Annotated in this window: 48 protein-coding genes (2 of these 48 cut by a window edge); 33 read left to right on the plus strand and 15 right to left on the minus strand. The window is 56.0% G+C overall.

What is annotated here, in order from left to right; translation table 11 throughout:
- On the minus strand, positions 1-91 hold the 5' portion of the coding sequence (locus ACYVGU_RS08470; RefSeq protein ID WP_460621683.1) for a TonB-dependent receptor. It extends 2513 nt beyond the left edge of the window; 91 of the gene's 2604 nt are visible here — the first part of the coding sequence; the start codon lies at positions 89-91; its stop codon lies off the left edge, out of view.
- An 85-nt stretch (positions 92-176) separates the two neighbouring features.
- Entirely contained in the window at positions 177-533 is a 357-nt protein-coding gene (locus ACYVGU_RS08475) for a winged helix-turn-helix domain-containing protein (protein ID WP_460621684.1), read from the minus strand.
- Positions 534-793: 260 nt separating this feature from the next.
- Here ACYVGU_RS08475 and gltB point away from each other — a divergent pair, with 260 nt between their 5' ends.
- From gltB to ACYVGU_RS08490, 3 genes are all read left to right on the plus strand, one after another.
- Entirely contained in the window at positions 794-5314 is a 4521-nt protein-coding gene (gltB, locus tag ACYVGU_RS08480; RefSeq protein ID WP_460621685.1) for a glutamate synthase family protein, read from the plus strand.
- Positions 5315-5502: 188 nt separating this feature from the next.
- Entirely contained in the window at positions 5503-6978 is a 1476-nt protein-coding gene (locus ACYVGU_RS08485; RefSeq protein ID WP_460614388.1) for a glutamate synthase subunit beta, read from the plus strand.
- A gap of 185 nt (positions 6979-7163) precedes the next feature.
- Positions 7164-7931, plus strand: a complete 768-nt coding sequence (locus ACYVGU_RS08490) for a hypothetical protein (RefSeq protein ID WP_460614389.1) — start codon at positions 7164-7166, stop codon at positions 7929-7931.
- 109 nt (positions 7932-8040) lie between these two features.
- Here ACYVGU_RS08490 and dnaB read toward each other — a convergent pair whose 3' ends face one another.
- Entirely contained in the window at positions 8041-9573 is a 1533-nt protein-coding gene (gene dnaB, locus ACYVGU_RS08495) for a replicative DNA helicase (RefSeq protein WP_460614773.1), read from the minus strand.
- A gap of 377 nt (positions 9574-9950) precedes the next feature.
- Between dnaB and ACYVGU_RS08500 the strand changes: the two genes are divergently transcribed.
- Positions 9951-11336: a UDP-N-acetylmuramate--L-alanine ligase gene (locus ACYVGU_RS08500; protein ID WP_460621686.1), complete on the plus strand. Its 1386-nt coding sequence runs from the start codon at positions 9951-9953 to the stop codon at positions 11334-11336.
- A gap of 101 nt (positions 11337-11437) precedes the next feature.
- On the plus strand, positions 11438-12148 hold the full coding sequence (locus tag ACYVGU_RS08505) for an alpha/beta fold hydrolase (RefSeq protein WP_460621687.1): 711 nt from the start codon (positions 11438-11440) through the stop codon (positions 12146-12148).
- Positions 12149-12319: 171 nt separating this feature from the next.
- Here the strand turns inward: ACYVGU_RS08505 and ACYVGU_RS08510 are convergent, their stop codons facing one another.
- Complete coding sequence (locus tag ACYVGU_RS08510) at positions 12320-12889, minus strand: hypothetical protein (RefSeq protein WP_460614393.1); 570 nt, start codon at positions 12887-12889, stop codon at positions 12320-12322.
- Positions 12890-12914: 25 nt separating this feature from the next.
- On the minus strand, positions 12915-13712 hold the full coding sequence (locus ACYVGU_RS08515; protein ID WP_460614394.1) for a M48 family metallopeptidase: 798 nt from the start codon (positions 13710-13712) through the stop codon (positions 12915-12917).
- 295 nt (positions 13713-14007) lie between these two features.
- Here ACYVGU_RS08515 and ACYVGU_RS08520 point away from each other — a divergent pair, with 295 nt between their 5' ends.
- Both ACYVGU_RS08520 and ACYVGU_RS08525 read left to right on the plus strand, forming a co-directional pair.
- The gene (locus tag ACYVGU_RS08520) at positions 14008-14622 is read left to right on the plus strand and encodes a fumarylacetoacetate hydrolase family protein (protein ID WP_460621688.1); all 615 of its coding nucleotides are present in this window, start codon (positions 14008-14010) and stop codon (positions 14620-14622) included.
- Between the two features lie 125 nt (positions 14623-14747).
- Entirely contained in the window at positions 14748-16754 is a 2007-nt protein-coding gene (locus ACYVGU_RS08525; protein WP_460621689.1) for a M23 family metallopeptidase, read from the plus strand.
- Positions 16755-16847: 93 nt separating this feature from the next.
- Here ACYVGU_RS08525 and ACYVGU_RS08530 read toward each other — a convergent pair whose 3' ends face one another.
- A complete protein-coding gene (locus ACYVGU_RS08530; protein WP_460621690.1) occupies positions 16848-18188 on the minus strand; it encodes an NAD(P)/FAD-dependent oxidoreductase in 1341 nt (446 codons plus the stop codon).
- A 220-nt stretch (positions 18189-18408) separates the two neighbouring features.
- On the opposite strand from ACYVGU_RS08530, the gene ACYVGU_RS08535 reads away from it, so the two are divergent.
- The 6 genes from ACYVGU_RS08535 to ACYVGU_RS08560 all read left to right on the plus strand — a co-directional run bounded on the left by ACYVGU_RS08535 (position 18409) and on the right by ACYVGU_RS08560 (position 23785).
- On the plus strand, positions 18409-18984 hold the full coding sequence (locus tag ACYVGU_RS08535; protein ID WP_460621691.1) for a lipocalin family protein: 576 nt from the start codon (positions 18409-18411) through the stop codon (positions 18982-18984).
- Between the two features lie 67 nt (positions 18985-19051).
- Positions 19052-19501, plus strand: a complete 450-nt coding sequence (gene bcp / locus ACYVGU_RS08540) for a peroxiredoxin (protein ID WP_460621692.1) — start codon at positions 19052-19054, stop codon at positions 19499-19501.
- A 163-nt stretch (positions 19502-19664) separates the two neighbouring features.
- The gene (locus ACYVGU_RS08545) at positions 19665-20567 is read left to right on the plus strand and encodes a transketolase (RefSeq protein WP_460622004.1); all 903 of its coding nucleotides are present in this window, start codon (positions 19665-19667) and stop codon (positions 20565-20567) included.
- Between the two features lie 20 nt (positions 20568-20587).
- Positions 20588-21997: a vWA domain-containing protein gene (locus ACYVGU_RS08550; RefSeq protein WP_460621693.1), complete on the plus strand. Its 1410-nt coding sequence runs from the start codon at positions 20588-20590 to the stop codon at positions 21995-21997.
- Positions 21994-22767: a phytanoyl-CoA dioxygenase family protein gene (locus ACYVGU_RS08555; protein ID WP_460621694.1), complete on the plus strand. Its 774-nt coding sequence runs from the start codon at positions 21994-21996 to the stop codon at positions 22765-22767. Before ACYVGU_RS08550 ends, ACYVGU_RS08555 begins: the two co-directional genes overlap by 4 nt.
- Before the next feature lie 61 nt (positions 22768-22828).
- On the plus strand, positions 22829-23785 hold the full coding sequence (locus ACYVGU_RS08560) for a transketolase family protein (protein WP_460621695.1): 957 nt from the start codon (positions 22829-22831) through the stop codon (positions 23783-23785).
- 86 nt (positions 23786-23871) lie between these two features.
- On the opposite strand, the gene ACYVGU_RS08565 is transcribed toward ACYVGU_RS08560, so the two are convergent.
- Together ACYVGU_RS08565 and ACYVGU_RS08570 are read right to left on the minus strand one after the other, a co-directional pair.
- Positions 23872-24411 (minus strand): hypothetical protein, encoded by a 540-nt coding sequence (locus ACYVGU_RS08565; RefSeq protein WP_460614404.1) that lies wholly within the window; start codon positions 24409-24411, stop codon positions 23872-23874.
- A 146-nt stretch (positions 24412-24557) separates the two neighbouring features.
- Entirely contained in the window at positions 24558-25211 is a 654-nt protein-coding gene (locus ACYVGU_RS08570; RefSeq protein WP_460621696.1) for a zinc ribbon domain-containing protein, read from the minus strand.
- Between the two features lie 129 nt (positions 25212-25340).
- Here ACYVGU_RS08570 and ACYVGU_RS08575 point away from each other — a divergent pair, with 129 nt between their 5' ends.
- Positions 25341-26081 carry a DUF481 domain-containing protein gene (locus tag ACYVGU_RS08575; protein WP_460621697.1) on the plus strand — a complete coding sequence of 247 codons (741 nt, stop codon included), beginning with the start codon at positions 25341-25343 and terminating at the stop codon, positions 26079-26081.
- Between the two features lie 28 nt (positions 26082-26109).
- Here ACYVGU_RS08575 and ACYVGU_RS08580 read toward each other — a convergent pair whose 3' ends face one another.
- Positions 26110-27084 carry a hypothetical protein gene (locus ACYVGU_RS08580; RefSeq protein ID WP_460621698.1) on the minus strand — a complete coding sequence of 325 codons (975 nt, stop codon included), beginning with the start codon at positions 27082-27084 and terminating at the stop codon, positions 26110-26112.
- Between the two features lie 143 nt (positions 27085-27227).
- On the opposite strand from ACYVGU_RS08580, the gene ACYVGU_RS08585 reads away from it, so the two are divergent.
- The 4 genes from ACYVGU_RS08585 to ACYVGU_RS08600 all read left to right on the plus strand — a co-directional run bounded on the left by ACYVGU_RS08585 (position 27228) and on the right by ACYVGU_RS08600 (position 30162).
- Positions 27228-27779 carry an RNA polymerase sigma factor gene (locus tag ACYVGU_RS08585; protein ID WP_460621699.1) on the plus strand — a complete coding sequence of 184 codons (552 nt, stop codon included), beginning with the start codon at positions 27228-27230 and terminating at the stop codon, positions 27777-27779.
- A gap of 30 nt (positions 27780-27809) precedes the next feature.
- Positions 27810-28265: a hypothetical protein gene (locus ACYVGU_RS08590; RefSeq protein WP_460621700.1), complete on the plus strand. Its 456-nt coding sequence runs from the start codon at positions 27810-27812 to the stop codon at positions 28263-28265.
- A 25-nt stretch (positions 28266-28290) separates the two neighbouring features.
- Positions 28291-28773, plus strand: coding sequence for a hypothetical protein (locus tag ACYVGU_RS08595; RefSeq protein ID WP_460614410.1), 483 nt, complete (start codon positions 28291-28293; stop codon positions 28771-28773).
- Positions 28774-28956: 183 nt separating this feature from the next.
- Entirely contained in the window at positions 28957-30162 is a 1206-nt protein-coding gene (locus ACYVGU_RS08600; protein ID WP_460621701.1) for an aspartate aminotransferase family protein, read from the plus strand.
- A gap of 30 nt (positions 30163-30192) precedes the next feature.
- Here ACYVGU_RS08600 and ACYVGU_RS08605 read toward each other — a convergent pair whose 3' ends face one another.
- The gene (locus ACYVGU_RS08605) at positions 30193-30621 is read right to left on the minus strand and encodes a tellurite resistance TerB family protein (RefSeq protein ID WP_460614412.1); all 429 of its coding nucleotides are present in this window, start codon (positions 30619-30621) and stop codon (positions 30193-30195) included.
- A 260-nt stretch (positions 30622-30881) separates the two neighbouring features.
- Between ACYVGU_RS08605 and pfkA the strand changes: the two genes are divergently transcribed.
- A complete protein-coding gene (gene pfkA, locus ACYVGU_RS08610; protein WP_460614774.1) occupies positions 30882-31853 on the plus strand; it encodes a 6-phosphofructokinase in 972 nt (323 codons plus the stop codon).
- A gap of 112 nt (positions 31854-31965) precedes the next feature.
- Positions 31966-32589 (plus strand): hypothetical protein, encoded by a 624-nt coding sequence (locus tag ACYVGU_RS08615; RefSeq protein WP_460621702.1) that lies wholly within the window; start codon positions 31966-31968, stop codon positions 32587-32589.
- Positions 32590-32599: 10 nt separating this feature from the next.
- On the opposite strand, the gene miaA is transcribed toward ACYVGU_RS08615, so the two are convergent.
- Together miaA and ACYVGU_RS08625 are read right to left on the minus strand one after the other, a co-directional pair.
- Entirely contained in the window at positions 32600-33499 is a 900-nt protein-coding gene (gene miaA, locus ACYVGU_RS08620) for a tRNA (adenosine(37)-N6)-dimethylallyltransferase (protein WP_460621703.1), read from the minus strand.
- 65 nt (positions 33500-33564) lie between these two features.
- Entirely contained in the window at positions 33565-34716 is a 1152-nt protein-coding gene (locus ACYVGU_RS08625) for a glycosyltransferase (protein ID WP_460621704.1), read from the minus strand.
- 120 nt (positions 34717-34836) lie between these two features.
- On the opposite strand from ACYVGU_RS08625, the gene ACYVGU_RS08630 reads away from it, so the two are divergent.
- The 5 genes from ACYVGU_RS08630 (at position 34837) to ACYVGU_RS08650 (ending at position 42381) form a co-directional block, all read left to right on the plus strand.
- Positions 34837-38910, plus strand: a complete 4074-nt coding sequence (locus ACYVGU_RS08630) for a PAS domain S-box protein (RefSeq protein WP_460621705.1) — start codon at positions 34837-34839, stop codon at positions 38908-38910.
- 84 nt (positions 38911-38994) lie between these two features.
- Entirely contained in the window at positions 38995-39372 is a 378-nt protein-coding gene (locus ACYVGU_RS08635; protein ID WP_110978142.1) for a response regulator, read from the plus strand.
- A 121-nt stretch (positions 39373-39493) separates the two neighbouring features.
- Positions 39494-40261, plus strand: a complete 768-nt coding sequence (locus ACYVGU_RS08640) for an MBL fold metallo-hydrolase (RefSeq protein ID WP_460621706.1) — start codon at positions 39494-39496, stop codon at positions 40259-40261.
- On the plus strand, positions 40261-40791 hold the full coding sequence (locus tag ACYVGU_RS08645; RefSeq protein ID WP_460621707.1) for a hypothetical protein: 531 nt from the start codon (positions 40261-40263) through the stop codon (positions 40789-40791). Before ACYVGU_RS08640 ends, ACYVGU_RS08645 begins: the two co-directional genes overlap by 1 nt.
- On the plus strand, positions 40792-42381 hold the full coding sequence (locus tag ACYVGU_RS08650) for an NFACT RNA binding domain-containing protein (protein ID WP_460621708.1): 1590 nt from the start codon (positions 40792-40794) through the stop codon (positions 42379-42381).
- Between the two features lie 419 nt (positions 42382-42800).
- Here the strand turns inward: ACYVGU_RS08650 and ffh are convergent, their stop codons facing one another.
- Positions 42801-44150 carry a signal recognition particle protein gene (ffh, locus tag ACYVGU_RS08655; RefSeq protein ID WP_460614421.1) on the minus strand — a complete coding sequence of 450 codons (1350 nt, stop codon included), beginning with the start codon at positions 44148-44150 and terminating at the stop codon, positions 42801-42803.
- 173 nt (positions 44151-44323) lie between these two features.
- On the opposite strand from ffh, the gene ACYVGU_RS08660 reads away from it, so the two are divergent.
- Entirely contained in the window at positions 44324-45634 is a 1311-nt protein-coding gene (locus tag ACYVGU_RS08660; protein WP_460621709.1) for a glycosyltransferase family 4 protein, read from the plus strand.
- A 1-nt stretch (position 45635) separates the two neighbouring features.
- On the opposite strand, the gene ACYVGU_RS08665 is transcribed toward ACYVGU_RS08660, so the two are convergent.
- Positions 45636-47477, minus strand: a complete 1842-nt coding sequence (locus ACYVGU_RS08665) for a hypothetical protein (RefSeq protein ID WP_460621710.1) — start codon at positions 47475-47477, stop codon at positions 45636-45638.
- A 185-nt stretch (positions 47478-47662) separates the two neighbouring features.
- Here ACYVGU_RS08665 and pseB point away from each other — a divergent pair, with 185 nt between their 5' ends.
- The gene (gene pseB, locus ACYVGU_RS08670; RefSeq protein WP_460621711.1) at positions 47663-48682 is read left to right on the plus strand and encodes a UDP-N-acetylglucosamine 4,6-dehydratase (inverting); all 1020 of its coding nucleotides are present in this window, start codon (positions 47663-47665) and stop codon (positions 48680-48682) included.
- 97 nt (positions 48683-48779) lie between these two features.
- Positions 48780-49952: a PLP-dependent aminotransferase family protein gene (gene pseC / locus ACYVGU_RS08675; RefSeq protein ID WP_460621712.1), complete on the plus strand. Its 1173-nt coding sequence runs from the start codon at positions 48780-48782 to the stop codon at positions 49950-49952.
- Positions 49953-50163: 211 nt separating this feature from the next.
- Here pseC and ACYVGU_RS08680 read toward each other — a convergent pair whose 3' ends face one another.
- A complete protein-coding gene (locus tag ACYVGU_RS08680) occupies positions 50164-52461 on the minus strand; it encodes a PKD domain-containing protein (RefSeq protein WP_460621713.1) in 2298 nt (765 codons plus the stop codon).
- Between the two features lie 385 nt (positions 52462-52846).
- Between ACYVGU_RS08680 and ACYVGU_RS08685 the strand changes: the two genes are divergently transcribed.
- From ACYVGU_RS08685 to ACYVGU_RS08705, 5 genes are all read left to right on the plus strand, one after another.
- Positions 52847-53581: a cytidylyltransferase domain-containing protein gene (locus tag ACYVGU_RS08685; protein ID WP_460621714.1), complete on the plus strand. Its 735-nt coding sequence runs from the start codon at positions 52847-52849 to the stop codon at positions 53579-53581.
- Between the two features lie 33 nt (positions 53582-53614).
- Positions 53615-54631 (plus strand): PseG/SpsG family protein, encoded by a 1017-nt coding sequence (pseG, locus tag ACYVGU_RS08690; protein WP_460621715.1) that lies wholly within the window; start codon positions 53615-53617, stop codon positions 54629-54631.
- 54 nt (positions 54632-54685) lie between these two features.
- Positions 54686-55267, plus strand: a complete 582-nt coding sequence (locus tag ACYVGU_RS08695) for a GNAT family N-acetyltransferase (RefSeq protein ID WP_460621716.1) — start codon at positions 54686-54688, stop codon at positions 55265-55267.
- A 92-nt stretch (positions 55268-55359) separates the two neighbouring features.
- Positions 55360-56400, plus strand: coding sequence for a pseudaminic acid synthase (pseI, locus tag ACYVGU_RS08700; RefSeq protein ID WP_460621717.1), 1041 nt, complete (start codon positions 55360-55362; stop codon positions 56398-56400).
- Positions 56401-56429: 29 nt separating this feature from the next.
- Positions 56430-57671, plus strand: the 5' portion of a protein-coding gene (locus ACYVGU_RS08705) for a glycosyltransferase family protein (protein WP_460621718.1). 48 nt of this gene lie beyond the right edge of the window; only the first 1242 of its 1290 coding nucleotides appear in the window; it begins with the start codon at positions 56430-56432; the stop codon falls past the right edge of the window.

A 57671-nucleotide genomic window follows, 5' to 3' on the forward strand; every position in this document is an offset into this window, starting at 1 on the left:
CAGGCAGCGCTGGCCGCTGATGGGCCAGGGTTAGCGCCGGCGATAGACCTAGTGCGAGTAAGATAGGAATGCGGAGAGCAGCGCGCTTCATTCGTTATATTTTGCCAAACATAACGATCAAAGCTCAGAATGGTTTATCCGCCTTAGTTGGGGAGAAGAACTAGCCAAAGCACCTACTACAACAGGCGCGTGGTTTCTAGCCTCATAAATTCCTGAAACCGCTCCTGCAGCGCCCGAAATTCCTGCACCAGCTGCTGCCCTTCGGGTGTTACCTCGGCTCCGCCGCCGCGCTTGCCGCCGGCCTGCGTGAGTACCAGCGGCTTGGCGGCCTGGGCGTTCAGGGAGCTTACTAAGTCCCAGGCTCGCTTATACGACATGCCCATGTGCTGAGCCGCCTTCGAGATGGAGCCCTGAGCCTGAATCTGGCTTAACAGCTCTAGCCTACCGATACCCATAAATCGGTCGGTGTCGGTTTCTACCCACAGGCGGCCGTTCAGGCGGAAGCTCAGGTTGTCGCGCAGCAGGTCTTTCATGAGCGTAAATATTAGGGTTCTGAGGTGCTTAGAAATTGTAGGCTTGCCAGGTGAGGGTTTGCCTGTAAGAAGCAGTTTTTTGTGGGCAGAATGCGCATTTCGACCGCAAAGCAGTCACCGGAGCGGGTTAAAGCGGCAAGTTAGAAATCGGAAAGAAGTGCTGCAAAGAGTGGATTGCCCGCGTCGGCCGCATTAGGTTATGGGTTCGGACCTGCTGCCGGGGGTCACTTAGAACGCTCGAACCACGACACCTCTCTCCGATGGAGCTACATACCGCACAGGGCCTCTACCGCCCTGAGTTTGAACATGACGCCTGCGGCACCGGCTTTATTGCCAACGTCGACGGCCGTAAATCGCACCAGATTGTAGCCGATGCGCTGACGATTCTGGAAAATATGGAGCACCGCGGCGCCTGTGGCTGCGACTCCGACTCTGGTGATGGCGCCGGCTTGCTGCTCCAGTTGCCGCATTGGTTTCTCTTGGAAGAATGCACCGCGCTTGGCATTCGGCTGCCCGAACCTGGCGAGTACGGCGTGGGCATGCTGTTTCTGCCTAAAAATGTAGGGTTGCAGCACGTTTGCCGCCAGGTTATTGCGGCGGCGGCCGCGCAGCTCGGCATTCCGGTGCTCGGTTACCGCCCAGTACCCGTGAATCCGGCGGGCATAGGCCCCACGGCCCTAGCCGCCGAGCCCGCTATTGAACAGCTTTTCCTAGGTAGGCCCAGCGGCGCAACCACCCCCGATGATTTTGAGCGCAAACTGTACGTATTGCGCCGCCTCATTGCGCGTGAGGCAGCCGCCAGCCTGCCGCAAGAAGAAGTGTACTTCACCTCGCTTTCCTGCCGGGTTATCGTGTACAAAGGCCAGCTTACTACCTATCAGGTGCGCAGCTACTTTCCCGAGCTGTCGGATGCGCGCGTGACCTCGGCCATGGGCCTAGTGCACTCGCGCTTTTCCACCAACACGTTTCCCTCGTGGCGGCTGGCTCAGCCGTTCCGGATGCTGGCGCACAACGGCGAAATCAATACCCTGCGTGGCAACCTCAACTGGTTTTATGCCGGCCTTCCCTCCTACCTCTCGCCCTACTTCTCGGCCGAGGAAATGGAAATTCTGCTGCCCGTCATCATCCCTAATCAATCAGACTCGGCCTGCCTGGATAACATTGTGGAGCTGCTATTGCACTGCGGCCGCAGCCTGCCTCACGTGATGATGATGCTGGTGCCCGAGGCCTGGGACGGCAACGAGCAGATGGACCCGCTTAAAAAGGCTTTCTACGAGTTCCACGCCACGTTTATGGCCCCCTGGGACGGCCCCGCAGCTCTCATCTTCACCGATGGCAGCATGATTGGCGCTATGCTAGACCGCAACGGCCTGCGCCCTCTGCGCTACGCCATTACCAATGATGGCCGCGTATTGGTAGCTTCCGAAGCCGGCGTACTAGGGGCCGGTTTGCCCGAAACCGTCATTGTGCGCAAAGGCCGCTTGCAGCCCGGCAAAATGCTGCTCATTGACACCGTAGCCGGCAACATCATTGCCGACGAGGAACTCAAGACCCAGGCCGCCACCCGGCAGCCCTATGGGCAGTGGCTCAGCGAGTACCAAATTCGGCTAGAAGAGTTGCCCGAGCCCCGCCTGGTGTTCACGGACCTGGCCGCCGAATCGGTGTTCAAATATCACCAAGTGTTCGGCTACACCCGCGAAGACATCGACACCATCCTCACACCCATGGCCTTAGATGGCAAGGAGCCCATTGGCTCCATGGGCGTAGATACGCCGCTGGCCGTGCTTTCAGACCAGCCTCAGCACCTGAGCAGCTACTTCAAACAGTTCTTCGCCCAGGTTACTAACCCACCCATCGACCCCATTCGGGAGCGGCTGGTGATGAGTCTGGCTACGTTTATCGGCAACAACGGCAACATTCTGGATGAGGACAAAATGCACTGCCATTGCGTGGCTCTGCACCATCCCATCCTGACCAACCACGAGTTGGAAAAGCTCCGCAGTATTGATACGGGACTGTTCAATGCCAAAACCATTAATACCTACTTCCGGGCCGATGGCAAACCGGGCGCCCTTAAAGCGGGCCTGGAGCGCCTGTGCCGCTACGCCGAAGACGCCGTGGATGATGGCTTTGAAGTATTGATTCTTTCGGACCGCTACCTCGACTCCGAGCACGCGGCCATTCCCTCGTTGCTGGCTGTTTCGGCGGTGCATCACCACCTAATTCGAAAGGGGTACCGAGGCTCGGTGGGGCTAGTGGTAGAGGCCGGCGACGTGTGGGAAGTGCACCATTTTGCCTGCCTGCTCGCCTTTGGCGCCACAGCCATCAACCCCTACCTGGCCCTATCTACCATCCGGACCATGCACGCTAGCGGTAAGCTGGCACATGCCCAGCCGATAGAGAAGCTGGAGGCCAACTACATCAAGGCCATATGTGATGGGCTGCTCAAGATTTTCTCCAAAATGGGCATCAGCACGCTGCAGTCCTACCACGGGGCGCAGGTGTTCGAGATATTGGGCATTAACCGGGAAGTAGTAGACGCCTATTTCACCGGCGCCGTAACGCGCATTGGGGGGCTAGGCCTGGATGAAATAGCCCGCGAAACCCTGTTCAAGCACTTCCAGGGATTTCGGAGCAGCACACTTGAGGAGCAGAACATCCTGCCCGAAGGGGGCGTGTACCAATGGCGCCGCCGCGGCGAGGCCCACCAGTTCAACCCCGAAACGGTGCACTTGCTCCAGCATGCGACCCGCACCGGCAACTACGAAACTTATCAGCGCTACGCCAAGCTGGTGAATACGCCCGGCAAAAGCGCCTTCACGCTACGCGGCCTGCTGGACTTTGCGTACCATCGCCCGGCTGTGCCGCTGGAAGAAGTAGAGCCCGCCGAGAACATCATGCGGCGCTTTGCTACTGGGGCTATGTCGTTTGGGTCTATTTCGCATGAGGCGCACAGCACCCTAGCCATTGCCATGAACCGCATTGGAGGCAAGAGCAACACCGGCGAGGGCGGCGAGGACCCGCTGCGCTACGAGCAAATGGCCAACGGCGACTCCATGCGCTCAGCCATTAAGCAGGTGGCCTCGGCCCGCTTTGGCGTTACGGCCCACTACCTCACCAACGCCGACGAACTGCAAATCAAGATGGCCCAGGGCGCCAAGCCTGGCGAAGGTGGCCAGCTGCCTGGCCATAAGGTTGACGAGTGGATTGCCAAGGTGCGCCACGCTACCCCCGGCGTGGGCCTCATCTCGCCCCCACCCCACCACGACATTTACTCCATTGAGGACCTAGCCCAGCTCATCTTCGACCTGAAAAACGCCAACCGCGCTGCCCGCATCAACGTGAAGTTGGTGAGCAAGGCGGGCGTGGGCACCATTGCCGCCGGGGTAGCCAAAGCCCACGCCGACGTGATTTTGATTGCCGGCTATGACGGTGGCACCGGGGCTTCACCCATGAGCTCCATTCGCCACGCCGGCCTTCCTTGGGAGCTAGGGCTAGCCGAGGCCCACCAAACCTTAGTGCGCAACCAGCTTCGCAGCCGCGTGGTGCTGCAAGCCGACGGCCAGCTCAAAACCGGCCGCGACTTGGCCATTGCTACCCTGCTAGGGGCTGAAGAGTGGGGCGTAGCCACGGCGGCGTTAGTAGCGGGCGGCTGCGTGATGATGCGCAAGTGCCACCTCAACACCTGCCCCGTCGGCGTGGCCACCCAGGACCCGGAGCTGCGCCGCCTGTTCAGCGGCCGGCCCGAGCACATCGTGAACCTATTCCGCTTCCTGGCCGAGGAGCTGCGCGAAATAATGGCCTCCTTGGGCTTCCGGACCATTAATGAAATGGTAGGCCGGGCTCAGTTCCTGAAAGCGCGCCCCGATATTCAGCACTGGAAAGCGCGCCATCTCGACCTGCGCGACCTGCTGTACCTCACATCCCCCGCCGCTGGCAGCACGCTGCACCACAGCGAAGCCCAGGACCATGGCCTCGACAACATTCTAGATTGGCAGCTGCTTGCGCATGCCCAAGCTGCCCTGGAATATCAGCAGCCTGTTACGGCGGAGTTTACGGTGCACAATACCAACCGCACCATTGGCACGTTGCTCTCGAATGAGATAACCAAGCGCTACCACGCTGCCGGCCTGCCGGAACATACCATTAATTATACCTTCCGGGGGGCGGCGGGCCAGAGCTTTGGGGCATTCAGCGTGCGGGGGCTATCCTTCCGGCTGGAAGGGGAAGCCAACGACTACGTGGGCAAGGGGTTGAGTGGGGCCCGGCTCATCATCTACCCTGCCCCCGATGGTAACTTCGTGCCCGAGCAAAATATTATTATTGGCAACGTGGCTTTGTACGGCGCTACCTCCGGCGAGCTGTTTGTGCGCGGGCAAGCCGGCGAGCGGTTTGCGGTGCGCAACTCCGGTGCCACAGCCGTGGTGGAAGGCGTAGGCGACCATGGCTGCGAGTACATGACGGGTGGCCGCGCCCTCATCCTGGGCCGCACCGGCCGCAACTTCGCGGCTGGCATGAGCGGGGGCATTGCCTGGGTGTACGATGCCGACGGCACCTTCCCCGCCAACTGCAACCCCGAAATGGTAGAACTGGACCCACTCGATACCGACGACGAGCTGCAAATCCAGGAATTGCTAGGCCAGCACGCCGAGCTAACCGGCAGCCAGCTCGCCGCCTATCTTCTCAGCAACTGGCCCGAAGAGGCTGGCCGCTTCGTGAAAGTATTCCCTTCGGAATACAAAAAGGTGCTGCAAAAGGCCCGTTACGAAACGGTTCAATAGCTTTTTTGAGCTAGGAGCTGGGCTCCCCTCCTCAGATGAGGAGGGGCTGGGGGTGGTTAACCAACCGTTGAACATCAACTAGTTCTAGCCTTCTAATCCTAGTTTTTCAACCTCACCCAGCCCTCCTCATCTGAGGAGAGGAGCCTAGCACTAGCTCGTAAAGTCAACCACAGAAAACTCTATCCATCATGGGTAATAGCATAGGTTTCAAGGAATTTCAGCGGGAGCTACCGGCGAAGGCACAGCCGCAGGAGCGGGTGGGGCACAACAATGAGTTTGTGGGGGTATACTCCCAGGAGCAGCTGCGCCAGCAGTCGGGGCGGTGTATGGAGTGCGGCATTCCGTTTTGCCACTCGGGATGTCCGCTGGGCAATATCATTCCGGAATTTAATGATGCCGTGTACCGCGAGGATTGGGAGCAGGCTTACCAAATTCTGAGTTCCACCAACAACTTCCCGGAGTTTACGGGCCGTATCTGTCCGGCTCCCTGCGAATCAGCGTGCGTGCTTGGTATTCACAGCGCGCCCGTAGCCATTGAGGAAATCGAGAAGCACATCATCGAAATAGCCTTTACGAAGGGCTACGTGCAGCCCACAGCACCCGTGCTAAAATCGGGCAAAACCGTAGCCGTAGTAGGCTCCGGGCCAGCGGGATTGGCCGCTGCCGCCCAGCTAGTGCGGGCCGGCCACAGCGTCACGGTATTTGAGCGCGACGACCGGCCCGGCGGGCTGCTGCGCTACGGTATTCCGGATTTTAAGCTGGATAAATGGGTGATTGACCGGCGCTTGCAGTTGCTGGCAGACGATGGGGTAGTGTTTCGTTGCAACTGTGAAATTGGCAAGGACATTCCGGCCGAGGAGCTCACACGCGACTTTGATGCCGTGGTACTGGCCGGCGGCGCCCTCGTGCCCCGCGACTTGGCCATTCCGGGCCGGGAGCTAGCGGGTATTCACTTTGCCATGGACTACCTCACCCAGCACAACCGCCGCGTAAGTCAACTTCCTATTGAGCAGCCCCAGATTATAGCCACAGGCCAGGAGGTGATAGTCATCGGTGGCGGCGATACGGGCTCCGACTGCGTAGGCACGGCCAACCGCCAGCAGGCGCGCACGGTCACGCAGTTTGCCCTTATGCAGCAGCCTTCTGCTGAGCGCCCGGCGCACACCCCGTGGCCCCACTACCCCGCTACCATTTTCCGCACCAGCACCTCGCACGAAGAAGGCTGTCAGCGTTACTGGGGCATTAACACCAAAGCCTTCCTAGGAGATGAGCACGGCCACTTGCGCGCCCTACTGGTTACGGATGTAACGTGGGAAACGGACGTACTGGGCCGCCGCCTGGGTTTCACGGAGGTACCGGGCTCGGAGCGCGAAATACCTTGCCACATGGCCCTGCTAGCCTTGGGCTTCATCTCACCTCGCTACGAGGGGTTGCTGGAGCAACTAGGGGTAGCGCTGGACGAGCGCGGCAATGTGCGCACCGCCACCGATGACAACTTCCTCACTAACAAGCCCAACGTGTTTGTGGCCGGCGACATGCGGCGGGGGCAGTCGTTGGTGGTTTGGGCCATTTCGGAGGGTAGGGAAGCGGCCCGGCAGGTGGATGTTTTTCTGATGGGCAAAACGGCGCTACCCAGTAAAGATGCTGTTGGGATGTTTGGCTAGGCCTTGGGCAGAAACCACCCCTAGTGAGCCTCAACAATAGGCCTTGAGTGCTGAGTATCAGCCTACAAAATAGAGGCATTCAATGAAAAAAGTAGCTTTTTCCGCAACCTGATAGGGGTGTTTTGCGCATAGATAGGCAACAGCCAGGTTGGCTGCTTCTAGTATGTACCTTTAACACAACTATCATGGAACCCAACCAATCTGCCAATCCCACCTCAAGCAATGCTACCGGTAGCTCGTCATCAGCCGCCGGCCAAAACCAGAATCCTCAGGCATCTTCTGCCGGAAATCAGAATAAATCCAACACCGATTCCTCTTCTTCTGCTAGCCATACTTCCTCCAACAACCCTTCTTCGAGCCGCGAATCATCGGGCGGAAGCAAGAACTGGATGGAGCAAGCAGGCCTGCAAAAGGTAATGGATCAGTTGCCACAGGGCGTTCGTGATTTCCTGCCTAACTCCTGGGAGCAAATCAATAAGTGGAGCACCACGCAAAAAGTAGCAGGGGCCGTAGCCTTGGCGGGCATCGGATACTTGGCCTTGCGCTCAGGTAAATCCTCTAAATCAGACAAATACTCTGACAGATACGCTGGCGGCTCCGGTACCCCGAGGGGCAGCAGTTCTGATTATGGCCATTCTGAACAGAAATACAGTGCCGGCAACAAGCCCTACGGCTCTTACAACTCTCAGTCTGACTCCAGCCGCCGCTCCGATATGGGTTCCGGCAGCTCATCAACTAGCGGCTTCGATCGTGAAAACCAGTCGCGAGCAGGGGGCAGCTACCAGTCGGGCAATTCCGGCAAGTCGTCGGGCACTAGCTCGTCTTCCGGCTACGGCTCCGGGTCTGGCTCAACCAACCAATCATCTATGGCGAACCGCAGCACTGGCTACCGGGGCAGCAGTTCCTCTGATGGTGGCCGCAGCTACGACAACGACTTTGGCAGCGAAGTATAGAGTAACCGCTAAGCCGGCTTATTGCAAGCCAACGGCCTAGTGAAAAACGAAAAGCGCCTCCGGAGTAATCCGGAGGCGCTTTTTGCTTGTATGGTTGAGCCTGAGCCGGTTAAAAGGGCGGCGGGCCATCATCGAAGTTGCTGCGGGGGAAGGGCTGCGCGGGCGGCGGGCCGTCGTTGTTAATGCGGGAGCCCAAGCGAATGGTATTCGGTGCAAAACCTGAAGCGTCGTCATCGAAGGTGCTGCTTGGGAAGGCGCCGGGGTTGAAGCCAGCATCACCGAAACCGCCCGCTCCGTCTAGGTCAGCAAACTTGGTAAAGCGGCCGATAAACTTAAGCTGCACCGTCTCCAAAGAGCCGTTTCGGTGCTTGGCAATGATAACTTCGCCGGTACCCTGGGTTGGGTTACCCATTTCATCTTCGGTAATCTTGTAGTATTCAGGTCGATACAAGAAAATTACCATGTCAGCGTCCTGCTCAATCGAGCCCGATTCCCGAAGGTCACTGAGCTGCGGCTTTTTGTCGCCGCCGCGAGTTTCTACGGAGCGTGAGAGCTGCGACAGGGCTAGCACCGGCACGTTCAGTTCCTTGGCAATACCCTTCAGAGCCCGCGAAATAGAGGCAATTTCCTGTTCGCGGTTGCCCCCACCCTTGCCATCCGTGTTACCCGTCATCAGCTGCAGGTAGTCGATGATGATCATCTGGATGTCGTGGTGGGCCTTAAGGCGGCGACATTTGGTGCGCAACTCCCGGATGCTAAGGCCGGGCGTATCGTCGATATAAATGGGCGCCGACGACAGGGCTGAAATCTTGTGGTTGAGCTGAGCCCACTCGTAGTCGGCCAGGTTGCCCTTCTTAATCTTTTCAGAGTCGAGCTCCGCTTCCGCCGAAATCAGACGATTTACCAACTGCAGCGACGACATTTCCAGCGAGAAAATGGCCACCGGCTTTTTAAACTCCACGGCCGCGTTACGCATGGCCGAGACTACAAAAGCGGTTTTACCCATACCGGGGCGGGCCGCAATAATCACCAAGTCAGAGGGTTGCCAGCCGCTGGTTACGCGGTCGAGGGCCGAGAAGCCACTAGGCACGCCCGTGAGGCCATCCTTCTGATCTTTCTTTTCTTCCAGTTCCTTAATGGCCTTACCCATCAGGCTGCGCATATCGTCGAAGTTCTTGCGAATGTTCGACTCCGACACCTCAAACAACGATTGTTCAGTGCTATCCAGCAGGTTAAACACGTCGGTTGTGTCCTCAAACGCGTCGCGCTGAATGGTGCTGGCAATGTTAATCAGCTCCCGCTTGATGGCGTTTTCGGTGATAATGCGGGCGTGGTACTCGATGTTGGCCGCCGAGTTTACCTTGAAGGTGAGATTGGCCACGTAGTGCGCGCCCCCCGCCGACTCCAGCTCGCCCATTTCGCGCAGCTCGTGCGTAACCGTCAGAATATCAATCGGCTCTGACTTGTCGAACAGGTTCAGAATGGCCTTGAAAATGCGCTGATGGCCGTCTTTATAGAAGCTCTGGGGCTTCAGAATATCAATAACGGTGGTGAGGGCATCCTTTTCGAGCATGAGGGCACCTAGCACAGCGGCCTCCAGCTCCAGGGCCTGGGGGGGCAACTTGCCCGCCGGACCGCCCATTGGAACGGCCGAGGGGCGGCTGTTCCAGGCAGCTTTGGCCCGCGAGGCCGATAGTTTTAGGCGGTCATCCATCCGGTCGTTCATCACTTAAGTAAGCACTACAAGGTAAGCAGCTTGGGCGGTTTGTACAGATGCATCGAGAAATTTCCTTCGGCATGCCGCCCAATTTTTCGCAAAGGGGTACAAAGCTAACGGCTGAGGCTTACAATCTGGAATGGCGGGGAAAGGTTTCTTTTCAGATTGACCGAGGTGTAGCCGACCAAGCTTTCTATGTATTCTTTATGGGGCTGGTTGGGCTTTTTATGCCCCCTAGCCCCGCGCCTCTGCACCTCTCACCCAATCAGCTTACCTTTGCCGCCTGCTTATCTATTTCCTGAATGGCCGCTACTCCTTCTTCGCTCCAACGTTTGCACCTGATTGCCGTCGGGGGCAGTATTATGCACAATCTGGCCCTGGCCCTGCACAAAAGCGGCGCCCACGTTACGGGCTCCGATGATGAGATTTTTGAGCCGGCCAAAAGCCGACTTATGGCTGCTGGGCTGCTGCCGGCCCAAGAAGGCTGGTTTCCAGAGAAAATCACCGCCGACCTCGATGCCGTAATTGTAGGCATGCATGCCCGCCAAGACAACCCAGAGCTGCTAAAAGCCCAGGAGCTAGGGCTGCGGGTGTACTCGTTTCCGGAGTATATCTACGAGGCCTCAAAGAATAAGCAGCGCATTGTTATAGGCGGCTCGCACGGTAAAACCAGCATCACCTCCCTCATACTGCATGTGTTGCGCTACCACAAGCGCAAATTTGATTATGCCGTGGGCGCCCAGCTGGAAGGCTTCGATTTGATGGTGCAGCTCACGGAAGATGCTCCCATAATCATTATTGAGGGCGATGAATACCTGTCGTCGCCGATTGACCGGCGGCCCAAGTTTCATTTGTACCAGCACCACATCGGCGTTATTTCCGGCATCAGCTGGGACCACATCAACGTGTTCCCAACGGAGGAAATTTACCGCGAGCAGTTCAAGATTTTTGCGGAGATGACGCCCAAAGCGGGCACGCTCATCTATGACCAGGACGACGAACAGGTTCAGCTGGTAACGGTGCCTAGCAACCCCGATGTCACCTATATCGGCTACGGTCCGCATGAGCACGTTATCCGCGACGGCAAGACGTTCTTGCTCACCAAGCGCGACGAGGAAGTGCCCGTGAAGGTGTTCGGCGAGCATAACCTGCGCAATATTTCGGCGGCCAAGGAAGTATGTAAGCAGCTCGGCATTAAGGGCAAAGATTTCTACGAAGCCCTAGGCTCATTTAAGGGAGCAGCCCGCCGCCTGGAGTTGGTAAAGGAAGGAGGCAACTCCGTAGTGTACAAGGATTTTGCGCACGCTCCCAGCAAACTCAAAGCCACGGCCTCGGCCTTCAAAAAGCAGTTCCCGAAGCGCAAGCTGGTGGCCTGCTTGGAGTTGCACACATTCAGCTCCCTCAACCCGGAGTTCCTGCCCCAGTACGCCCACACCTTTGATACGCCCGATGTGGCCGTGGTGTACTTTAACCCGCATGTGCTGGAACACAAGCGCCTCCCGGCCCTGCCGCCGGCAGCGGTGCAGCAAGCCTTCCAACGCCCCGATTTGCAGGTGTTTACTGATAGCCGGCAGCTAGCCGATTTTCTGCACGCTCAAAACTGGCAGGATGCCAACCTGTTAATGATGTCGTCGGGCACTTTTGACGGGCTGAACCTGACGGAGCTAGCCACTGAAGTGACCAAGTAACCGCCCGCACGGGGCCGCGGGCACTAGGTGCCGCTATGGGTTAAACCGCCTTTTGAGCGGTTTGGCCTGTGGCAGAGGCTAGTACCCCGGCTCCCTACTACATGAAACATACTATTCTGCTTCTGCACGGCGCCCTGGCCTCTGAAGCTCAGCTGAAGTCACTGGCGCGAGAGCTGCCCCCCTTCTATAATGTGCTTTCGTTTTCATTTGCAGGACACGGAGGCAAGCCACTGGTGGCCAATGAGTTTACCATGAAACACATGGCCCGCGAGGTTATGGCGTTTATTCGGGACAACACCTTGCCACCGGTGCACGTGTTTGGGTACAGCATGGGTGGCTATGCGGCGCTGGCGGCGGCCACCGAGGCCCCCGAGCTGTTCAGCAGCATCACTACCCTAGGCACCAAGTTCGACTGGTCGCCGGCCACGGCCGTAGCCGAAACGCGCTTTCTGGACGCGGAGAAAATGCGCGAAAAGGCCCCGCAGTTTGCTGAGCAGCTTGAAAAGCTTCATGCTCCTACCCCACTGCCAGAACTGCTAGCCGCTACCTCCTCCCTGATGCGCAACCTCGGTGAAGCCCCCCTGCTCACAACTTCCAATCTGGCCCGGCTGGAAGTGCCCGTGCAAGTACTAGTGGGTGAGCTTGACAAAACGGCTGGCGTAGATGCCTCCCAGTACTACGTCGACCATATGCCGCGCGCTACCTTCGAAATCCTCATGAACACCCCACACCCGCTCGAGAAGGTCAACCCCGACCTGCTGGTAAACCGCATTGCGCGCTTCGTGGAGCTGGTACAGGAAGGGCTGGCGTAAGCCTGGTTTTTCGTTTGTACCCACAAAAAGGCCCGCCATTTCTGGCGGGCCTTTTTGCTTATGTATTCTGTGGCTTTGGTGGCTCGGGTTTAGGGCGGCGCCGGTCAGTAGTTACCAGTAGGGCAAGGGCCGTAAGCGAAAGGCGCAGAATCCATTTGCGGCTGAGCATGGCTACCGACGGGGGAAAAAGCTGTTGGTTTCTTCTACGCGCAGGTCGCAGCTGCTGCCGCCGGTGTTTTCCTCGCAGGTAGTGCCCACAATTTCGTTTTTCTCGAAGTTGAAAAAGCAGAACGTGCACCCCACGCCCGTTATGATGTAACGGGCCGCGTTGGAGGTCAGGTACAGGCTATTGTCAGAGGAAGTTTGCAAGGGCAAGGCCATGGCCCGGTACATGCCGTTGCGCAGCCCCATGCCCACCAGATAGTAAATGGCTTTGTCTTTGGGCGTTTCCTGCACTTTCCGAATCACCGTTTTATCGATGGCGGTGCCGTCGCCGAACTCGCGGGTAAAGGCGGCCGACAACTGCTCCCGCGGTACAATAAACTGGATTTTCCCTTCCGAGACGGCAGCCACCTGTTTACTGGTAGCTTCCAGCTTGCGCCGGTTTACCACGTCTTGGTCGGTGGAAGGCGAGCTAACCTCCGGAAAGCCGCGCTTAGTGGTTTCGCAGGCGCTCAGGCCGGTTAGCAGCAATGCCACCCCTAGCAGCGGAGAAGATATATAACGCAGGAAACGATTCATTAGTAGCTAATTCAGCAGACCACGTTTAGCGGCCTTTATAATACGTACGGGCCTCGGGCAATTGCTTCTGAATGTCAGCAATGCGCGTGTCGTTGGAGGGGTGAGTTGACAGGAATTCAGGTGGCGAGGCAGCGTTTTCGCGGGCCGCCATGCGCTGCCAGAACGCTACGGCATCATCGGGGTTGTAGCCCGCCATGGCCATAAATATAAGGCCTAGGCGGTCGGCCTCCGACTCTTGGTTGCGGCCATATTTCAGCATTCCTAACGAGGAGCCCACTCCTACGGCCTGCAAAAACACATTCTGGATAGCCGTTGGGTTCTGGCCTACCGCCGTCGATACCACGCCGCCCAGACCCTGCGTGGCCATTTGCTGGCTCATACGCTCGGAGCTATGACGCGCTACGGCGTGGGCAATTTCGTGGCCCATTACCACGGCCAGGCCGGTTTCATCCTGCGTGATGGGCAGAATACCGGTGTACACGGCTACTTTTCCGCCGGGCATACACCACGCGTTTTCCTGCTTATCATTGATGAGGTTAAACTCCCATTGGTAACCTTCTAGCTGTGCCTGCTGGCCCTGTTGGCGGAAGTAGCTTTCTACGGCCTGCTGAATGCGTTGCCCCACCCGCTTTACCATTTGAGCTTGAGTACCGCTGCTCACTACCTGGCTGGATGACAGCACCTTCTGGTATTCCGTGGCGGCCATGGTGTTCATTTCTGTATCCGAAACAAGGCTGAGCTGCCGCCGGCCCGTAATGGGTACGGTGGAGCAGGCCGCCGACAGAAACAGACAGCCGGCCAACGCAAGATTTTGGAATTTCATATGCACGTAAGTAAAAAGGAAGAGAGACCTATCCGGGCTGCTGCGCAGGACATGCCCTGGAGTGGACCCGGGTTGGTGAGTTGCTATACGTGAGGCAGCAGGCAAAATGTTTGCCGCCGCCCGACGCATAGCGTGGAGCTGGCCAAACAGGGGTTTCGGGGCCGCGAATTAAACGCTATTTTTGGCTTTTAAGGGTACAGGCCCCTAGGCACCCGCAGCGGCAAAAGCTCGCTTTACCAGTACTAGGGTCTTTTGTTGCCTGAACCCACCCAACGCCCGCACCCGCTTACCTGCCATGAAAATACTCTGCATCGGCCGCAACTACGCTGAACATATAGCTGAACTCCAGAACGAAACGCCGGACGCTCCCGTCATTTTTGCCAAGCCCGATACGGCCCTGCTCCAGCGCAACCAGCCGTTTTTCATGCCCGATTTCTCCCAAGACATTCACCACGAAATAGAGCTGGTACTACGCATCTGCAAAAACGGCAAGAACATCGACGAGAAATTTGCCCCCACGTACTTCGATGCCATCGGTTTGGGCATCGACTTCACGGCCCGCGACCTGCAGAGCAAGCTGAAAAGCAAGGGCTTACCCTGGGAGCTGGCGAAAGGCTTTGATGGCTCGGCGCCAATCTCGCAGGAGTTTAAGCCGGTAGCTGCCTTCCCTGATCTGAAGAATATTGACTTCCGGCTGGAGGTAAACGGCGAGGTACGCCAGCAAGGCAACTCGGGCCTGATGCTGCATGATTTCAACAAGATCATCAGCTACATATCCCAGTTTATTACCCTCAAAATGGGCGACCTGATTTTCACGGGTACGCCCAGCGGTGTAGGTCCGGTGAAAATCGGCGACCAACTGACGGGCTACCTGGCCAACGAGAAACTACTGGACTTGGCCGTAAAGTAACCCCTAGTCTTTTTCCTGAGAGGGCACCGTCTTCCCTGGCTGCTAGCCTGGGAGGCACGATAATGGCTAGCCTCTGCTAAAGAGGCCCTGCGGCCGCCTTCTTTTTCCTGCTGATTACTTGTTGAATGCCTGCTATATTGAATAACCGGCCGCGCCTCCTGCTAAGTGTGGCGTTGCCTATTCTGTTGCTGATGGGGTTGCAGCCCGCCGCCTGCGGCAGCCACCAGCCCGACTCAACGGAGAAACCCAAAGCCGCCCAGCCTCCGGGCCCCGGCCCGCGCCCAGCCGTAGCGCCAGGCTACTTTCTTTTCCCGATTAAGCCGGGCAAGCAGAATTTTCTGGCCGCCAGCATGGGTGAGCTACGCCCCAATCACTTCCACGGCGGCCTCGACATCAAGACCGATGGCACCGTAGATTTGCCCGTTTACGCCGCCGCCGATGGCTACATCTCCCGGATGAAGCAGAGCAGCTACGGCTACGGCAACGTGCTCTACATCACGCACCCCAACGGGCTGGTTACGGTGTATGGGCACCTCAACCATTTCCGGGGGCCGGTGGCCGAGGAAATGCGCCGACGCCAGTACGAAAAGCAGACCTATGAGCTGGAGCTGTTCTTCAAGCCCGAGCAGTTCCCCGTGAAGCGAGGCGAGGTGGTGGCGCTTTCGGGTAATACGGGCGGCTCCGCGGGGCCACACTTGCACTGGGAAGTACGCACCGCCGACGATAACCAGCTAAACCCCTTGCAGTGGGGCGGCTTTACCGAGATTCAGGACCATGTGGCACCTAGTCTGCAGGCGTTTGCCGTAGAGGCGCTGGGCATTGAGAGCCGGGTGCAGGGCCGCTTTGGGAAGGCAGTATTTGTACCAAAGGCGCCTCCACTGCCGGGTGGGGGTGGCTACGTGTGGGCCGATACCATTCCGGCCTATGGCACCGTGGGGCTGTTAGTCCAGGGCTTCGACCGGTTTGATCAGGCCTGGAATAAAAACGGGTTTCAGAAGGTGGAGGTGCTAGTAAACGGACAGCCGCTCTACAGCCATGTGGTGGATAATATTCCGTTTCCGGATGGCTCGCGGCAAGTAAACCAGCACATGGATTACGAGTGGCGGGCAACCCAGGGTCGGCAGCTGGAAAAGCTGTTCGTAGATGATGGCAACGACCTGAGCATTTATACCGCCGGCCCCGAGAAAGGTAAGCTGCGCGTGGAAGCCGGCAAAACCTATAGCGTGGAGGTTAAGATGAGCGACTCGTATGGCAACACCACGCCGCTGCGCTTTGTGCTGCGCGGGCAGGAGCCAACGTACCACAAAACCCGCTCGGCCGCCGTAAAAACCCCGGCCCTACGCTACGATATCAGCCGCAACATGCTGGTAGCCACCGCTGCCGACCCCGACACTGCTGCTGTAGGCGGAAACCTGACCTTATTTAAGGGAAGCCGCCGCCTTACGCTCAAGCCCAGCTACACGGAGCAAAGCCAGAACGTGTACCTCTACGATTTGCGCGCCGGCCGGCCCGACTCCCTGCAGTTTGGCAACATTACCAAGCGGTTTGAGCGGCAGGCCCTGATTCCATCGGGGCAGGAGTTTGGCTTCTCAACGGCGAACCTAAACCTGGGTTTTGGCCCCCAAACATTGTACGACACCCTCTACGTCCAGACCAGCTACAAGGCGGGCCTCTGGACGGTACACCAACCCCGTACGCCGCTGTACCATACCTTGGCGCTCACGCTTAAGCCCGAAACCCCAGTGCTGGACCAGGCCCGTTCGGCTATTTATAGCGTTACGGCCAAGGGCGGGCGAGCGTACGTAGGCGGCAAATGGCAGGGCAATACCATCACGGCGCCCATCAAAACCTTTGGCCAGTTTCGCATTCTTACTGATACCGTTCCACCATCGGCTCGCCTCATCAGCCGGGGCCCCGGAGGCGTGGTGTTTAAGGTAGGCGATGACCTTTCAGGCCTGGCCAGCTATAAGCTGGAGGTGAATGGGCAGTTTCGGATGCTGCGCTTCGAGCACAAAAACTCGACCCTCTTTACGGAGCGCGATGACAAGCTCGGCCCCGCCCTGCGCGGGCCGGCCACGCTGCGCCTCACTGACCAAGCCGGCAACGAGAAGGTGATTCACGTAACGCTGTAAGCCTGCTGCCTTCACACTCAAACCAAAGCCACGGGGCGATACTCACCTTGAGTATCGCCCCGTGGCTTTGGCAGTTATAGATAGCTAGTAGCTTTAATCAGCAGCATGATGCCGCGCATACTCCGCCCCAACTTTGTCGCTAGGATGAATGTAGGGCTGGATGATAATGCGGGTGCCGCGCTGGTACGTAAAGAACCGATACAGCCAGTTCGTCATCACAATGAGCTTGTTGCGAAAGCCTACTAGGTAGTAAATGTGTACAAACAGCCACGCCAGCCACGCAATAAAGCCACTCAGGCTTTTGTTTCCGGGCAAATCGGCCACGGCGCGGGCGCGGCCCACAATAGCTAAAGAGCCCTTATCAAAGTACTCAAAAGGTTGCCACGCCTGCTGGCGGCGTTGGCGCACTAGGTTTTTCGCTAGTAACTGACCCTGCTGAATGGCGGGCTGAGCCACCTGCGGATGCCCTTTTGGCCACTTCTCCGTCTTCATTAAGGCCACATCTCCGATGGCAAAAATGTCCTCGAAGCCCGCCAGCTGGTTGAACTGATTTACTAGGTAGCGGCCCCGCTCCAAGGTCTCGGCGGGCAGGCCCTCTATGGTGGCGCCGGTTACCCCTGCGGCCCACACCAACGTCTGGCCTTTAATCTGCTCCCCGTCTTTAAACGTCACCGTCTGCCCATCATAGGAATCCACCAGCTTGTTGAGCTTGATGATAACGCCGAGCTCCTCCAGGTACTTCTGCGTATGTCGGCTCGATTCCGGCGACATGGGCGGCAACACCCTGTCCAAGCCATCGACGAGGTAAATGTTCATCTGTTTGAAATCGAGGCCCGGGTAGTCGCAAGGCAGTACGTGCTGGCGCATTTCGGCCAATGAGCCTGCTAGCTCTACCCCCGTTGGGCCAGCGCCAGCAATTACAATATTGAGCAGGCTCTGGCGAAGCTCAGGGTCGCGGGTTAGGTTGGCCTGCTCGAAGCTTTGCAGTAGCTGGCTGCGCAGGTTTACGGCATCAGTTAGGTGCTTGAGCCCGAAGGCGTTCTGCTTGATCTGCTCGTTGCCGAAGTAATTTGACCTAGTGCCGGTGGCAATAACCAGGTAATCGTAGCGTACCTCTCCAATAAGAGTGCTGACGGTTTTGGTGGCCGGATTTACGCCCGTGACGCGCACAAAGCGAAAGTGAAAGTCCTTTTGATCATCAAACAGTTTCCGGATGGGCTCGGCAATCGACTCGGGCTCCAGACCCGCCGTGGCTACCTGATACAGCAGCGGCCAGAAGCCGTGGTAGTGCTGCTTACTTAGCATCACTACCTGAAACTCCGAGTCGGGCAGGTGTTTCGTTAAATTAACAGCTCCAAAGCCGCCGCCAATTATCACAACGCGCGGCTTGGTAGTTTCCGGGATATTGAGCGTGAGTTGTTCCAGGTGCAACATATGCAGGAAAGAAAGGATAACGCCTTCTATACGAAGCCGCTCGCAAGTCGACTGCTACTGTTGACTTCCGGCGGCACCAGCCCCTAGTCATAGTACGCCCGCAACTCCGCGTACGGGTGCGTGGCTTCATGGGCCTAGTAGTCGGTCTTCTTGATGGTAGGCAGCATCTTAGGAGTAGCTGGCCCCGTAAACCCAGCAATTCACTTATATTTTCTTTCGTATGGCTAACCTGCTCAAGCGCCGTCCTCCTGTTCTGTTTGCCGCTGCAGCGGCCGTCCTGACTACGGGGGTGGCGGCCTACTCCTATGCCCGTCGTAAACTGCAGCCCCATCTGCCCACCGTAGACCACGTAAACCTGCACAAATACTCCGGCCTCTGGTATGAAGTAGCTCGCCTGCCTACCCGCTTCGAGAAGGGCTGCCAGCACGTAACGGCGCAGTACAAGCTGCAGCCCAATGGCAAGGTGAAAGTGGTGAACACCTGCCATAAGGAAAGCCTTAATGGCCCCGCCGAAACCGTTACCGGCACCGCCCGCGCCATTGACAAGACCAACGCCAAACTTAAAGTACAGTTTTTCTGGCCTTTTGAAGGCGACTACTGGGTGCTGGACCTCGACCTTGCAGACTACCGCTATGCGTTGGTGGGCGAGCCGGGCCGCAAAAACCTCTGGATCCTGAGCCGGACGCCCCACCTCGACCGCAGCATCCGCGACCGGCTGGTGGCCCACGCCCGCGAGCTAGGCTTCCCCGTTGAGAACCTCATCTTCACGCCCCAGCCCATAGCCAGCAAGCCCTAGCACAAACCTCCGCATCTGATTAGCGCAAGCCAAACTTCCGTTCTACCTTCGCGCAAACAACTGCGCAATGGCTTTACCTCAAGTTGGCGAGCAGGCTCCGGCCTTCGAAGCCCCCGACCAAAACGGCATCACTCACCGCCTCCAGGACTACGCCGGCCGCAAAGTGGCGCTGTACTTTTATCCCAAAGACGATACCTCCGGTTGCACCGCCCAGGCCTGCAACCTACGCGACAATTACAATAGTCTGCTCAGCGCCGGCATTCAGGTGCTAGGCGTGAGCATCGACTCTGAGAAATCGCACCAGAAGTTTGCTACCAAGCACGAGTTGCCCTTTCCGCTGCTCGTGGATGAAGACAAGAAACTAGTGGAGGCCTATGGCGTGTGGCAGGAAAAGTCAATGTACGGCCGCAAGTACATGGGCACCATGCGCTACACGTTCCTGATTGATGAGCAGGGCTCCATCGAGAAAGTCATTACCAAAGTCGATACTAAGAACCACGCCGCTCAGCTGCTATAGTTCCGGAGAAGCCCCGCCCCCTGTTGGCGGGGCTTTTTTGTTGGGGGCTACCTAGTATTTCCTACCACTGCCCTGCTCTTTCTTTCCGCTATTCCGCCCCTGCTTTCCTCTCCCACCCAACTTCCTACCTTTGCCTCACCAACCCCTTATTCAACCTGACCCTATGTCGCAGGATACGTCATTTGCCGCCTCTTCCGAAACTCACGCTCCGGGCGCCGCTACCTCCGTTGCCGAGCTAAACCAGATTGCCTCTCAAGTACGCCGCGACATTGTGCGCATGGTACACGCCGTTAACTCGGGTCACCCCGGCGGCTCGTTGGGCTGCACTGATTTGCTGGTTGCACTGTACTTCAAAGTGATGAAGCACACGCCGCAGCCCTTCGATATGAACGGTACCGGCCAGGATCTGTTTTTCCTGTCGAATGGGCACATTTCGCCGGTTTTCTATTCGGTGTTGGCCCGCTCCGGCTACTTCCCCGTGAGTGAGCTAGCTACCTTCCGCAAGCTAAACTCTCGGTTGCAGGGCCACCCCGCCACCCACGAGCACCTGCCCGGTGTACGCATAGCTTCCGGCTCACTAGGCCAAGGATTGAGCGTAGCCATTGGCGCGGCGCAGGCTAAAAAGCTGAACGGCGACGAGCGCAAAGTTTTTGTGCTGATGGGCGACGGTGAACTGGAAGAAGGCCAGATTTGGGAAGCGGCCATGTACGCTCCGCACCACAAAGTAGATAACCTGATTGCCTTCGTAGACCGCAACGGCCAGCAGATTGACGGCCCTACCGAAAAAATTGGCGGCCTCGGCGACCTGCGCGCTAAGTTTGAAGCCTTCAACTGGCGCGTGCTCGAAACCGACGGCAACCAGTTTGAAACCCTGCTTCCTACCATCGAAGAAGCTCTGCAGCTGAGCGGCCAGGGCCAGCCCATTATGGTGCTGATGGATACGCAAATGGGCTACGGTGTCGACTTCATGATGGGCTCGCACAAGTGGCACGGCGTGGCCCCGAACGACGAGCAGTTGGAGAAAGCCCTGCAGCAGCTTATCGTGGAGAAAGCCTCCGATTACTAGGTCAGTTTAGCTTGCAAAGCATGAGCCTGCGCACATTTTGGGTCCGCTACGGGATGTTGGTACTAGCCCTACTCTGGCTGGCAACCCCTACTCGTGCCCAAAACGTGCCGCCGGAAAAACCCCGTACCACCAGGATTCTGTTTTTACTGGATGCCTCGGGCTCTATGCTGGCTCCCTGGGAAGGGAAGGCACGGATGGAGGTGGCCAAAAGCATGTTAGCTCGTATGGTTGACTCGCTGAACACCTACCCCAACTTGGAGCTGGGGCTGCGGGTGTACGGCCATCTGTACGATAAATCAGAAAACAACTGCGAGGACTCACGGCTGGAAGTGGCTTTCGCACCCAAAAATGCGGGAGCCATTAAAGCCAAGCTTAAAACCATTGAGCCCCGCGGCAACACGCCCATCACGTACTCGCTGCTCCAATCGGCCGCCGATTTCCCGGCAGACAAAACAGCCCGTAACGTACTGATTCTGATTACCGATGGCCTGGAGTCGTGTAAAGGTGACCCGTGTGCTACGGCCGTGGCCCTACAGCGGAAGCGGGTGTTCCTGAAGCCCTTCGTGATTGGCATTGGGGCCGAGCGGGAGTTTGGCAAGCAGCTGGAATGCCTGGGGCAGTACTACAATGCCGCCGACGTGAAAACCTTCCGCACGGTGCTCAACGATGTGGTAGCCCAAACGCTGGCCAAAACTACCGTGGCCGTTAACCTAACCGATGCGCAAGGCCGGCCCGTGGAGTCGGATGTGAACATGACGTTTATTAACAGCGTCACGGATCAGCCGGAGTACAACTACGTGCATTACCGCGACGCCCAAGGCAAACCCGACGTGCTCGACATTGATGCTTTGCAAAGCTACGACCTGCTTATCAACACGGTACCGCCGGTGCGTCAGCCGAACCTGGCCATCAAGCCCGGCAAAGCCAACCTGCTAACCTTCAAAACCCCGCAAGGCACGCTGTGGCTGCAAAGCCCCAATCTGTCGCCTAACCCTTACGGCAAAGTGCAGGCGGTGGTGCGGGCGCAGGGTAACCCGGCTACGGTAGTGGCCCTACCCTTCGGTAGCAAGCAAAAGCTACTCGCCGGTAACTATGAGGTAGAGCTCCTGACGCTACCCCGCCAGCTTCGGCGCATCACGGTGAAGCAGGGCCAGGAAGTTTCCGTAACCTATGAAGCACCCGGTATCCTGAACATTATATCGGATCTGAAAGGCTACGGCAGCATTTACCGCCTTAACAACGACGAGTCGCAGACGTGGCTGTATAACCTGCCGGACGGGGGTAGCAGCAAAATCAACCTGCCCATGCAGCCGGGTGCGTATCGCCTCGTGTTCCGTACCGCCACCGCCACTGGCAGCAAATACACCGACGTGCGCAACTTCACCATTCGGCCGGGTCAAACCAGTTCGGTTAGCATTTTCGGTCGATGATAGAAGCACCTCAGTGTAGCGTCTTGGATGGACTAGCAGCCGAGCTGGCTGAAAATGGGTATGCCATGCTGCCCCATGTTTTCTCCTCCGAAGAAATAGCCGGGCTGCTACGCATTATCGAAAGCGCCGAAACTACTTCTGCCAACTTCCGCCAGAGCCGCGACGTGTTTGCCATCCGCAACCTGCTAACAGAAATTCCGGCACTGCGTGCGCCCCTTCTGACGCCTAGGTTGCGAAACGTATTGCACGAGCTGTTTCCCGAAGCTACTCCGCATCTGACCAAAGCTATTTACTTTGACAAGCCTGCTGGCTCTAATTGGCTGGTGGCCTGGCATCAGGACGTGATGATCAGCGTAAACTGCCGCAAGGAGCTGCCGGGGTATGGCCCGTGGTCGGTGAAGGGCGATGAAGTGGCCGTACTACCCCCTACCGATGTGCTAAACCGCACCGTAACGCTGCGCCTTCATCTCGATGATTGCGACGCCACCAACGGCGCCTTAAGGGTGGTGCCTGGTTCCCATCAGCATGGCGTTATACCGAACGATCAGCTTCCGGGTTTCACAGAATCGGCGGTAGTCTGTGCCATTCCGGCAGGTGGCCTGATGCTGATGAAACCGCTGCTCCTGCACGCTTCACACCGCAGTACCAGCAGCCGTCCGCGCCGCGTACTTCACCTGGAGTTCAACACCGCTGAGCTACCGGAGGGCCTAACGTGGCGCGAGCGGCTGGATTTGTATCCAACAGAACCTAAAATACCATGCTTGATCTAGCGCGTCCGCGCAGCTGAAGCATAGCAATGATAAAAACGACAAACTCCCAACCTACCATAGCATGAAAGACTTCCCCTACACCGAATCGAAAGATACCCGCAGCGGCTTTGGCGCGGGCCTGCAAGAGCTGGGCAAAACCAACCCCAACGTAGTAGCCCTGTGCGCTGACCTCATTGGCTCGCTCAAGATGGATGCCTTCATCAAAGACAACCCCGAAAGGTTTTTCCAGGTGGGCATTGCTGAGGCTAACATGATGGGCCTGGCTGCGGGCCTCACCATTGGGGGTAAAATTCCGTTCACGGGCACCTTCGCCAACTTCAGCACGGGCCGCGTGTACGACCAGATTCGGCAGAGCATTGCCTACTCGGGCAAGAACGTGAAGATCTGCGCTTCGCACGCGGGCCTGACCCTGGGCGAGGACGGTGCTACGCACCAGATTCTCGAGGACATCGGGATGATGAAGATGCTACCACACATGACGGTCATCAACCCCTGCGACTACAACCAAACCAAAGCCGCTACCATTGCCATTGCCGATTACGAAGGCCCGGTGTATCTGCGCTTTGGCCGCCCCGTAGTGCCCAATTTCACGCCCGCTGACCAGACGTTTGAAGTTGGCAAAGGTGTGCTGCTGAACGAAGGCACCGACGTGAGCATTTTCGCTACGGGCCACTTGGTTTGGAAGGCCATTCTGGCCGGCAAGCTGCTGGCCGAGAAAGGCATCAACGCCGAAATCATCAACATCCACACTATTAAGCCTCTGGATGCCCAGATGATTCTGGAATCGGCGCGCAAAACGCGTTGCGTGGTAACGGCCGAAGAGCACCAGATGCATGGCGGCCTCGGCGACTCCATCGCGCAGCTGCTGGCCCGCGAGGAGCCGCTGCCCCTGGAGATGGTAGCCGTAAACGATTCCTTCGGCGAATCGGGCACACCTGACCAACTGATGGAGAAATACGGCCTCAACGAGCAGGCTATTGTGGCCGCCGTAGAGAAAGTAATGGCCCGCCGGAAGTAGGTTTGGGCTTCGCCCCACCCTAGCAAAAAGCCCCTGCTGCTCCTTTAGCGGCAGGGGCTTTTTGTTGCTGATAGGCTCCGGTTAGGCTATTGCAGCAGGCTAGCCAACCGCTGCTCCAGTACCGCATCCAGATACAGCCACTGCGCCCGATTTTGAAATGTATAGTCCTGGTAGCAAGCCAAAAAAGCCTGGGTTTCCTGGTAGAGGTCCGGCATCAGTTCGGGGGCCCCTTCTGCGGCGCGTTCGTAGTCTGCGGCCAGGCCATAAATCCAGCCTACTTCCCTATCCGATTCTACTAGGGTCCGAAGGCGGTAAAGCGACCGGATAAGCTGCCCCAACGACCACTCCCCCGCTGCCAGTTGCTGCTGCAGCCACCCCAAGCAGGGCCGCACAGAAAACGACTCTTCGGAAGCATGAGCCAAAAATCCAGGAACTTCTGGCTTAGCGGTATGCACCAGACGGTAAAGGCCCACGAAAAAATCAGTCGGCTCATCCTCCCGTAGCAGCACCTCGTCAACCCACTCACTGATATCAGGGAGGGTTATTACATCTAGCTGCAACCCAACCCGCGCGTAAAAAGCGGCTTCTGCTGGGGGTAACCCGCTGAATTCGATATCCAGTTTCATGGAGTTCTCTTTACGGATTTACTAGGCGAGGTTTTACTTTACGTATACGGCACGCTGCGCGGGTTGCAGGTCGACAGTAATGCACGTGAGCTGTATACAGCAATAGACTGGCTTACAGAATGATGGAGCAGTAGCCCGGCGTAGGGTTAGCTGTTCTTCGCCCCGCACTCGGCGCAGAAGCGTTGGTCAGCTTTTACGGTTGCCCCGCAGCTGCCGCAGAATTTTTCCTTGGGTTGGGCCGTGGCGTTTGGGGTGCCGCACTCCGGGCAGAACTTCTGGCCAGGGCTGAGCTTAGCGCTGCAACTCGAGCACTGCACTATACCGCCCCGGTTCAGGAAATCTAGGTCTTTGGTGTAGTCCTGCTCGCGCGTTTTGGTGCGAATTTGCTCGCTGGCCGCCTGCCGTTGCTGCGCCGCTAGCTCCTCGTGCTCGTCGGGAGCACAGTCTTCGCAGAGGCCGGCTTTGTGGTTCCAGCATACATCGGGGCACACCCAATGGCCGCAGCGGGTGCATTGCTTAAAGTACTGCTTGCCTTCCTGCACGGCCTTTTCTAAGGCTTCGTCGTGGGCTTTGCCGCCTATGGCACGCTGCACGTGGTAAGCAGCGGTGCCCGCATCGTAAAAGCTGCCCCCGAACAGGCTGCCGGCGGCACGCATCAGCTCCCCGGCAATACCAATGCTGTTAGGATGAAACCGCGACATGTGGCCGTTCCGGCATTTGTCGCAGTAAAACTTAAACTGAAAGCCTTTATCAGTGGATAAATCATCGTGGTTGGCGACGAACTGAATCAGATTGCTCATAAGGTGAGGGGAAAGGTTGTGGGCTAAAAATAGCATTTGTATATATTCTATTTCAACTCCGGTTTCAACTCCCCTCCGCTTCGGCTTGTATACTTGCATTTTGTTTGAGGAATTTGCCTCTCTGCCTGCATGCGTTTTTATCTCTTTCTGCTGGTTTGCAGCACTGTTCTTCTGCTCGCCGCTGCCAGTACAGCCCACGCCCAACAAGCTGATACAACCATCATTCGGTACACCGGCCAACTTTCGGGGCAGTATGCGGCGGGCGGCGTTAACCGCACGTTGTTTGCTACTTCGCACGCCGTTACGTTGCTGCGGGGGCTTCACTTTGGAGCGCCGGTTGCGGCCGGTTTCACGTATGGCAAGCAGGACAGGGTACTGAAGGAGCGGGAATGGAGCGCCAACGCTACCCCGTACTACTGGAAAGGCCGCTTCCGCTTTTATGGCATTGGGGGCTACGAGCGGAGCAACCTGCGCGGCATTGATAATCGGTTTCAGCTGGGAGCCGGTCCGGGCTGGGCCTTCTACTCCGATTCGCTAGGGCGGGAAGTAGCCGTAAGCAACCTGCTGATTCGGGAAGCCACGTACTTTCAGGATGGCACTAGCCGTATCGTCTCGCGCAACTCCACGCGTCTGAAGGTGGCCTATTCCTACCGCGTGTTTACCCTGAGCTCTACCACCTTCTACCAGCCCAACCTCCAGAATTTCCGCGACGACTACCGCATCACGCAGTTTTCGACGTTGGCCTTGCGCTTTACGCCCCGTTTTGCCATCACCAGCACGTACTCCTATACCTTTGAGAAGCGCGTGCTGGAAGGCAAGCCCAATGACAACACCAACGTAACGGTTGGGGTAGCCTTCAGCACCAAGTAAGGGTTGAGCCCAGGAAGCACCCTAGCCCCTAGCGCTTCTGAAACTTGCCCAGATACGCCAGCGCCGCCTGCTCATCCCGGATTTCTGTAGATGACAGGTGGCTGAGCAGTGGATACAGCTGCTGCTTGAACACGACCAGGTCGGGGTGCTTGCCGTGCAGGATTTCCAGTTGCGTGGTTGCACCATTGGTTAGCAACTGGCGGGTGTAGGTGCGCGGCACGTGCTGTTCGACCAACCACATAGCCAGGCCCGATACCACAATGGGGTCGGGGCTATTGAGGCCTTTTACAATCTCGGGCATGAGCGGGGCCCAGCCGGCGGCACTAGGGGGCTGATAGCGGTAAAAGCCCCGCACCAGCTGCAACAGGCGCCCACCTACCTCCGAGTCGCGCAGATACGGCAGCAGCTGCCGGGCCTGGTCGGGAGTTTGGAGGCGAGCGGCAAGCTGCGCGGTGGCTTTCTCGCGCACACTATCGGGGGCGGCGCTGCACAATACTGCCAGCGCTTCTGCAAAGGCTAGGCCCTCCGGGCGTTGTAAGTGCGCCAGCGCCGCCTGAAAATCTGCATCTCGGAGCCGCGAGGATTTTCGCCGGATGCCGTTTACGGCTGCCGTATCATGGGCTACAGTGGCGGGCAACGCCCGGAATGCGGCCTGGAACTCCATGGTGTGCAGTTCGCGCAGCGGCCAGGCCGCATTCAGTTGGGCCAACGTAATGGGCGTAACTGGGTTTGGCGAAGTACAAGGCCTAGCAGGTTGCGAGCGAAGCGTAACCAGCATGATATTATCTAGACCAATGACAGTGGCATCCGGAAAGCCCATGGGCTTAATGGTGGCCATGCACACGGTTTGCTTGTTCTGGTTCAGCTTAGCTACGAAGTCAGCGGTGGTAGTGCCGGTGGGCAAGCCCCATATTTCTACTTCTGATACTTTTACTTGCGCTAGCCCCTGCCCAGCGCTCAGCCACCCCAGACCGAGCATCACAAGCCCACACCGTATTTTCATAGTACACACCCAGATAGTTGTAAGACAGCAGAATAGCTAGTTTTCACCCTATAGGGCAGCAATATATTCGTTTCCCGCGTTAAACCTTGCCCCTGCTACCCACTCTAACGCGTCAAACCCTCGCCCCTAACCCGCTCCCCTGATTGGAAGACCAGGAGATACTTGCCAAATTCCGAGACCCGGCTTCCCGCAACGTGGCCTTTAATCAGCTGGTGCGCAAGTACCAGCAGAAGGTGTATTGGCATGTGCGCAAGATGGTTATCGACCACGATGATGCCGACGACCTCACGCAGGACGTGTTCATCAAGGTCTGGAACCACCTCGAGAACTTCCGGCAAGATGCCTCGCTTTACACCTGGCTTTACCGCATTGCCACCAATGAGTGCCTGACGCTGCTGCAGAGCAAGCGCCGCAAGTTTTTCCTGCCTCTCAACGATGTCGGAAGCGAGCTAACGGCTAAGCTGGAAGCCGATGAAAGCCTAGCCGGCGACGAAATAGAGCTCAAACTGCAGAAAGCCATCCTGCGCCTCCCGGACAAGCAGCGCCTCGTGTTCAACCTGCGCTACTACGATGAAATGCCCTACGAGCAGATGGCCGAAGTAACCGGCACCTCCGTAGGCGCGCTCAAAACCTCATATCATCACGCCGCCAAAAAAATTGAGCAATACGTTAACGAACAGTCGCTGAACGATTAAACCTGACGGCCCTCACCGGCTCTAACCGATATGAATACTCCTTTCCGTCTGGATGAACACCGGCGCCGGCCCCAGCCGCCGCTGGCCGCCCCGCCAGACCGCTACTTTGAGCAACTGCCCATGCGCATCATGCAGCGCGTGCAGCCCGAAGCACCCGCCCAGGAAGCGGTTTGGGGCTGGCTCACAACCCTGTCGGCACCGCTACGCACGGCATTGGCTTCAGTGGTGGTACTAGGCGGATTTGCTGCCACCTTCCTGTTGAGCACCACCCCTACCCCTCCGGCAGGCCCAAACCCCTTAGCCCAGGTACCGCGCGAACAAATGGTGCAGTACCTACTGGCCTCCGAGCAACGCGTTACGCTCACGGATCTGGCCGAGCTTTCGGCCACTGCGCAGGAATTGCCCGACGAGTCGTACCTCGAGGCGTCGCCGGACGAGGTGCAGGAGGCACTGGATGCGCAGCCCACGGAGGACGTTTTTCTCTAACCGCTATTTTCGCTTTTCTCTCCCTATGAAATACCTTTTTCGCAGCCTTCTGGCGCTGTTGCTTTTTACTTCCTTGCCCGGTGTGTCGGTTGCCCAAACGGGCCGCCAGGAACGCTTGAGCCAGCTGGAAAACGCCAAAATTGCCTACATCACCGATAAAATTTCGCTGACGCAGGAACAGGCCCAAAAGTTCTGGCCCGTGTACAACGACTTCACTGACAAACGCCGCGACCTGAACCGCCGCCAGCGCCAGCTCCGCATCACGTCTCCCGAAGCCCTCACCGATCAGCAAATCAAGGAAAACCTGACCCAGGCCCTTGACCTGCGCCAACAGGAAGTAAAACTGGAGAAGGATTACTTCGATAAGTTTCAGAAGGTGCTCAGCATCCGGCAGGTAGGCCAGCTCTACGCCGCGGAGCGCGACTTCACCCGTGAAGTCATCAAACGCGTGGCCGACCGCCGGGGCGGCCCTCGTGGCCTAAAACCTCAGGAACGAGAAAGTAATTAGGCTTTCAAACGCGCCTAACTAGGTAAAGCGGCTGCTTCGGCAGCCGCTTTTTTGTTATAACTATCTATCAGTCATCACAAAGCAGCTTAATAGAAAGGCGGCGTTGTAGTGCTAGGTTATTAGGTAGTAGCACATCGGCAACCGTTGTGGCGTACCTTTGCGGCCCGAATTGGTTTCTTGTATATGCTTACTCCCCGCCAGCTTTTTCTGCGCCATCAGGCCCAAACCTCCGACTTCCCGCTGCTGCTTGAAATTGAGCGCGCCGAAGGGGTGTACATGTACGGGCCGGAAAATGAGCGCTACCTCGATTTGATTTCCGGCATCGGGGTCAGCAACGTGGGGCACCGCCACCCGCGGGTACTGCAGGCTATTCAGAATCAGCTCGATAAATACCTGCACCTGATGGTGTACGGCGAGGTAGTGCAGGCTCCGCCCGCGCTACTAGCCCAGGCCCTGCACGCAACCCTGCCGGCCCACCTCGACAACGTGTACTTCACGAATTCCGGCACCGAGGCTGTGGAAGGCGCTTTAAAGCTGGCCAAGCGCCACACGGGCCGCACGGGCTTGCTTTCCAGCCATAATGCCTACCACGGCTCCACGCACGGCGCGCTCAGCATTACAGGTTCCGAGGGGTTCAAGAACGCATTCCGCCCGCTGCTGCCCGATGTGCGCCATTTCCGCCACAACAACTTCGATGACCTGGCCCTGATTGACGAGCACACCGCCGCCGTGGTCATCGAAACGGTGCAGGGCGAAGCGGGCGTGCGCGTACCGGCGCCGGGCTATTTGCCGGCGTTGCGCCAGCGCTGCACCGAGGTAGGCGCCTTGCTAATACTGGATGAAATCCAATGCGGTTTTGGCCGGACAGGCACCTTCTGGGCTTTCGAGCAGTTCGGCATTGAGCCCGATATTCTGCTCACGGCCAAAGGCATGGGCGGCGGGATGCCCATCGGAGCCTTCATTTCGTCGCAGGAAATTATGGCCGGGTTCAAGACGAATCCTATCCTAGGGCACTGCACTACCTTTGGGGGCCATCCGGTTTCCTGCGCGGCTTCTTTGGCCACGCTGCAAACCATTCAGGAAGAGAATTTACTAGGAGGCGTAGCCGAAAAAGCCGCCCGAATTCGGCGGCAGCTGGTGCACCCGGCCATCAGGGAGGTGCGGGGCTGCGGCCTGCTGATGGCCGTGGAGTTCGACTCGTTTGAGGTGCTGAAGCCCATCATCGACCGCGCCCTCTGGCACGAACGCCTGCTCACCGACTGGTTTCTGTTCTGCGACAATTCCCTGCGCATTGCTCCGCCGCTTACCATCACCAACGAGCAGATTGACGAAGCCTGCGCGGGCCTGCTGCGGGCTATTGAGTGGGTAGTACCTAGCGCCCAAGGGTAGCCTTGAGGGCGGTTTGGGTAGCTGTAAGGCCTAGTGTTCCAGGAAAGCCTGCGAGTCTTCTTTGATTTGCTCTTTCGGGAAGCCGTCTTTCACGCCCTGTGATATTTTACGCACCAATACGCCTACCACATCTTTGCGGAAACCTAATTTCTCGGCCATATCCACACAAAATTCCATTTCCGTATCGTCCACGATGCCATCGGCCAACATCATATCCACTAGGTCAAAAATCTGGTCAAACCGCTCGGAGTCGTTGTCGGGCAGAACCAGATGCACGGAGCTGGCATTGCCCACAATGGAGCGCACATCTTCGGCGCGCATACCGTTTTTCTTGCCCACCTGCACAATGAAACTCATTTCCCGCTCGTCGATGTGCCCATCGGCTTTGGCCAGGGCAACCAGGTTCATGATATGGCTTTTGAGCTTTTTGGTTTGCTCATTTTCAAAAAAACCAAACATATCAGCGAGCATTAGGTAGAGTGGGAGGTAGTACGAGCGGAAGCACTACGGCCCCGAGGTGGGGGCCGCACAAGCACTTAGTAAGGTAGCCAGAAGCGGCGCAGTACACAATACCCCGATACGCAGCCCGAAAAAAAACAGCTGTCTGGCCAGCCTATTTTATCTTTTACCGGGCAAAGCCTTTACTTTCCCCCGGGATTTGCCACCTTTGCCCGGCCCGGCCATGTCCGGGTTTTTGTTTGAGTACCGAAGAGTTTATGATGAAACGCATTGCAGTTTTCACCAGTGGGGGCGATGCGCCCGGCATGAATGCATGCATCCGGGCCGTAGTTCGCACGGCCGTGTACCACGGCATTGAAGTATATGGTATCATGCGCGGCTATAGCGGCATGATCAAGGGCGAGTTCGTGAAGCTGGATTCCGCTTCCGTAGCTAATACCATCCAGAAGGGCGGCACCATCCTCAAATCGGCCCGCAGCCAAAAGTTCCTGACCAAGGAAGGACGCCAGCAGGCGTTCGACCAGCTCGTGAACCACGGCATTGATGGCTTGGTGGCCATCGGCGGCAACGGCACCTTCACAGGGGCTACGCTATTTGAGCAGGAGTTCGGCATCCCGACGGTAGGCGCGCCCGGCACCATCGATAACGACCTGTACGGCACCGACTATACCATTGGGTACGATACGGCCGTGAACACCGCCCTCGAAGCCATCGACAAAATCCGCGACACGGCCGACTCGCACGACCGTTGCTTTTTTGTGGAAGTAATGGGCCGCGACTCCGGCTACATCGCCATTCCGTGCGCCATTGGCGGCGGGGCCGAAATCGTGATGATTCCGGAAACGCAGATGTCGACGGAAGCCGTCATCGAGAACCTGAAATCGGGCTGGCAGCGCTCCAAAACCTCGTTTCTGGTAGTAGTTGCCGAGGGCGACGAAGAAGGAAATGCTCACTCCGTAGCGAAGCAGGTGAAAGCCGCTATTCCGGAGCTCGACACCCGCGTGACCATTATCGGCCATATTCAGCGCGGCGGCGCCCCCTCGGCTGCCGACCGCATGCTAGGCTCCCAGATTGGTATAGCCGCCGTGGAAGGCCTCATGAACGGTATGCGCAACGTAATGGCCGGCATCATCGACCGCAAACTGGTGTACACGCCCTTCTCCGACACCATTCACAAGAAAAAGCTTATCAACCAGAGCTTTATGCGCATGGTTGAAATCCTGAGCGTATAGTTTTTCGGGTAAGTATTCAGGAAATGCAAATTCCCTGTTGAGGCGTACGGTCTCGGCAGGGAATTTGCATTTCACGATATAGTTCCTTTTCGTCGATTTATATTTTCTGCTTATGCTCTTTCGCTACGCTTCTGCCATTTTACTAGGCACTCTATTAACGGCAACCTTCTCTTCTGCCCAGGCACAAGATGCACCCACTACCCCTGCTGCCCACCGTCCGGCCTTGTTCCGGCTGGGCGCTGGCAGCTCACGTAATGGTACCGGCGATTATCCGGTTTTTAAAGGATTTGTTGAGTACGCGCCGCAGTTTGGCCAGCACGTGCGCCTAGGGTCGCGGCTAGCCTATATCGGGGGCAATCAGCCGTACTACTTGGATGCAGGCATAGAGCTTGCCGTGCCGCAGTCGTATAGGGCGCTGAATCTGGAGCAAGAGGCTTTTTGGGTACCCTTCGGGGTAAATAAGGTTGTTGAGTTTGGCATTGGGGGCGGCCTAGTAGCGGGCTACGCCAAGCAGGAAACCTTCACTAGTGCCGGCTACAATAGGCAGAGCGGCGCTTACTACTATGAAACCGCCATCGAGGAGGGCTTTCATCTAGGCTACATGGCGTCACTTTATGCAGATCTGGCGCTTACCCAAGACCGCACCTGGCGCATAGGCGGACGGCTAGCCGTGCAGAACGATACCCGTGGCAATATTTTGCCCGGGGCACAATTTCAGCTTAGCCGAGACTGGTAAGGAGCTGCTCCTACCCTGCTGCTAGCTCATCTGGGTGAAACCACTGGTACTCCGGGTCGCGGCGGATCCAGGTGAGCTGGCGCTTGGCGTATCGGCGCGAGTTACGCTTAAGCAGCCGGACGGCCTCGTCAAAATCATACTGGCCCTCGAAGTAGCCAAACAGCTCCTGATACCCTACCGTTTGGAGAGCGTTGTGGTGCCGATGCGGATACAAAGCGCGGGCTTCGGCTTCAAGGCCCGCAGCCAGCATCTGGTCCATGCGCTGATCAATACGCGCATATAGCTCTTCCCGCTCCCGGCTCAGGGCCACCTTCACCACCTTGAATGGCTTAGGCGCCGATTTGCTGCCGTGGAAAGAGCTGAATGGCTGCCCAGTTGCCCGGCTGATTTCTAAGGCCCGCAGCACCCGTTGTGGGTTTTGCCGGTCGATGCGGGCGTAGGTTACGGGGTCGAGGCGGGCTAGCTCCTGCGTGAGCGGCTCCAGGCCCTGCGCCTCCAGCTCAGCGCGCAGCTGCTGGCGCACCTCCGGTGGTACGGCCGGCAGCTCATCCAATCCATCCGTTACGGCTTGCAGGTACAAGCCCGAGCCGCCCGTCAGAATCACTACCTGGTGGCGCTGAAACAAGTCGGCCAGCAGGACCACCGCATCTTGCTCAAAGCGGCCGGCATTATACTCTTCCGCAATGCTATGCGAGTTGATGAAGTGGTGCGGCACGCCCTTCATTTCTTCCGGCGTGGGCTTGGCCGTACCAATGGTCAATTCCCGGAAAAATTGCCGCGAATCAGCCGATACAATTTCCGTATTCAGTTGCTGGGCCAGCCGCACGCACAAGTCCGTTTTCCCCACGGCCGTAGGGCCGGTAATTACCAGCAGCGTAGGGGAAGTAGCGGCCGCCAGGTCAGAGAGCATCAGCAAAGGCACAAGGAAAAGCGTAAAAGAAAGGCGTAGAAAAGACAAAAATACAGCATCTGCTGCTAGCGGCTGCGTTTGAGGCTTTCCTTGTGCTGGCAGGCGGTTACGTCCTTATAGAGGGCTAGCAGCCGGATTGCTTCCTGTTGCCAGTTTAGCTCAAGGCGGGCACGGCGGCAGTTTTCGGCCAGCTGTTGGTAGCGAGCCGCGTCGCCGCCGGGCAGCAGGCGGTTGAGCGCCCGGGCCAGGGTAGCAGGCTCCAGATCGGGCACTAGGTCAGCTACGTCATGCAAGTCATTCAGGGCCCGGTACTCCGGAAAGTCGATGACTACTTGCGGCACGCCGGCATGCAGGTAGTCGAAAAACTTGTTAGCCAGCGAGTAATAGTAGCTCAGCCCCTGGTTTTCCAGCAGCATTACGCCCAGCGTGGCTTGGCGCGTAAGCTGCTGCAGCTCAGCGGGCAGCACATACCCCCGAAACTCAACCTGCCCGCTTTGTACTAGCCCCAGTTCAGCGGCCAAGTCCCGCAGCTTTCCTGACAGGTTGCCTTCGCCGCAGATGACCAGCCGGCCGCGCACTAGGGGCATAGCGCGCAGCAACTGCTCCAGCCCCCGCCCTACATTCAGCGCTCCTTGGTACAGGATAAAGCCATCGGGCGGGGCTGCGGCAGGCGCCGGAGGTAGCACCTCATCGGTGAGGCGGCTGATGTTCCGGACTACCTTAATCGGCCGGCCGTGGCGCTGCTCCAGCACGCGGGCCAGGGCCGGCCCTACGGTGTAGGCCAGGGAAGCGCGCGGCACAATAAAGTTTTCTACCCACCGCCACAGCCGCTGTACCCGGGGCCGCGCCACTACCTCCGGCACTTCCGTAAACAGTTCATGCGCGTCGTAAACCAACGGCTGGACTCCTAGGCGCGCCCGAAGCCACATGGGCAAAGCGGTGTCCAGGTCGATGGCGCACCAGGCCGCCGCCCGCTGGCCCAGCAAAAACACGCTCAACCGCAGGGTATATTCCAGATAAAAAAGCTTGCCTTGCGTAAAATAACACGCTAGTCGGTGTTGCTGGTACGGCTGAGGCGTGAGCGGCACCGAAGCCGGCCATTCTCTTCCAATTAGCAGCACCTCGTAGCCGGCCTGGGCCAGCGTTCCGCAAATGCGTTGCATCCGCTGGTCGTAGTTCAGGTCAGTCGTAACAGCAAAGACCAGGCGTGTCGACACAGGCAGCAAACAGGTTCCGGTAACGGAACGACGGTAGTTTCAGGAATTGTCGCAAATTTAAGAACTTCATCCGGAGACTAGCCAGGCCCTTGGCTTCCGGTTCCGCGCATTTTTCTTCTCATGAATACAACTCCGAGTACATCGGCATCTCTTCCCGCCCACGGCTCCAGCCTGGCTCCTGACGTGTACCGTGCGCTATTTGAGGAATCGTACGACGGCTTGCTTCTGTATGACGCGCGCGGCATCCTCATCGACTGCAACCAGCAGGCCGTACAGTACCTGGGCACTACTCGCCCCATGCTGCTGGGCACCGGCCTGATGGCTTTTTCCTTTATTCCGGACTCCACGGCCTCTACCCAGCTCGTGTCGGAGCTGCAGCTCCGCGAAAGAATACAGCTGTGCATCGCCACGGGCCAGCGGTTCTCGCATCGGTGGAGCGGCCATTCTACCAACAGCACCACCCTGCAGGCCTGGGTAACGCTCAGCCGGCTGAATATCAACGATGAGCCGATGGTGCTGCTCACCCTCCGGGACCTAGCGGTGCCCTCGCCCCTCACGGACAACCGCCCCGACACCCTTAGCCCCGCCGCTCCTATTGAGCACCTCTCTGACTTTTCGCGCGGACAGTTCCGGGATGTGCTCAGCCGAGCTGGCATGGGCTACTTGTTACTGGATTTGGATGCTCGCATTCAGGACGTAAACGAATACTTCTGTGAGCTAACTGGCCGGCCAGCGCCCACGCTCTATGGCCGCGACTACTTTACCCTGTTTGCTCCGGAGCAGGAGCGCGAGCCACGCCGCTACGCCTTCAAAAGAGCTATTGAGGAAGAAGAATTGCAGGATTTCTTTGAGCGCTCCTTGCTCACGATTTCCGGGCAGGGCCGCACCTTTTTCTGGCACTCCGAGTTTGAGCGCGACAGCCACGGCGCCATTACAGGCATCTTGTTCGTGGGGCGCGATATCACGGACAAGCAGGTGGCCGTGCGGGCGCTTACCGATAACCGCAACCGCCTTCAAGACTTTCTGGACAATGCCCACGACCTGATCCAGAATCTGAGCATTGATAATCACTTCCTGTTTGTAAATAAAGCCTGGAAGGAAAAGCTGGGCTACGAGGACACCGAGCTGCCGCACCTAACCCTGTCGGATGTAGTGCACCCGTACTACAAGGCCAAGCTGCTATATCAGCTGCGCAACCTCTACAAAGGCGAAAAAGTCAATAAGCTGGAAACCGTTTTCCTGACCAAATCAGGCAAGCCTATTCACCTGATTGGCTCCATCAGCTGCTCCTGGCAGGATAATGAGCCCGTCAGTACCCGCGCCATTCTGCACGACATCACGGACCGCATCAAGGCCGAGCGGTTGCAGAAAGTGTACTACAGCATTGCCAACTTGGCTATCAGCTCCAAAGATTTAAGCTCCCTCTACGGGGCTATTCATCGGGAGCTGAGCAAGATTATCGAGACCAATAACTTTTACATTGCCCTCTGCGATGAAGCCCGCACGCAGTTGCAGTTTGCGTATTTCGTAGACCAGAACTCGCAGGGCGACCAGAACCTAATGGCCCGCCCCTTCTCGTCGGGGGTTTCAGAATATATCATCCGAACGGGACGGCCCTTGTACCTGCTTAAGCACGAGTTGCAGGAGCTGATTGCCAATGGCACCATCACGGCATATGGCCTGATGCCGGAAGTCATGCTTTGCTCCCCCCTGAGCATTGGCGAGCGAATTATTGGGGTAATTGCCGTACAGGATTATCAGAAAGCCGATGCCTACGCTGCGGCCGACATTGAAATCCTGCACTTCATCTCGAACCAGGTGGCGCTGGCCATTGAGCGCAAGCGCAACGAGGTCCAGATTCAGAAGCAAAACGCCCGCCTGAACGCCATTTTCGAAAGCGGCTCGCACCTGATGTGGTCCGTGGATACGCATTCGCGCCTGAGCTCCTTTAACCGCAACTATGCGGCCTATTTCCTGCGCCGCAATGGCGTGTATCCCTCACTAAACATCAACCTCTGGCAGGCCGATGTGGCCCTGATGGATGAGGACGCCCGCAGCGCATTCATTGAAAACTACCGCAAGGCGTTTCAGGGGCATCCGCAGCGCTTTGAGGTACGCCTGCGCGACGCACGTGGGCAGGATACCTGGCGCGAAATCTACCTCAACCCTATCTACCTCGATGATGGCTCCTTTGAGGAAATTTCGGGCATTGCCCACGACATCACAGAGAAAAAACGCTCGCAGCTAGAGCTGGCGGCGCAGGAAGAAAAATTCCGCGCCATCTTCGAGTCGTTCCAGGATGTGTACTACCGCACCGATGGCACGGGCAAGCTCACCCTGCTCAGCCCATCTGTGCTGGATATGCTAGGTTACGCACCGGAGGAAGTGCTAGGCCGCTACATAGGCGAGTTTTACATGCACCCCGAGCAGCGGGAAACCCTGCTGGAAAGCGTGCGGCAGAACGGCGAGGCCCGCAACTTTGAAATTGCCATGCGCCATAAAGCCGGGCACGCAGTCAGCGTGTTGGTGAATGCCCGCAAGGTAGCCGACGGCGACGGCGGCACGGAAGGTATTGCCCGCGACATCACGGAGATGAAGCAGATGCAGGATGACCTGCGCCAAGCCAAAGAAGCAGCAGAGCAAGCTCTGGAAGCTAAAACGCTGTTTTTGGCTAACATGAGCCATGAGCTGCGCACGCCTATGAACGGCATCATTGGCATGATTGACTTGCTGCACCAAACGGTTTCCTCGGAAGAGCAGGAAGAGTACGTGGATACCCTGCGCAAGTCGTCGGATGCGTTGATGGCTATTCTGAACGATATTCTGGACCTCTCGAAAATTCAGGCAGGTAAGCTGCAGCTTAGTGAGTCGGGCATTGATTTGCACTACACTCTCGATAAGATTCACTCCCTGTTTGCCAACCGGGCCAACCAGAAGCATCTTTCCTTTACCTACCACATCACGCCGCACACACCGCGCTTCATCATTACAGATGAAACGCGCCTGCTCCAGATCCTGAGCAACCTGACCTCCAACGCCATCAAGTTTACGGCGGCGGGTACGGTAAGCGTGATTGTGTCCTCGACGGTGACGGACGGGGAAGAGCACACCCTGCGCTTTGCCGTGCAAGACTCCGGCATTGGCATCTCAGAAGACAACGAAAAACTGCTTTTCACCAACTTCACGCAGCTCGATACCACTCCCACCAAAGCCTTTGGCGGCACCGGGCTGGGGTTGGCCATCAGCAAGCAGCTAGCAGAATTGCTAGGGGGTGAAATTGGGGTGTACTCCAACATCGGGGATGGCTCCACGTTCTGGTTTACCATCCGATGCCGGGTAGCGCACAACGAGGCCGAGATTGTGCAGGAGCGCCTCACGGCGCGGGAGCGGCCGCAGGAGGTGGTTCGCTTTGAAACAGCCCCGAAGGTGCTGCTTGTGGATGATAACCCCATCAACCAGAAGGTGGCTATTCGGCTGCTCGACAAGCTGGGCTGCGACATTGTAGTAGCCTCCGATGGATTTGAGGCCATCAGCCGGGCTACTGCTCCGGATGCGCAATACGACTTGATTTTCATGGATATCCAGATGCCGGAAATGGACGGCGTGACGGCTATGCAGGAAATCAGGCGCCGACTAGGCACCAGCTGCCCGCCCATCGTGGCCATGACGGCGTACTCCATGAAGGAAGATGCCGACCGCTTTGTGCAGCAGGGTATGGATGGCTACGTATCGAAGCCGGTGAAAAGCCAGGACTTGTATTCCGTGCTGCGCCAGTGGACTTCGAACAAGCCCGTGGTGCTGCCCAACCCCGACCTAGTTGAACACAAAAAAGCGGAAGCTCCGCCCGCCGCCGATATCATTGATATGGAAATTGTGGAGCAGCTGCGGCAGCTAGGCGGTGGTGAGTTTGCGGCCCAACTTTTCACCGATTTTGAGCTCGAAGCCGGGCAGTTACTGTCGGAAGCAGCTACTTTCGTGGAACAAGGCCAATACGAGCAGATTTTGCCACATTTGCACCAGCTGAAAGGCACCGGCTTCACACTAGGCATTCGCTACGTAGCAGAAAGTGCCAAAGCTTTGGAACATGACCTCAAAAATGGCCGTACGGAAACGGTCAAAGAGGATTTTCAAAAGATGCTTGATTACTTTACACAGTTCAAGGCTGTGTACCCTGCCCTGACTCAGGCACTCTGATGTTGGGAAACAGACTATACGTGTGCCCTAACCTGCTGAAACAAACCACACTCTCTCACCGAAATCTACAATCCCTTCTCCCCCATGGCCGACTCTAAAACTATTCTGATTGCCGAAGACAGCTCCGTTATCCTGAACCTGACCAAAAAAATTCTGGAGCTCCAAAAATACCGCATTGTGTCGGCTAAAAATGGCGGCGAGGTTATTAAGCAGGTAGAAAGCCAACCCATCGACTGCGTTCTGATGGACATTAACATTCCGGTAAAGGATGGAATGGAGTGCACCCGCGAGATTCGTCGTCATTCGGATCCGCGCATTGCCAAAATTCCGGTTATTGCCATTACCGGCAACGCCAACAACTACTCCATGGAGCAATTCCGTGAGGCGGGCGTAACGGACTACCTGCCCAAACCACTTGACTTTGATGCTCTGGTGCGCGTGGTGAAGCAGTACATTGGTTAATTGATTTAGGATATTAGCATTTTAGGGTTTGGGGAGTTGGATGACGTTTAACCAGACGCTGGTTTTATAGCGGAACATCATCTGAGCCCCAAGCCCCTAAAATGCCAATATTCTCTCCTTTATGGAAGTTACCTTTCTGGGCACGGGCACATCGCAGGGCGTGCCTGTTATTGGCTGCTCGTGTATCGTTTGTCGGTCGGTGGACTACCGCGACAAGCGTCTGCGCGTGTCAGTGCACCTGCAGGTGCAGGGCAAAAGCATCATCATCGATTCGGGCCCCGATTTTCGCCAGCAGGCACTGCGCGAGCACATCCACCACCTAGATGCCCTCGTGTTCACGCACGAGCACAAGGACCACACAGGTGGGCTAGATGACATCAGGGCCTATAACTTCCGGCAACAGCAGGATATGCCTGTGTATGCCGAGCAGCGGGTGCTGGACCAGTTGCGGCGCGAGTACGACTACATTTTTTCCGAAAACAAGTACCCGGGCATTCCGCAGGTACAAACCCATGCCATTACCAGCGACACCGATAGTTTTTGGGTGGAAGGCGTCGAGTTTCAGCCTATTCGGGCGCTACACTACAAACTACCGGTATTAGGCTTTCGGGTGGGCAACTTTACCTACCTCACGGACGCCAACTACCTTAGCCCAGAGGCCTTGGAGCGGATGCGCGGCTCTGAAGTGATTGTGCTGAACGCCTTGCGTCACGAAAAGCATATCTCGCACTTCACACTGCGGGAGGCGGTGCATATTCTGGAAGACCTAGCTCCTACCCGCGGCTATCTGACGCATATTAGCCACCAGCTGGGCCGCCACCGCGAAACCGAGGCTGAGCTGCCCGACTTTATCAAGCTGGCGTATGATGGGCTACGCATAAAAATCTGATGCGCTTCCTTCCTTGGGTTACTGAAGAATTTCGCTCACCCCTAAGCCCCGTTGAAATTCAGGAGCGTTTGCAGGCTAATTTAGCTCCCTCATTATATACGGGGAATATATGGCGAAGTCCATTTGCAGAGCAGCAATCGTCCTTTTTCCGCGGTACGGCTAGCCAGAATACCTTTACAATACAACGCGTTATCTATTATAAAACCCCTTCGCTTCCTCGGATAATAGGCTGGATGACGCCGCAGCCAGACAACTTGGGTAGTTCAATACATGTGCGCCATCGAATGCCATATTTCAGTCTGGCATTCGCTGCTTTTTGGCATACATCGCTGCTCGTCAGCCTGTTAATAGGCCTAAATAACGGGTCTTTATATGGAGCATCTGTTCTTGGTCCTCTTTTTATGCTGGTTTGCGGGCTAGCAATAATTATTATACCATTCTGGTTTGAAGTAGGTAAATCACGTCCCGAGCTGATAAAACTCTTGCAGTTGGAAGAAGCCGGCACTGCCCGTCAGTCTGTTGTCAAGTAGATGCACACCAACCACTATTTCCTGCGGCAGCTAGCGCCGGCCCTTACGCAGCAGTTGGCGGGCTACACCGTAGCCACGTGCTTTTCGCAGGAGAAGGATGAGCTAGTAATTGGGCTTACAAACGGGCAACATGAGTTCTGGCTAAAGGCACACCTAGCAGCGGCCGGCCCGTTGCTGGCGCTGCCCGAATCGTTTCATCGGGCCCGGCAGAATTCAGTGGACTTGCTTCCGGATTTACTAGGTCAGAAAGTCACCCAAGTTCGGGCCTGGACGAACGACCGGGTGCTGCAGTTTAGCTTTCGGAGTGGCGCTACCCTGGTATTCAAGCTGTACAGCACCCGACCCAACGCTATTTTTCGGTCGGCACCGGGCGCTGCGGCGGAGCTGTTTCACCAGCGCTACACCGCCGATGCGGAATTACTACCCCTGCCAGCAACGGCAACCTCTTCTCCCCCGGCAGCACCTGCCGAGCTACCGGCCAACCCACTTAAAGCCTATCCCAGCCTCGGCGACCTGGCCTTGGCCTACCTTCGCACTCATGGCTACGACCCAGCCTCTTTGGAGCAAAAATGGGCACTAGTACGTGAGGTAGTGCACCGCCTAGAGCAGCCGGAAGCCTTCTATATCACGCGCCTGGAGGGCCGCACGCGCTTGAGTTTGCTGCCCGTAGGCGAGGTAGAATTCACGCTGCCAGCTGACGACCCCATTGCGGCGCTTCGGCGGTTTGTGCCGATGCTGCTTAACCGCCGCGCCTACGAGCTAGAAGTCCGGCAAATCAGGCAGCAGCTAGAAAAGCGCGCCGACGAAGCCGCTACTAGTGCCCAGCATGCCCGGCGCCGCCTGCACGACCTGGAGCACACCGTGGGCTACCGCCAAACGGCCGACTTGATTATGGCCCACCTGAGCCAGATTCCGGCCGGCGCTGCGCAGGTGGAGGTCGTGGATTTCTACCAGGATAATCAGCCGCGCATCATCAAGCTCAAGCCTTTCGAAACGCCCCAGCGCACCGCCCAGAACCTTTACCGCAAAGCCAAAAACCAGCAAGTAGAAACCAAGGAGCTGAGTGCCCGCGCCGAGCGCCGAGAAACAGATGCTTTTTGGTGCCTGGAGCGCCTGGAGGAGCTAGCCGCCCTACCCCCCGACGACCTGCGAAGCTTCCGGCAATGGCGCAAGCAGCACGGCCTCGACCCCGCAGCCGCTGCCAAAGCCACCGCCCAAGAGCTGCCGTTTAAGGTGTTCGAGGATAGCGGCTTTACTATTTTGGTGGGCCGCAATGCCCAAAACAACGACCTGCTCACCCAGCGCTACGCACATAAAGATGACCTCTGGCTGCACGCCAAAGATGTAACCGGCTCGCATGTAGTCATTCGACAGAAGCCCGGGCAAACCGTGCCGGCGCCTGTGCTGGAGCGGGCCGCCCAACTGGCTGCCTGGTACTCGCGCCGCAAAAACGACTCGCTCTGCCCCGTCACCTACACGCCCAAAAAGTTTGTGCGCAAGCCCAAAGGCGCCATTGCGGGCCAGGTGGTAGTAGAGCGCGAGAACGTGCTACTGGTAGTACCCGCCAACCCATTTGAGCGGGAAGGGTAGCAGAAAACGAACAGCGCTTTAGTACATGCCAGTTTACTAGGCTCTGCTTTAAGCTGAAGTCTATAAAGTACATGTCATGTCGAGATTGTCATGACAACTCGCTTAACTGAGGTTGCAGGAGCAAGCCATCCTAGCGTTCAGTTCCCTACAGACCGTCATTCCGAGCTCAGTCGAGGAATCTCGCGTGCTGATCTTGCAATGGCAATTCTGGTGTCAGCACGCAAGATTCCTCGACTGCGCTCGGAATGACGGTCTGGTGTAGGCATGTAGGACAGTTTACACCTGAAACGGCAGCACGCCAGATGCTTTCGCTTCGCTCAGCATGACGTTTGTTTCCGACGTCATTTTAGATCCGGCTGAGCACAAAAAAGCCCGGACGCAGGAGCATCCGGGCTTTGAGGTTTGAGGCGTTTTGGGGCCTAGCGCAGGGGGCCTTTCATGCCCATCATGCGAGCCATTTGCTGCATACCGCCTTTGGTGGAGCTCATTTTGTTCATGGTGCGCATTACTTTACGCATATCCTCAAACTGCTTCATTAGGTTGTTTACCTGCTGAATATCCGTGCCGGAGCCTTTAGCCAAGCGGCGACGGCGCGAGCCGTTCAGCAGTTCAGGCTGGGCGCGCTCCTTAGGCGTCATGCTCTTGATGATGGCTTCAATGGGCTTGAAGGCGTCGTCGTCGATTTCCACGTCCTTCATGGCTTTGCCCATGCCGGGGATCATGCCCACCAGATCTTTCAGGTTGCCCATCTTCTTGATCTGCTCCAGTTGGGAGAGGAAGTCGTCGAAGTTGAACTGGTTTTTGCGAATCTTCTGGTTGATGCGCTTGGCCTCTTCCTCGTCGAACTGCTGCTGCGCACGTTCTACCAGCGAGATTACGTCGCCCATGCCCAGGATACGCTGGGCCATACGGTCTGGATAGAACATATCCAGCGCCTCCATCTTCTCGCCCGTCGAGATAAACTTGATGGGCTTTTCTACCACGGCCCGAATGGACAGGGCAGCACCACCGCGCGAGTCACCATCGAGTTTGGTGAGTACCACGCCATCGAAGTTCAGGCGGTCGTTGAAAGTTTTGGCCGTGTTCACGGCGTCCTGACCCGTCATCGAGTCAACCACGAACAAGGTTTCTGAGGGATTGATGGCGCGCTTTACGGCCTCAATCTCGTTCATCATCTGCTCGTCCACAGCCAAGCGGCCGGCGGTGTCGATGATGACTACTTTTTTGTTGTTTTTGCGAGCGTAATCAATGGCGTTCTGCGAAATCTGAACCGGATTCTTGTTTTCCGGCTCCGAGTACACCTCCACTCCTACCTGCTCACCCAACACTTTCAGCTGGTCGATAGCGGCCGGACGATACACGTCGCAGGCTACCAGCAGTACCGTGCGGTTTTGCTTTTTGAGGTAGCTAGCCAGCTTACCGGCAAATGTGGTTTTGCCCGAACCCTGCAGACCCGAAAGCAGCACCACAGCCGGCTCGCCTTTGATGACGATGTCCTGCTTTTCGCCGCCCATGAGCTGGGTAAGCTCATCATACACGATTTTGGTCATCAGCTGGCCCGGCGACACGCTAATAAGCACGTCGCGGCCCATGGCCTCGTCTTTAATCTTGTCGGTTACTTCCTTGGCTACCTTGTAGTTAACGTCGGCATCTACCAGAGCACGGCGGATTTCCTTTACCGTGGCGGCAACGTTGATTTCGGTGATGCTGCCCTGGCCTTTGAGGGTTTTAAAGGCCTTATCAAGCTTGGTACTGAGATTATCGAACATGGAGTCGCAGATTTGCGCTGATTGTCGTGAAATTGCTGAAGCTAGCCCACTCTCGGGGAGAGAGCCTGGGAAAGGCAGAAGGCCTTCGGGGGTTCAGCCTTCAAAAGTAACCAGAAAACCCCGAAAGGCCGCGGCTATGTACCTTCGCGGTTTCATTCCCTCTCGTTCTGCCCGTGTCTGCTGCTCGTCCGCTTCGTTTGCTTGTCATTACCTATTACTGGCCGCCCTCCGGTGGGGCCGGCGTGCAGCGCAGCCTCAAGTTCGTGAAGCATCTGCCCCAGTTTGGAGTAGAGCCCACCGTTATTACCGTCGACCCCGCGCAGGGCGCCTACCCCGTGCTCGACCACTCCTTGGCCGCTGATGTGCCGCCCCACGTGCGGGTGTTGCGCACCAGCACCTTTGAGCCCTTTGATAGCTATAAGAAGCTGACTGGCAAGCAAGTTCCCTACGGCGGCTTTGTGGGCGAAAGCAAAACCAGCTTGGTACAGCGCCTCTTCAAGTTTGTGCGCGGCAACGTGTTTATCCCTGATGCGCGGCGCGGCTGGAACCGCTACGTGTTGCAAGCCGTGGCCGACCTAGTAGCCGCCGGTGAGCAGTTTGACGCCGTGCTAACCAGCTCGCCGCCGCACTCTACCCAGCTGATTGGGCTGGAGCTAAAGCGCCGCTACGGCCTGCGCTGGCTGGCCGATATGCGCGACCCCTGGACGGATATTTATTACTATAAAGAGCTGAACCATACGCCACCGGCTCGCTGGCTTGATGCGCGCTACGAGCGCCAAGTGCTGGAACAGGCCGATGCCGTGCTGGTCACCAGCCCCAGCACCAAGCGCCTGTTCAGCGCAAAGTCGGGGCGGATTGCGGCCGAGAAAATTCATGTGCTGCCGAATGGTTATGATGAGGCTGATTTCCGGGAGCCGAGCGCGCCGCCTCCGGATGCCTTACTTATTACCCACACGGGCACTATCTCTGAAACCTACCACATTGAGCAGCTGCTAGCGGCCTGTGCTGAGTGTGCCCGACGCCACCCTCGCGTGCCGCTACGGCTGCGCTTCGTGGGCAAAGTATCCGATGGATTGCGGGAACAAGTGGTGGCAGCAGGGTTGCAGAACCGGACGGAGTTTATTCCCTTCGTGCCGCACGATGAGTCGGTGGGCTACCTGCTCCGGAGCACGGTGCTGCTCATGGCCATTCCGGACGTAGCCAACAACCTGGGTATCTTGCCCGGCAAAGTATTCGAGTATCTGGCTGCCCGCAAGCCCATCCTGTGCGTCGGGCCGGCTGGCTCCGATGCAGACATTCTACTGCGCGAATGTGGCGCGGGCCAGGCTCTTCCCTACGCTGATTACGCTGCTATGCTAGCCCGGCTGGAGTCGTTGGTAGCCCAGTGGCACTTTAGCCCCAACTTGGACCTAGCGGGGAATGCGCACGCACGCTACTCCCGCCGCGCCCTCACGGAGCAACTCGCAAAGCTTATTCAGCCCTGACCTACAGCTTTTGCCATAGCCCACGCAGTTTGCCCGGCACCAGGCTAGCCGCGCGCGCTTTCAGGTCTGTCCAAGTGGAGTGTTCCAGTTGCTGGCCGTGCCACTCGCTAATGGCGGCAGCGAGGCGCTGCGCCAAGGTGCGGTAGTGCTGGCGCTGGTAGTGGCGCAGGTTGTTAGTTACGTCGGCGGGGGTTTGCACAAACTCGCGCACATCCAGCACAAAGCAGTTTTCGGCCGAGGCTACAAAGTCAGCTAGCGCGTTATTCATCAGCTGATGCCGCTGCACTGCCCCTTTTTCACCGGAGCCAGGCACTTCAACTTCACTGCCATTCAGGAAAAAGATGGGCACGGCAGCCGGCACCTGAGCGCGCAACCACTTTAGGTTGACCAGGAACCTAGGTGGCGCTAGCTGCCCCACACACTCAAACTCCTGCTGAAACCGCCGCAGAAAGGCCTCATTCAGGCCCTGAAAGCGGCGCTGGGCATACTTGGCAGCTTGGGCGGCTGGCTCCACCGTGGTCAGATCTTGGTACCCACCGAAGGGTATTTCGAGGCCAGTGGCTTTTTCGCGGTACAGCTCCTGGGTATAATCCATCAGGGGGCTGTACACCAGCACGTCGTAGCCATCGTTCCAGAGCTGGGTTTCAAAGGCTTCGCGGCCTAGGAAAGGCAGCTGAGAAGCTACCCGTTGCTGCTCAGCCGCCGGCCACTCCTTGCTGGCTCGCAGCAGTGCCGTATGCTCCAGATGCACCGGAATCTGGTGCTCGTTATTGAAGTTGAATTCCTCGGTTACGTCCAGCGCAAACGCCTGCAAAAACGGCGTGAGCTGGCCCAGGTCGCAGCCGCCTTTGAGCAGCACGCGCAGGCGGCTACCCGAGGGGTTGGCGGTCGGTGCGGGGGTAGTCCGCTGCTCTATCGTAATCCAATCGGGGCGCTCGGTGTGGTTAAGCTCGGTGGCTACTTCTCCTTGTACCGTTAGTTCCGGAAAGCCCAGATGGGCGTAGGTGAACTGCTCAATACCCAGGTGCAGAATCCGGCAGGAAAACACCAGCTGCTCTAGCTGCTTACTAGCTTGGTTCAGGCAATACACCCCCACCAAGCCGTAGTCGCCGAAATTGTCTTGCACACGCACCGTGCCCCAGCGCAGATTCGGGTCTTGGAAGCTGGTGGCTAGCTCCTGTTGGCTCACGCGGCGCTTGGTAAAGTTCAGCTGATTGGAGCGGTTGATGAGTTCTTCCACCCTAGCCAGATCGGGCGTAACCGCGGCGCCTTCCCGGAACTCAATGCGCACCTGGGCATCGCGCAAAAAGGCCAGGTTGTCATCGTATTGGGTACGGGCCTGCTGCTGGCGCTCCAACAGTTTGTACTGCTCCAGGCGCGAAAACGTGGGGTCGGGCTTGCCGGTTTGCCGCAGCTGAGGGGCTAGTAACACGAGGGCCGTGGGGTCGGCTACTTGGAGTTCGGGATTATAGTATTGTGCCTCAGCCCTGTTGATGGGGTTGTCGTCGAGGAAGAGTGCGTTGGGGGCCCGCAGTTGCATTTGCTCCAGCAGCTGCTTGATAATCGGGCCTTTGGGTTGCCAGCTGATCTGGGGAAAAACAAACAGGTCGCGGATGCCCAGCTCTATCAGCTTCGCCTCGGCAGGCGCAAAGTCGTTTTTGCTGACGATGGTGTGGACTATGCCCCGCGCGGCCGTGTCGCGCACGAGCTGCAGGTTTTCTTCCAAGGCCTCCACCGCGCCTTCCGAAAGCGTGCCTTTCCAAAACGTATCATCTAAATCCCAGATGATAACTTTAATGGGAGAGTCAGGTGAAAGGTGGGCGGTGCCAGTTGCCAAATCCATTGCTACGAAACTAGGGGTGTGCGTTGCCAGGCGGCAGCCTCAGCAGCCCATCCAGAAACAAACTGATAACCGGCGCCGCACTACTGACAATTGAACACCGGCAAAACTACGCAAGCTCCCGGCGGAATGTATACTTTTGTTCCCCTTACCCCGGCTGGCGCAGTTGCTGGCTTTGCTTTCCCCTTATGGCCCTCGACCTCAACAATAAATCCATTCTGGTAACCGGCGGCACTGGCTCGTTCGGCAAGAAGTTCGTGCAAACGGTGTTTGAGAAATTCCCGCAGGTAAAGCGCCTCGTGATTTACTCCCGCGACGAGCTCAAGCAGTACGAAATGTCGCAGGTATTTCCGAACGCGAAATACCCCGCCATTCGCTACTTTATTGGCGATGTGCGCGACGGCGAGCGGCTGAAGCGGGCCTGCGAAGGCATTGATGTGATTGTACACGCCGCTGCTCTCAAGCAGGTGCCGGCCGCCGAGTACAACCCCATGGAGTGCATCAAAACCAACATCTTCGGGGCCGAAAACGTGATTAACGCCGCCCTCGACTGCGGAGTGAAGGACGTAGTAGCCCTCAGCACCGATAAAGCGGCCGCGCCCATCAACCTGTACGGCGCCACCAAGCTGTGCTCTGATAAGCTGTTTGTGGCCGCCAACAACATGAAGGGCTCCCGCGACCTGCGCTTTTCGGTGGTGCGCTACGGCAACGTAATTGGCTCACGCGGCTCTGTAGTGCCGTTTTTTCTGCAGCGCCGCTCTTCGGGCGTGCTCCCCATCACGCACCCCGACATGACGCGCTTCAATATCTCGTTGGAGGAAGGCGTGGACCTGGTGCTGTATGCGCTGGAGCACAGCTGGGGCGGCGAAATTTTCGTGCCTAAGATTCCGAGCTACAAAATTACGGAAGTAGCCAAAGCCATCGGCCCCGAGTGCCGCCAGGAGATTGTGGGCATTCGGCCTGGTGAAAAGCTGCACGAGGCCATGATTACCGAAACCGATGCCCTAAGCACCGTGGAGCTGGACCGCTACTACGTGATTTTGCCCTTCACGCCGCGCTGGGACGTGGGTGACTTCATTCGGCACTTCAACGGTAAACGCGTGGACTCCGGCTTCTACTACGACTCTTCAAATAACACTGAATGGCTTTCCGCCGAGCAGATTCGGAAGGAAATCCGCCTGCACGTCGACGAAACGTTTGAAGCGTAAGAGTGTTTCTACGTAAAGCTCAGCGGCCGCTTTCCCACAGGAGGCGGCCGTTGTTGTGTTCTAATGTTGCCTTGGCTGCTGTACCTTTGAAACTACCATGAGCGTATCTGCCTTCATCCCTACCCGTCCCATCGCCTACGGCCGCCAGCAAATAACCCCCGAAGATGTGCAGGCCGTCACGGAAACTCTGTACTCCGACTACCTCACGCAGGGGCCTAAAGTGGCGGAGTTTGAGGAGAAGTTTGCGGCATATGTGGGGGCCAAGTATGCAGTAGCGGTGGCCAATGGTACGGCAGCGCTGCATTTGTGTGCCCTGGCGCTGGGTGTACAGCCCGGCCAGCGCGTTATCACTACGCCCATCACCTTTTCAGCCTCGGCTAACTGCGTGCGCTATTGCGGGGGCGAGGTGCATTTCGCTGATATCGACCCTACTACCGCGCTGATTGACCTGAAGGCGGTGCGCCGGTTGTTGGAAAGCCATCCGAAAGGCTATTTCCAAGGCCTGATTCCGGTAGATTTTGCCGGGCTACCCGTAAATCTAGAAGAAGCCCGCCAACTGGCCGATGAGTTTGGCCTCTGGATTATAGAAGACTCCTGCCACGCCCCCGGCGGCTTTTTCACCGATAGCCAGGGCCAGGAGCAGCGCTGTGGCAACGGGAAGTTTGCCGATCTAGCCATCTTCAGCTTTCACCCCGTGAAGCACATTGCTACCGGCGAAGGCGGCATGATTACCACCAACCGCGCTGACCTCTACGAGCACCTGCTGCGCCTGCGCACCCACGGCATCACCAAAGACCCCGCCCAACTGCACAAAAACGACGGTGGCTGGTACATGGAAATGCAGGAGCTCGGCTACAATTACCGCATGCCCGATATGCTGTGCGCCTTGGGCATCAGTCAGCTTACCCGCGCCGACGAGGGCCTTGCGCGCCGCCGGCACCTAGCGGCCCGCTACGATGCTGCCTTTGCCGACATGCCCGCCGTGCAGACGCTTACGCCCGCTGCCGGCCACGCGTATCACCTCTATGTGATTCAGGTAGCGGACCGCAAAGGCTTGTATGATTTCCTGCGCGAGAAGCAGATTTTTGCCCAGGTGCACTACATTCCGGTGCATACCATGCCCTACTACCAAGAGTTAGGCTGGAAACCCGGCGACTTTCCGCTTTCCGAAGCCTATTACGCCCACTGCCTCAGCATTCCGCTGTTCCCCAGCCTTACCGATGAGGAACAGAAATACGTGGTTCGCTGCATCCGGGAGTTTATCAATTAGTTACATAAATATCGCAGAGAACATTTTATAAAACTCAAACAATAATAACAAATAGCCAAATTCAATATGAATACCATTGCAATAAGACAGAAGCAGCGTTAAATCATATGATTTATGCCGACTTGAATATTACATTTCCATTGCCAACGAAATTTAGTACTAAAAAACTTTTGAACAGCTTTCCTAATGCTATTCAACAAATATTTTGGTGCTATCGATTTACTTGAATCCATCCCCGGATCTGTTTCCCTGTTGATGAGTGAGTTAGCAAGTAATAATATATTCCATTTGCCTGCCCTTCAGCATTCCAATTGTTGTCATAACTGATCATATTGTAAATATTCCGGCCCCAACGAGTGAATATCTGACAACGCCATTCTGAAGCGCGTAAACCTCTCAATACAAAAGTCTCGTTACTATTATCGCCATTAGGTGTAATGATATTTGGTATATCAAAAGGGCAATCGGCTGGCTTAACAATTAGTTTGTCGCTTGAAATACATCCATTTGACGAAGTGACTTCCACTTCGTAAATCCCGGGTGATGTAACCGAGAATGTACTACCTGTAGAACCATCTTGCCAGTGGTAAGTATACCCAGCTGGTTGAGGGCCAGCCTTGAGTAGTATACTCTGGTCATCACAAATAGCTGTATCTCTTCCAATATTCACCACCGGAGAAGGCGCTAACTCGACACGAGTACTAGCTTGATCAGTACAACCTGAAGGCGAAGTCACAGAAACTGTATAAAAGCCTGCAGCCTGAACTGTTAAAGTAGGGTTTGTTGAACCATCTTGCCAACGATAGCTACTTCCAACTGACTGAGGGCCTGCTGATAAAGTCAGAGGCCGACCTTCACATAATTGCTGTACTGATGGACCAAGTTGAATGTTTGGCAACGGCATGATCTGTACCTTTACACTACTTCGTACTGTGCACCCCAACGCATTAGTTACATCAACATAATATTGGCCAGAAGCACTGGCAGTTAGGGTTTGATTGTTTGAGCCATCCTGCCAACGAATAGAAGTACCAGGAGGCTGCGTACCGGCATTTAGTATAACAGATTCCCCTATGCATGCCCGTTGAACATCAGGTCCCAGGTTCACAGTTGGTAATGGAGCAACTGTTACTATTTTCGTAATTGTTAGGGCAATTGCATTACCAGAGTTGATGGTGAGTGTAACTGTGTAAGCACCTGGTGCTGAATAAGTATGAACTGTAGATCTACCGCTAGCTATGTTGGCCCCACCAGAAGCAGAATCTCCAAAGTTCCAGTTAGCGGTTAATGGTTCAACTCCTCCTTCTATAGTCGCTGTAAAAGCTGTACTGGTACCAATGCACACGTTTGTGTTTATAAAGGATGCTTTAATAGGCGGAACGGGTGAAACAACTTGAAAAGCTGAATTCCTATTATTAGGTAATCCAATTCGGCAAGTCATCCCTCCTAGATATACACCCTGGGCTTGAAAATCACATGTTGTACCTAGAGCATTAGGATTATTAATAACTCCTAAGTGTGTACTTCTATCTTGAGATACATAAATCTTACTATCAGGCCCTAGCTGAAGAGCTCCTCCATAACCTGACGTATAACCTATTACAGTAGCTGACGCTGCTATATTTACCCCTGAGCCAGCCAAAAGATTGAATTGGTATATTTCATGACCGTCTAGATTAGTACCATAAAGACGAGAACCATCAGTAGAAAACTCTACCCCATAGCTTCTATAAAATTGAGGGAGGGGGATATAATTTGATACCTGTCCTGTGCTAGTGTTAAAATCGAATAGTTCAAAATTTGCATCTCGTATGCCAAGAGCTAATTTGTTACCGGCTGGCGATACTTTCATGTACCCTACAGAATTAGCGTTCCAGAAGTCCCCGCCACCACCTGAGTGCACTGAACCAATATTAGATATCACAGGAGCCAAATTCAGACCGGCAGTAGAGAGTCTATAGGCCATAAATCTGTTCGATTCCCATCCGTGCACTAATATCCAACTGTCTATTCCATTGGCATGAGGAACAACAGTTAGCTTCTCTGTTACCCTCCCGCTAGGCACTTGGGTTAAGCGCGTTATTACGGCCCCTAAGCCACTCTGCTGTGATATATCAACAATACTATATTTTAAACCTCCCTGCAAGAAATTTTGACATGCATCCACCATAAACACGTAGTAGTGGTTTGGGTTGGCTGGGCTTTTTACAATTGAGGCCCCCTGTGTTGTAGATTCATGTCCCCCTAAGCCTTGTCCGTTTTGCATCACTTGGTGATTGCGGTTCCAGATGTTTATACTATTTGTATAAAACAGTAAATTTCCTGCACCGTCTGAGACCGAAGCGCAAGGCTCATACGTACTCATAGCGCTTCCCTGAAGCGGAACTGGCGCCCCTCCCGAAAAACTTATCCATGCGTTGTCTCCAAAAAGCCAGTTGTTATTTTCCTTCTGTGCATATAAGCTATGCTGAAGCGCAAGCAATATTATTAGCGTAAGAATAAATTTCATAATATGGTTATTGGGCTAAAAAATCAATTAAAACAGCACTTTATTTCAATTGTACTACCCGTACTGGGCAAAAAAATTGTCACAAAGCTAAGAGCATGGTACACATTTTAAAATATAATTTTTCATTTTTATATATGATTTTGATCCATATCTAACACATTTTTAATGAAGTAATATTATATATTATCTTGTTAGACTACATTTGCTGTATTGGTAGCGTTTACTGATTTTCCATCGCCATGATTGACGATCGTGGGTAGTTGTCTTGCCTTGCTAGCTATGAATAGACGCGCTTCTGGCTTCTTGAGAAAGGGTGGTTACTTCAAAGCAGCTTGCAAAACTGAAGCATTCGATTTATGAACAGCAAACAATTATCCTTTTACTTATGAACATTGGTATCATATCACAAGCTCGCATGGGGAGCAGCCGTTTGCCAGGCAAAGTACTGATGACAGCACGTGGAATAACTATGTTAGAATTCCATGTAAATCGTCTTCAAGCGAGTGGACTGCCTCTTTATATCGCCACAACTACTCTTGCTGCAGATGATTTGATTGAGGATCAATGCTTTAAATTATCAATCCCTTGTTTCAGAGGAAGTTCCGATGATGTACTAAGCCGCTACTTCGAGGCAGCAAAACAATTTGGGCTCGATGCTCTTGTTCGTGTCACATCCGACTGTCCATTAATAGATGGCAAGTTAGTGAGCAAAGGGGTAGAGCGGTACCTAGCCGCAGAAGATTCCCACTTATATTTATCTAATGGTATAGTGCGTACCTATCCGAGAGGACTTGATTTTGAAGTGTTTTCTATGGAGATGCTAACTGATGCTCAATGCAATGCTACGAGCCTGTCGGACCGAGAACATGTTACTCCTTATATTCACCAGAACAGATCTGGAAAGATCCAATACGCACACATTACTAGGGCGACAGACGCGAGTGCGTTGCGGCTTACTCTAGACACTGTAGAAGATTATACTTTGTTACGCACACTACTCGAGGAATACAATGCCGATAAGTTAGATGAAGCTGATCTTGTCAACTTGATGAATGCACATCCGGAATTAGTGAACCTAAATGCTTCGATTGAGCAGAAGAGATATAACTTCAGCAAATAGATCTAATCAGTTTCACAACCATGTCGTTGCTTCATGAGTATTTTTTTTCGCGCTGATGGCAATGGCACAATTGGTTTAGGCCATGTTATTAGATCGTTAGCCCTTGCGGAAATTGCAGGAGCTAATAGACAATCTTTTTTTATTGCCTCCAATCCTCCAGAAGTAGTCCGTGACTTAGTGCATACTGCCGGCTTGGAATTAATAGAACTTACGGATTACCACTTATTAGAGGAAGCGAACTACTTATGCGAACGCTTCTTTACAGCCAAAGATATAGTAGTATTAGATGGTTATTTATTCAACCAATCATATCAACTACAATTAAAGAGAAGCGGCTGTCAACTAATTTGTATTGATGACCTATGTAAAGGTTCTTTTGTAGCTGATTTAATTATTAATCATTCTCCCGGCATAACATCATCAATGTACAATGCCCTTGAAACAACCCGCTATTGTCTAGGACCAGCTTTCTCTTTGGTGCGCAGCCCTTTTCGTCAAAGGTTTCACCTTCCGCACCCTATTAAAAATATTAATAAAGTGCTTCTGTGCTTTGGAGGCGCCGACCCAATGCAGCTTAGTATTAGATGTCTGGAGGCGCTATTGCCCGTTGAAGAAATAAAATATATCGGAGTTATCATGGGTGGTGCGTCTGAACCACTCACAAAAATAGAACTGTTAAGATCCCAGTACACAAGCACCATAATTAAAGAACTAAGAGGCCTCAGCGCTGAAGCTATGGCTGAAGAAATAGAGTTATATGATGCTATCATTTGTCCAGCTAGTACAATCCTAATTGAGAGCTTGATACTCGGAAAAGCCTGTATAACTGGATATTACGTTGATAATCAACGCAGACTTGCAGATTATGTAGGTGAGCATAATCATGCCTATTCTATTGGTGATTATGAAGAGCTTACTGATTTTGAATTAAATAAATCACTAAACAGAGCGTTGCGGTGGCTTTCACATACTAGTAGAGTTCCCTATGTTCGTGAAATACTCACCACAAAACTCTGTGAGGAAGTACAAGCTATGCAAGCACGGAATTAAATACACTAGTGAATAAAGCTTTTGTAGAATTCTCGAACTTCACAATTCTTATCAATGGAATCGACGAGCCTGATCAAGCTTAACAACAAGTACGAGTCTGAGAACTTAGAACTTCGCAGCCTTAAACGAACTGATATAGATGAGAGATTCATTAGTTGGTTCGAAGATGATGGGTTAATGCGCTTTTACACTAATTCTCGTCAAACTCATACGTATGAATCATTGCTCACTAGTATTGAACAGGGTATAGCAAGTGCCACAGTTTATGTCTTTGCTATAATTGATAAGCATAGCCAAGTTTGTATTGGGACCATAAAGCTTGGCCCTATTAACCATGATCATAAAATATCCGATCTTGTCGTATTAATTGGAGATAGAGATTTTCATGGCCGAGGACTGGCTGTTGAAGCAATAAAACTAGGTAATGCCTTAGCTTTTAGCGAGTTTGATATACGAAAGCTATTCGGTGGAATGTTTGAAACAAACGTGAGCTCAATTAAGGCGTATACCCGTGCCGGGTGGGTCGAGGAAGGGCGTTTAAAAGGACACTATCTTGTTGATGGACAACCTGTAGATAGAATTTTAGTAGCCTGCTTCAATCCAACGTATTTCCCTGAAATGGTTAAGAATATATAACTATTCGCCAGAATTAAGAACAACGAATTTATTCGAATTAAACAGGCGAAATACGAAGCCTATTCTGACGATAGGCTTCGTATTTTTGTCGCATGCAGTTCTCCATTGGCTCCCGCCTGATTGGCCCCGATCAGCCTCCGTTCATTATTGCCGAGCTTAGCGGCAACCACAACCAGGACCTAAACCGGGGGCTGGCCATTGTAGATGCCATGGCCGCGGCTGGGGCTCACGCCATCAAGCTCCAAACCTACACCGCCGACACCATGACCCTGCCCGGGGCCTACCGCATCGACGACCCCAACTCCCTGTGGTTTGGCCGGGAACTGCACGAGCTCTACCAGGAGGCGCACACGCCCTGGGAGTGGCATAAGCCCCTTTTCGACCGCGCCCGGGAGCGCGGGATGCTGGCGTTCAGCTCCCCCTTCGATGAAACCGCCGTCGATTTTCTGGAGACTTTGGACGTGCCGGCCTATAAAATTGCCTCCTTCGAGAACACCGACTGGCCGTTGCTACGCCGCGTGGCTGCTACCGGCAAACCGGTTATCATGAGCACGGGGGCTAGTACATTGGCTGAAGTAGCCGAGGCCGTACAGATTCTGCGCGAGGCGGGCTGCCGCGACCTGGTGCTGCTGAAATGTACCAGCACCTACCCCGCCACGCCGCAAAACACCAACCTGCGCACCCTGCCCCACTTTCAGCAGCTTTTCCCCGATGCGCTGGTGGGCCTCTCTGACCATACCATGGGCGTGGGCGCGGCCGTAGCCGCCGTGGCACTAGGTGCCTGCGTGGTAGAAAAGCACGTAACCCTGCGCCGCGCCGATGGCGGGGTGGATTCGGCTTTTTCGCTGGAGCCCGAGGAAGTAGCACAACTGGTTACGGAAACCGAACGCGCCTGGCAGGCCTTGGGCCACGTGCAGTACGGCGTCCAGCGGGCTGAGGAGAAAAGCCGCCTCTACAAACGCTCCTTGTATGTAGCGCAGGATATTCAGGCCGGGCAGATTTTTACCAAGGAAAACCTGCGCGTAGTGCGCCCGGGCGACGGCCTGCCACCTCGCTACTACGACCAGTTGCTGGGCAAACCCGCCCGCCAGAACTTAAGCGCGGGCACAGCCCTCACCTGGGATGCGCTGTAGCACTTCGGCCCGTAGCTAGCTTCCTGCTCATGCCTTCCCCCGCCGTTTCTCGCCTGCGCGACATCCTGCAGCTGCGTTTTACCGATTTGTTTGCCTCGTTGCCGGCGCACATGCTGGAGTCCATTTCTCCGGCCAGCCCCTGGAAGCGGACGGCAAAAGTGGCAGGCTACGCCGGGCTGCGCCTGCTGGGCAATGTGTTCCGGAAAGTGCGCAACCCGGAGCAGCTCCAGGGCAAGGTGTGGCTGTATGTGGTAAGCCAAAACAACTACGACGCGCTGCATTTCATCAGAGAAGCCCGCCCCGATACGGTGCTGGTGGCCGGCCAGAGCAAACAGATTGGCCGATACAATGGGGTAGTAAACCGACTTTCGTTGCGCCGCAAGCTCTTGTACTACGGGCAGTTTCCTAGGGTGTATGCGGGCCTGAAGCGCACGGAAGGCGGGAAGGCCTGGCGGTTTTTTGATTTGATTTTCAACGCCATCGGGTATTACGAGGTGTACTGTCGGGCCTTGCGCCACTACCAGCCGCGGGCCATCATCTTCGCTAACGACCACAACGACGACTCCCGCGCCCTGCTGCTGGCGGCCCGCAGCTGCGGCGTGCCCACCGCGTATGTGCAGCACGCCAGTGTCAGCACGGCGTTTCCTCCTTTAGGCTTTGATTTAAGCTTACTGGAAGGTCAGGACTCACTGGATAAGTACCAGCAGTGCGGGCCGGTTGCGGGCCGGACGGAGCTAGTGGGCATGCCCAAGGCCGATGCCTTTCTGACCCGCAAAAACCAGCAGCCACGCGTGCAGCGAGTGGCCATTGCCTGCAACGCCCTCGATGAAACGCAGGCCATTGCCGCTGCCATCGAGTACCTGCTGCGCGAGTTTCCGGACCTGAGCTTCACCTTCCGCCCCCACCCCGGCGACCCGCGCGACTTTTCGTTTCTGCGGGCGCAACACCCCCGGCTGCAGTTTTCTGATGCCCGCCAGCAAAACGTGTTTGAGTTTCTGATGGAGCACGATGCCCTGATTGCCGCCGATACCAGCACCCATCTGGAAGCTACGTTGCTGAACCTAGCCAGTATCTATTTCCGCTTTGGGGTGCACAGCATGGCTTTTGATTATTACGGCTACGTGGCGCACGGGCTGGTGGAACAGGCTGGCACGTTGCCGGAGCTGGCAGCCCTAGTGCGCCGCTACCAGCAGCACAAGCCCACCGACCTATACCAACGAGCCGCCTACTACAACGCCACTCTGGGCACGCCGGATGAGGGCCACAGCCAG

The sequence above is a fragment of the Hymenobacter tenuis genome, from assembly GCF_054780495.1.

What these genes read in the sequence shown, in the direction of transcription:
- ACYVGU_RS08475 (WP_460621684.1), bottom strand. Translation starts at nt 533, where the DNA reads ATGAAAGACCTGCTGCGCGACAACCTGAGCTTCCGCCTGAACGGCCGC.
- gltB (WP_460621685.1), top strand. Translation starts at nt 794, where the DNA reads ATGGAGCTACATACCGCACAGGGCCTCTACCGCCCTGAGTTTGAACAT.
- ACYVGU_RS08485 (WP_460614388.1), top strand. Translation starts at nt 5,503, where the DNA reads ATGGGTAATAGCATAGGTTTCAAGGAATTTCAGCGGGAGCTACCGGCG.
- ACYVGU_RS08490 (WP_460614389.1), top strand. Translation starts at nt 7,164, where the DNA reads ATGGAACCCAACCAATCTGCCAATCCCACCTCAAGCAATGCTACCGGT.
- dnaB (WP_460614773.1), bottom strand. Translation starts at nt 9,573, where the DNA reads ATGGGCGGTCCGGCGGGCAAGTTGCCCCCCCAGGCCCTGGAGCTGGAG.
- ACYVGU_RS08500 (WP_460621686.1), top strand. Translation starts at nt 9,951, where the DNA reads ATGGCCGCTACTCCTTCTTCGCTCCAACGTTTGCACCTGATTGCCGTC.
- ACYVGU_RS08505 (WP_460621687.1), top strand. Translation starts at nt 11,438, where the DNA reads ATGAAACATACTATTCTGCTTCTGCACGGCGCCCTGGCCTCTGAAGCT.
- ACYVGU_RS08510 (WP_460614393.1), bottom strand. Translation starts at nt 12,889, where the DNA reads ATGAATCGTTTCCTGCGTTATATATCTTCTCCGCTGCTAGGGGTGGCA.
- ACYVGU_RS08515 (WP_460614394.1), bottom strand. Translation starts at nt 13,712, where the DNA reads ATGAAATTCCAAAATCTTGCGTTGGCCGGCTGTCTGTTTCTGTCGGCG.
- ACYVGU_RS08520 (WP_460621688.1), top strand. Translation starts at nt 14,008, where the DNA reads ATGAAAATACTCTGCATCGGCCGCAACTACGCTGAACATATAGCTGAA.
- ACYVGU_RS08525 (WP_460621689.1), top strand. Translation starts at nt 14,748, where the DNA reads ATGCCTGCTATATTGAATAACCGGCCGCGCCTCCTGCTAAGTGTGGCG.
- ACYVGU_RS08530 (WP_460621690.1), bottom strand. Translation starts at nt 18,188, where the DNA reads ATGTTGCACCTGGAACAACTCACGCTCAATATCCCGGAAACTACCAAG.
- ACYVGU_RS08535 (WP_460621691.1), top strand. Translation starts at nt 18,409, where the DNA reads ATGGCTAACCTGCTCAAGCGCCGTCCTCCTGTTCTGTTTGCCGCTGCA.
- bcp (WP_460621692.1), top strand. Translation starts at nt 19,052, where the DNA reads ATGGCTTTACCTCAAGTTGGCGAGCAGGCTCCGGCCTTCGAAGCCCCC.
- ACYVGU_RS08545 (WP_460622004.1), top strand. Translation starts at nt 19,665, where the DNA reads ATGTCGCAGGATACGTCATTTGCCGCCTCTTCCGAAACTCACGCTCCG.
- ACYVGU_RS08550 (WP_460621693.1), top strand. Translation starts at nt 20,588, where the DNA reads ATGAGCCTGCGCACATTTTGGGTCCGCTACGGGATGTTGGTACTAGCC.
- ACYVGU_RS08555 (WP_460621694.1), top strand. Translation starts at nt 21,994, where the DNA reads ATGATAGAAGCACCTCAGTGTAGCGTCTTGGATGGACTAGCAGCCGAG.
- ACYVGU_RS08560 (WP_460621695.1), top strand. Translation starts at nt 22,829, where the DNA reads ATGAAAGACTTCCCCTACACCGAATCGAAAGATACCCGCAGCGGCTTT.
- ACYVGU_RS08565 (WP_460614404.1), bottom strand. Translation starts at nt 24,411, where the DNA reads ATGAAACTGGATATCGAATTCAGCGGGTTACCCCCAGCAGAAGCCGCT.
- ACYVGU_RS08570 (WP_460621696.1), bottom strand. Translation starts at nt 25,211, where the DNA reads ATGAGCAATCTGATTCAGTTCGTCGCCAACCACGATGATTTATCCACT.
- ACYVGU_RS08575 (WP_460621697.1), top strand. Translation starts at nt 25,341, where the DNA reads ATGCGTTTTTATCTCTTTCTGCTGGTTTGCAGCACTGTTCTTCTGCTC.
- ACYVGU_RS08580 (WP_460621698.1), bottom strand. Translation starts at nt 27,084, where the DNA reads ATGAAAATACGGTGTGGGCTTGTGATGCTCGGTCTGGGGTGGCTGAGC.
- ACYVGU_RS08590 (WP_460621700.1), top strand. Translation starts at nt 27,810, where the DNA reads ATGAATACTCCTTTCCGTCTGGATGAACACCGGCGCCGGCCCCAGCCG.
- ACYVGU_RS08595 (WP_460614410.1), top strand. Translation starts at nt 28,291, where the DNA reads ATGAAATACCTTTTTCGCAGCCTTCTGGCGCTGTTGCTTTTTACTTCC.
- ACYVGU_RS08600 (WP_460621701.1), top strand. Translation starts at nt 28,957, where the DNA reads ATGCTTACTCCCCGCCAGCTTTTTCTGCGCCATCAGGCCCAAACCTCC.
- ACYVGU_RS08605 (WP_460614412.1), bottom strand. Translation starts at nt 30,621, where the DNA reads ATGTTTGGTTTTTTTGAAAATGAGCAAACCAAAAAGCTCAAAAGCCAT.
- pfkA (WP_460614774.1), top strand. Translation starts at nt 30,882, where the DNA reads ATGAAACGCATTGCAGTTTTCACCAGTGGGGGCGATGCGCCCGGCATG.
- ACYVGU_RS08615 (WP_460621702.1), top strand. Translation starts at nt 31,966, where the DNA reads ATGCTCTTTCGCTACGCTTCTGCCATTTTACTAGGCACTCTATTAACG.
- miaA (WP_460621703.1), bottom strand. Translation starts at nt 33,499, where the DNA reads ATGCTCTCTGACCTGGCGGCCGCTACTTCCCCTACGCTGCTGGTAATT.
- ACYVGU_RS08630 (WP_460621705.1), top strand. Translation starts at nt 34,837, where the DNA reads ATGAATACAACTCCGAGTACATCGGCATCTCTTCCCGCCCACGGCTCC.
- ACYVGU_RS08635 (WP_110978142.1), top strand. Translation starts at nt 38,995, where the DNA reads ATGGCCGACTCTAAAACTATTCTGATTGCCGAAGACAGCTCCGTTATC.
- ACYVGU_RS08640 (WP_460621706.1), top strand. Translation starts at nt 39,494, where the DNA reads ATGGAAGTTACCTTTCTGGGCACGGGCACATCGCAGGGCGTGCCTGTT.
- ACYVGU_RS08645 (WP_460621707.1), top strand. Translation starts at nt 40,261, where the DNA reads ATGCGCTTCCTTCCTTGGGTTACTGAAGAATTTCGCTCACCCCTAAGC.
- ACYVGU_RS08650 (WP_460621708.1), top strand. Translation starts at nt 40,792, where the DNA reads ATGCACACCAACCACTATTTCCTGCGGCAGCTAGCGCCGGCCCTTACG.
- ffh (WP_460614421.1), bottom strand. Translation starts at nt 44,150, where the DNA reads ATGTTCGATAATCTCAGTACCAAGCTTGATAAGGCCTTTAAAACCCTC.
- ACYVGU_RS08665 (WP_460621710.1), bottom strand. Translation starts at nt 47,477, where the DNA reads ATGGATTTGGCAACTGGCACCGCCCACCTTTCACCTGACTCTCCCATT.
- pseB (WP_460621711.1), top strand. Translation starts at nt 47,663, where the DNA reads ATGGCCCTCGACCTCAACAATAAATCCATTCTGGTAACCGGCGGCACT.
- pseC (WP_460621712.1), top strand. Translation starts at nt 48,780, where the DNA reads ATGAGCGTATCTGCCTTCATCCCTACCCGTCCCATCGCCTACGGCCGC.
- ACYVGU_RS08680 (WP_460621713.1), bottom strand. Translation starts at nt 52,461, where the DNA reads ATGAAATTTATTCTTACGCTAATAATATTGCTTGCGCTTCAGCATAGC.
- ACYVGU_RS08685 (WP_460621714.1), top strand. Translation starts at nt 52,847, where the DNA reads ATGAACATTGGTATCATATCACAAGCTCGCATGGGGAGCAGCCGTTTG.
- pseG (WP_460621715.1), top strand. Translation starts at nt 53,615, where the DNA reads ATGAGTATTTTTTTTCGCGCTGATGGCAATGGCACAATTGGTTTAGGC.
- ACYVGU_RS08695 (WP_460621716.1), top strand. Translation starts at nt 54,686, where the DNA reads ATGGAATCGACGAGCCTGATCAAGCTTAACAACAAGTACGAGTCTGAG.
- pseI (WP_460621717.1), top strand. Translation starts at nt 55,360, where the DNA reads ATGCAGTTCTCCATTGGCTCCCGCCTGATTGGCCCCGATCAGCCTCCG.